This is a genomic window from Amphritea pacifica, assembly GCF_016924145.1.
Classification (GTDB): Bacteria; Pseudomonadota; Gammaproteobacteria; order Pseudomonadales; family Balneatricaceae; genus Amphritea; species Amphritea pacifica.
On the sequence record NZ_JAFFZO010000033.1, the window covers coordinates 1 to 57,671 of the forward strand.

Here is a 57,671-nt window from a genome sequence, read left to right on the forward strand (position 1 = left end):
AGGATCAAAGGTTTCAACTTACTGACCCTGGTAGTCAATAATGTTGAGTTCAAGGATGGAGAACAGGTAAGGGATCAATCAGATAGGAATGCCGCCTGATCCCATACACCAGATTTGACAATAACTCGTTTTTTGCTGTTGAACAGGCATTAAGCAATGCAGCTAAAAAAGACGCAGGCTGTACAGTGTACAAACCATTTGATTGCTATAGTGATGGAGATACGGTAAAAAATTGATAACCTGTATTTGAATCGTTGAATTAAGCAGTGGCGAGTAATCAGTACTATGAAGAAGTCGACAGATTCCGTGTTACCTACCGACCCCCTTCATTCGGTGAAGGTCGCCCGTAATCGGCTTGTTCAGGAAGGCGAAGTGCCCAGTGGCGTCTTACGCAGCGAAATTGAAGATTCCTGGCAGCGCAGTGTCAATGCCGGATTAAATTGTGAAGCACCGCTGGATCTGGAAAATCTGTCCAGAGACCGGATCGACGATCTGCAAGAGAAAAACCGGGGGCTGATCGAAGCCGCTCATCCGGAAATTAAGCAACTGGTTGACTATTTCAGACCCGATGGTGGGCTGGTGATGCTCACCGATGAGTCCGCAACGATTCTCAAGATAAAGGGGGAAACCCGGCACCTGGATTCTGCCACCCGCTATGCACTTGCACCAGGGGCCAACTGGGGCGAAGAGTTTCGCGGTACTAATGGGCCGGGCACCGCCATTGTTAACCGTTCTCCCCTGATGATTCGGGGTAATGAGCACTTTCTCGATTCCATCGGTTATCTCTCATGCTGCTCTGCACCGATTACCGACCCTAAAGGTGAGTTGCTGGGGGGGCTGGATCTGACCTCACCCACCGATAATCGTGATCTTCCTCCCAATCTCAGTCTGGTGCAGCAGGCGGTGCGTTCTATCGAAAACCGCATGTTCAGCGGCCAGTTTCAGCAGCATATTGTTCTCAGTGTTCACAGCCGTCCGGAGTACCTGCGCTCTTCCTGGCAAGGGTTGCTGGCACTGGAGCTGGATGGCCATATTCAGGCGGCCAATGAGCAGATCTGTCAGTTGTTGAATCGTAAACGGGAACAACTGGTGGGGCGTAATCTGGAAGAGCTGTTTGGGGTCCGTCCTGAAGTGCTGCTGACCGATCTGCACCGCAAAGGGCGGGGGCAGCTCCGAACCCGCGGCGGTGATTTCTACTGCGAACTGTTGCACTTCCCCAATCGCTTTCCTGTTGCTTACAAAGCGCCGGTTAAATCAAATCGCACTAAGCCCGCTCCGGCCCCTTTGAATGCGCCTCCTCTGCAAGAACTTGCGGGACAGGATCCCCGCTTACAGAAAGGTGTGCGGATGGGTAGCCGGGCACTGTCCCACGAATTGCCTGTGCTGATTCAGGGGGAGACCGGTACCGGTAAAGAGGCGATGGCTAAATCACTGCATCTCGATAGTCGTCGCAACAGCGGGCCGTTTGTTGCGGTGAATTGTGCATCGATACCGGAAGGACTGATCGAATCGGAACTGTTTGGCTATCGGGAAGGAGCCTTCACCGGCTCCCGCAAAGGCGGGATGATCGGGCGGCTGGAACAGGCACAGGGAGGGACATTGTTTCTCGATGAGATCGGCGATATGCCGCTGGCATTGCAGGCCCGGTTGCTGCGGGTATTGCAGGAACGCACCATTGCGCCTTTGGGGGGCGGGGATGAGATCGCGCTGGATATCGCGGTGATCTGTGCCTCTCATCGGGATCTGAAAGCGCTGGTGGCTGAAGGTCTGTTCCGCGAAGATCTGTACTATCGTCTCAACGGTGTCTGTCTGCGTATTCCTGCATTCCGTGATCGTACCGATAAAGCGGATTTTATTCGCTACTTCCTGCAGCTACTGACGCCGGATGGTCGCCAGATTGAGATTGCGTCTGAGCTGATGGAGCAGCTGTTAGCTTATCACTGGCCCGGTAATATACGTCAACTGGAAACCACACTGCGGGTGGCTATCGCCTTTATGGAGCCGGATGAAGTGGAGATTAACCGCTGTCATATCAGTGATGATTTTCTCGAAGAGCTGAACAGTCAGGGACAATCTGCTGAGGGCAGTATGCCGTTTAACCTGGTTGTTGGGGCATTGAAAACCAGTGAGCTTTTAACCATTCAGCAGGTGCTGGAGCAGAATGAGGGGAATATCTCAGCAACTGCGTCTGAGTTAGGCATCAGCCGCGCCACCCTGTACCGCAAACTGAAACAGCTGGAAGGCGCGTGAGGTGTAAACCTTAGTCAAACCGCCATTCATCGGAAAGTCCCGGAATCACTTGTGGCGCTGTGTAACTGAGGTTTTTATCAAAGCGGGCGATAAATATCTGCCAGATCTCCGTAACCGGGATGCTGTTTTCCATTCTATCAAGTAACTCAAGTGAGTCGCCGGGGCTCAGCTTGCCGGTTTCCAAGACCCGGTAATACCAGCCGGAGATCGCTTCGGACATGATCAGCGAGGCGATATGGGCATTGCCATATTTCTGATTCACTTTCCAACAGGGACGACGGGGTTGTGATACCTGCACAATAGCCGTTCCCAAACGGAAGGTATCGCCAATATGGACTTCGTTATCGGTTAACCCGCAGGTGGAGATGTTTTCACCAATAGAACCCGGGACAAAACTGTCGCTCAGATGGGGCAACGCCTGTTGAAACAGCGCGTAATGTTCAGCCGGGTAGTGGTAGATCGCTTTTTCCGGCCCGCCATGTACGCGCTTATCCACCTGAATATCACCACTGAGTCCCAGCCCTGTGATCTCATGACTGCCCTCCGACAGCGTTTTAAAAATACCGGTTGGCGTATTGTCAGGGCCGATAGTGTTTAGCTGGCCGATATAGATACCATCAACTGATACTGAGCGTGACTGCATGTTTCTGTCCTCTGTTGAGTCAGTGGATCAGTGTAGAGTGGCGTGACTGAAATCACCAGTTGGAGAGGCGGGTTAACGTTAAATTTGTCTGAATAATTAAGGTGCCATTTGCTGAAAATAGGGTAACCTTATGAATGTGTTAATTATTTTTTGTAAGAGGGCATAACATGGATATGGATCTGAGTCTTTTGCAAACCCGGGTGATTGGTTGTCTGATTGAGAAAGAGAAAACCACGCCGGATCAGTATCCTCTCACGCTGAACTCCCTCACCTCCGCCTGTAATCAGAAAAGTAACCGTGATCCGGTAATGGAGTTGTCGGATACGGATGTACAGGAGGTGCTTGATGAGCTGAACAGGAAACATCTGATTCGCGAGGAGAGCAGTTTTGGCAGCCGCGTCCCCAAGTATAAACACCGCTTTTGTAACACCGAGTTTTCTGAGCTGAAGCTGAGCGATCAGGAGCTGGCAATAGTCTGTACGCTGTTCCTGAGAGGTCCCCAGACGCCGGGTGAACTGCGCAGCCGGACCAACCGTTTGTGCAGTTTCAGTGATGTCCGTGAGACCGAGGCGGTACTGCAGAAGATGAGTGAACGGGAGGAATATCCGCTGGTGGTACGTATGCCCCGGGAGCCGGGTAAGCGGGAGTCCCGCTATGCACATCTGTTCAGTGGTGAGGTCGAAGCGGCTGATCCGTCTGACTATGTACCAACGGCAAGCAGCCCGCGTGTCAGTAGTGAGACGATAGAGGCTCTCGAGGCGCGTATAGCCGAACTGGAGCACACCGTAGCGGCGCTGCAGTTGAAACTGGCGGAATAGCCGCGACGGTTTAGAGCAGTAATTTTTTTCCGGTCCGTTGCTGTGGACCCTGTAACCTGGGGATACCGCTAAAGCCGGAAGGCACTACTGTAATTCTGCCGCCCTGCTGTAAAAACTGGCTGGTCTGATGACGAATCGACTCGTGGGTTTCTTTGGCTGCAGGTGGTTTGGGTACGTTTCTCAGACGCAGGGCTTTCATTGCCTGTTCCTCTGTTTTGTGTTTCGGTGACAAAGCAGTATAGGAAAGATTTTTCAGATTGCTCAATTTATGAACAGTTTTTTATGTCTGTTTCCTCATGTCTGAGGTGACACTTATCGGGGTGGGGTGTTGGTCTGCTTCTCACAGAGATCTTTTTCGCAAGAGCTAATCTGTATCAATGGTGATTGACGGAGTTGCAGACATAATTAGCAGACCCGATCCAGGTCTATTCACTAACCAGAGGAGGTTTCGGGGATGAAATATCTGATCCTGCTGCTATCGATCTGCCTGCTGCCCGGTTTCGCTTTTGCCGATCAGCTGAAACCCTTTACCAGTGATGGTTGCAGCGCGTTTCCTGATGGCACACTGGAAGAGAATACACTCTGGTTAGCCTGCTGTGAGGAGCATGACCGGGCGTACTGGCAAGGGGGCACATATCAGCAACGTCTTGATGCCGATAAACAGCTTAAACAGTGTGTTGCTGCACTGGGTAAGCCAAAAACTGCGCTGCTGATGCTGGTGGGGGTCAGGGTTGGAGGCTCTCCTGCTTTACCGACCGGATTTCGCTGGGGTTATGGCTGGTCCTATCCCAGAGGCTATGGCGAACTGACTGAAGAGGAGCTGCAACAGGTTAAGAAAATGACCCCGCCGTAGCTCACCATTCTGATAATGAGGAACCTTTCCCGCTGTTTTCAGCCTGATGCCTACTTATGTGGGGTTGACAGTTAAGAGTCAGAAAGGCATTTTTAATTAAACGTCTATTTAAGTATGCGGGTCTTGTAAATGCCTAAAGTAGGAATGCCTGAAATCAGGAAGCCTCAGTTGATTAACGCCACTATGCAAGCGATTGATTCTGTTGGTTTACAAAAGGCCAGTGTGGTGATGATCAGCAGTTATGCGGGGGTTTCTCCTGCCATTATTAATCACTACTTTGGCGGAAAAAGTGGTCTGCTTGAAGCGACCATGCGGTCGATTCTTAAACAGCTGTCGGATGGCGTCAGGAGTCGCTTGCAGGAGGCGGGACCTGATGATGTTATCGGGCGGATTCAGGCGATCGTTGGTGGTAATTTCTCGCCGGATCAACTGGACAGTAAAGTGGTCAAGACCTGGCTGGCGTTCTGGTCGCAGTCGATGCATGACGACATGCTGTTTCGTCTTCAGCGGGTGAATGAGAAACGGCTGATCTCTCATCTGACGCTGGAGCTGAAGAAGGTCTTGCCACCAGATAAAGCGACGTTTGTTGCCCAGGGAATTGCGGCCCTGATCGATGGTATCTGGTTGCGCGGGGCGCTGTCTCCCCAGGGGATTAATGCGGAACTGGCGCAGCGGATGATTACCGATTATCTGGAACATCAGTTAACCTGATTTCAGGCACTTCTGGCAGAAAAAGACCCCGGTTTTCGGGGTCTTTCTGTTTTATGGAGACAGTTAGAAGGAATGGTGCCGTCTATCTATTCTCTGAATCCTAACTTATTCAAAGCTACGGCTGACGCTCAGAAAGACCCGGGCATCGGCGCTATCGCCCCAGTAATCTTTGTCAATATTGGTGTCAGTGACGGCCAGAGCGAGATCAAATCCGGCAACGCTCTTGGCCACAGATGCACCCCAGTGTGAGTAGGAATCGTCATTCGCATCAGGTCCGAAATAGGCTGCAGCTTTGTCGTCGAAAAGCTTGGTGTGTGAAGCTTCCAGTGTCAGGCTGAAATCTTCCGGCAGGTTGATCGTGTGGTTCACAATTACCACCACTGAGTTGCCTACCTCACCAAAGTAGTCATCCGAGAATAGGATTTTAGCGGTGGTGTTCTCTTTATAGGTGACAGAACCATACACTTCACCATAATCCGATTCTGCACCGGCATCGTCAGCGCCCGGGTAGGTATAGAATGCGTAACCCAGATCAAAACCGAAGTCATCATTGATGCTGCCGGCATATCCGGCATAGTAATCGATCTCGACTTCAGCGCTGCTATAGGTCGCAGCATCCAGACCTGATCCCCAGATTCCGGCATAGAAACCGGCATCGTTAAACCAGTCAACGCTGCCCTGCAGGGTTGGGTCACCATCGGTATTGCTGACACCGTTATACACGTAATCAGATACCAGTGTACCGGTGGCTGAGATATCTGCCTGAGCTTGCAGCGCGAAGGTTGCTGATGTGGCGATCAGGATTGTGAATAAGCTTTTCTTATACATCGTAAATCCCCTACTTAGGATGGTTTTGTTCCCATATTCGCGTTGCATATGAATATGGGGCTTTTTCAGGTTGAGTCTGTTCGCTACCTGACGGGTCAGGCAGTGGTGACAGCTGTGTAAGCGCAGTTGTTGCGGGTGGGTATTGCTAAGGTCTGACGGTTACTCTTATCCGCCAGCCATGCCAGCTTCTGTGGTGGTAAAGTGTTTACCCAGTAGCGCGTGGTAGAAGTCTTTGTCCGACAGGATGCCTATCAGACTGTCCTTCTCATTCAGCAACACCGGATGTCCGGTGCGATAGCGAATCTCGATCGCCTGACGCATCGAGATATCTGGTGTTGCCATCACCAGGGTATCTTCCGGAAGCTGACTGATATTCTGACCTTCCTGCCAGTGATGCAGAGCTAGTGGTTTGCCCTGACGGCTGGCAGAGATGACCTGTCCATCGGTGTTGGTACTGATACAGGTATTATCGTTGCGGTTAAGAACCAGCATATCTTCAAGGCGCTCAAGCTGAGCTGTATTGGTCATCAGGGAACGGCCCTTGAGGACGTTGAGGGGGTTGGTATGCGCAACAAACTGTTCAACGTAATGGTTGACCGGATTCAGTACGATGTCCTCTGGCCTGCCGTGCTGAATGATCTTTGCAGATTCCATAATGGCGATATTGGTGCCGATTTTCAGCGCTTCATCCAGATCATGACTGACAAACAGAATGGTCTTATTCAGCCGCTGCTGTAACTCAATCAGTTCATCCTGCAGCTGACTGCGGATCAGAGGGTCCAGCGCAGAAAAAGGCTCATCCATGAGCAAAATGTCGCTGTCCATAGCGAAGGCTCTGGCTAAACCCACCCGTTGCTGCATACCGCCGGACAGTTCATGAGCATATTTATCACTCCACTCATGTAATCCGACCATCTCCAGCTTTTCCATCGCTTTGGCACGACGTTCCTGTTTGCCCATGCCCTGCATCTCAAGACCAAAGGCAACGTTATCCAACACCGTCAGCCAGGGCATCAGGGCGAAGTTCTGAAACACCATCGAGATGCGACGGGTGCGCATATGACGCAGAGTTGTCTCATCACAGGAGCCGATATCGACCATCTGCTCTCCATCCCTGACCAGCAGCTCACCCCGGCTGATCGGGTTTAATCCATTTACAGCTCGTAGCAGGCTTGATTTACCTGATCCGGAGAGCCCCATCAGGACGCAGATTTCTCCTTCGGCGACATCGATACTGGCGTTGTGCACGCCCACCACATTGCCCCCCAGGTCGATAATCTCCTGACGGGTTTTACCCTGGTCTAGTAGTTTGAGGCTGGCTTCAACCTTGTCGCCGAAAACCACATCCAGATTGCGAATACTGATAGCAGACATGATTAGCTTTCCTCTTTTGAACCAGGGTTTTTAAAGATACGATCAAGGATGATGGCGACCAGGACAATCGCCAGACCCGCTTCAAACCCCTGAGAGATATTAACGGTGTTGAGTGCCCGGATGACCGGCTTACCCAAACCATCGGCGCCCACCAGTGCGGCGATGACCACCATGGAGAGTGATAGCATGATGCATTGGGTGATACCCGCCATAATACTGGGCATCGCAGCCGGCAACTCCACCTTAAACAACAGTTTTGATGGTGTAGCACCAAAGGCTTTACCGGCTTCGATCAGCTCTTCCGGTACTTTGCTGATGCCCAGATAAGTCAGACGGATCGGCGCTGCGATAGCAAAGATAATGGTGGAGATCAGTCCTGGCACTACCCCCAGACCAAACAGCACCAGCGTTGGAATCAGATACACAAAGGTCGGAATGGTCTGCATCATATCCAGTATTGGCCGCATAAAGGTATAGAGTTTGGGCTTGTGTGCCGCCAGTATTCCGATAGGAACACCCATTACCACCGATAGCGTGGTGGCAGTAAGCACCAGCACAAAGGTTTCCAGCATCTCCTGCCAGTAGCCCAGATTGAGGATCAGCAGCAGCGCGAGTACCACAAAAATCACCAGTGAAATGCGGCGGTGCAGGGCCCAGGCGAGGGCGGCTGCCATGATCATCGGCACATAGGGGGGAAACCACTGAAAGATCTCTACGACGGAGAGAATTACCCATTCCAGAGAGACAGAGATAGCATCGAAAAACCCCGCTGCATTAAATGTCAGCCAGTCAACGAAAGCTTCCATCCAGCTACCCAGAGGGATTTTATGTTCTGTAATCCAGTTCATACAACGGCCTTTGTTACAGTTAGATCGCCAGTATTCAATGCAGACAGGCGAATACGGGCGGTGGAAAACAACCGCGCAGGCAGATCGGGGATCAATGGTTAATCTGCCTGTGGTTGAACGATCGTGATAGACGAACCCTCAGCGAGGGAACGTATCAGCGTGTTAAAGTTCGAGATGGGCGCGAACAGCGGTCAGGCCATCTTTGCCGTCTAGTGTGGTCACACCTTGTAGCCAGTCATTCAGCGTCTCCGGGTGCGTTTTTAACCAGGCACGGGCAGCCGCATCGGGCTTCATCCCTTCATCCAGAATAGAGCCCATAATCTGGTTTTCCATCTCCAGTGTGAAGGTGAGGTTCTTCAGCAGGTGTCCGACATTCGGACACTCTTCAGTGTAGTTTTTGCGTACGTTGGTATAGACATTGGCACCGCCATAGTTGGGGCCGAAGAAGTCGTCACCACCGGAGAGGTATTCCATCTCAATGTTTGAGTTCATGGGATGGGGAGCCCATCCCAGGAAGACAACCCACTGCTCACGTTTTGCCGCACGGGATACCTGCGAGATCATCCCGGCTTCACTGGATTCAACCAGCTTAAAACCTTGCAGACCAAAGGCATCATCATCGATCATGCTTTGAATCAGGCGGTTGCCATCGTTACCCGGTTCAATACCGTACACCCTGCCTTTCAGTTCATCCTTAAACTTAGCGATGTCGGCAAAGCTTTTCAGGCCTGCGTCATAGGCGTATTTAGGTACTGCCAGCGTGTATTTGGCACCCTCAAGGTTGGCGCGAACGGTTTCTACAGTACCCGCATCGCGGTATTTAGCGATATCTGCTTCCATGGTGGGCATCCAGTTACCGAGGAATACATCGATATCAGCATTCGCCAGAGAGGTGTAGGTGACCGGTACAGAGAGCAACTGAGTGGATGGCTTATAACCCAGTCCTGTAACGATTTCGCTGGTCACTGCCGTTGTGGCAGTAATATCGGTCCAGCCTACATCTGAGAAACGAACATTTTCGCACTGACCGGCAAAGGCTGCGGATGCAGAGATGCTGGTTGCTATGGCCAGACCCAGCAGGGCTGGCAGTTTTTTAAGCAGAGGCGTCTGTGTGCTGGTGTTCTTCAGTCGTGTATTCATTAGTGTCTACCCTTCATTCAATAATTGTAGTTGTGCCAGGTTCTCTTTTTTCTATTGTTCAGTGATCTTTCTGAGCGCCGCTGAATCTTCATCGCTGTTATCATTGGCGCGCAGGTTGCAGGCTCTCAGCCTGTCTGTTGTGTTTCTGTCGGATTAAACAGTGTTCTTCTGGCTGTACCGATGCGCTGTCGTGTCTGCCACTGATCATCGATCCAGACATCAACAGTAGCCGCCGCCAGGGGGGGCTTGCCGAGAATCATATCTGCCGCTTTTTCCGCCACCATAATGGTGGGGGCGTTAAGGTTGCCATTAGGGATCGTTGGGAAGATGGAGGAGTCAACCACACGCAGCGCCTCAATTCCACGCACCCGGCACTGGTTATCCAGTACCGCCATCGGGTCATTATCGGCGCCCATTTTGCAGCTACATGAGGGGTGGTAAGCGCTTTCAACGTTTTCCCGTACCCATTGATCGATCGCTTCATCTGAGGTGATCTGCACGCCGGGCTGAATCTCATCACCCCGGTAGCTATCCATCGCCGGCTGGTTGAGCAGTTCGCGGGTGAGGCGAATGGTATCGCGCCAGTCCTGCTTATCCTGTTCGGTACTGATATAGTTAAAAATAATGACTGGCTTTGCTTCAGGATCGGCGGACCTGATCCAGATGCGGCCGCGACTTTCCGGTTTGTTGGGGCCGACATGCACCTGAAAACCGTGACCTTCGATCGCTTTGCCACCGTCGTAGCGCATCGCTGCTGGCAGAAAGTGATACTGAATGTTGGGCCATTTCAGCCCGGCTCTGGAACGGATAAAACCGCAGGATTCAAAGTGATTGGTCGCGCCCAGTCCATCTTTAAACAGCATCCAGCGGGTGCCGATCAGACCTTTGCTGATCAGATCGAGCTTGCCGTTCAGCGTAATCGGTTGTTTACAGTGATACTGGAAATAGACTTCCAGATGATCCTGAAGATTCTCGCCGACACCGGGTAGGTTATGTATTACATCAACCCCGGCATCCTGTAATACTTTTTCAGGGCCGATACCGGATAGTTGCAACAGCTGGGGTGACCCTACAGAACCGGCCGCCAGAATCACCTCTTTGTCGGCTGTCACTTCAGTGATCCGGCCATTTTTTTCATACTCTATTCCGATAGCCTGTTTACCCTCCAGAATCACTTTGCGGGTCAGAACACCACTGATCAGAGTCAGGTTGCTACGTTTCATGGCATCACGCAGGTAAGCGTTGGAGGTGGACGCCCGCACGCCGTTCTTCACCGTCATATGCATCGGGCCAAAACCTTCCTGACGATAACCGTTGTAGTCCTCAGTGATTGGATAACCGGCGTCTTGTCCGGCATCGATAAACGCCTGATAGAGCGGATTAAGCTTCATATCATTGCCACCGCAGGTGGTCAGGGGCCCACTATCCCCGCGATACGGATCACCGCCTTTGTCCCAGCTTTCCGCTTTTTTGAAATAGGGCAGGCACTGCTGATAACCCCAGCCCAGCGCGCCATGCTCTTGCCATTCATCAAAATCACAGGCGTGGCCGCGAACATAAACCATACCATTGATAGATGAGCCGCCGCCTAATACTTTGCCCCGGGGGCAGTGCATGGAACGACCATCGAGACAGGGTTCTTTTTCTGTGTGGAACTGCCAGGCGTATTTTGGCGTATTCATGGGATAGGAGAGGGCGGTGGGCATCTGAATAAAAATACTTTTATCGCTGCCACCGGCTTCCAGAATCAGCACACTGTGTTTGCCATCCTCGGTGAGTCTGTTGGCCAGCACGCAACCGGCGGAACCTGCGCCAACAATGATGTAATCGTATTTGTTCTGATCTGTCATACTGCTACCGTTAATAATGGACTGTTACTGGTAAGGACACTCAATATCACCCAGCTCGACAAAGACGCTCTTGATCTGGGTGTAGTGATTAAGAGTTTCGATACCGTTTTCCCGGCCAATACCGGATTGCTTATAGCCACCGACCGGCATCTCGGCAGGGGAGGCGCCCCAGGTGTTGATCCAGCAGATCCCCGCCTGAAGACGGGCGATCACCCGGTGAGCACGAGAGAAATTAGTCGAAAATACACCTGCTGCAAGGCCGTATTCGGTAGTGTTTGCCCGCTGGATTACCTCCTCTTCATCGCTGAACCGCAGGATCGACATCACCGGACCGAAGATCTCCTCCTGGACGTTAGGCATCTCATCGGTGCAGTCGGCAAACACCGTGGGTTTTACAAAGCAGCCCTTATCCAGACCGTTCTCCACTGCCCGTTCGCCACCACACACCAGCCGCGCGCCAGCCTTTTTCGCTGCATCAATAAAGCCCAGCACTTTTTCCATATGTTTGGCTGAGATCAGCGCCCCCACCTGAGTATTCAGGTCGGTCGGATCGCCAATAATCATCCGTTCGGTACGCTCTGCGACTTTGCTGACAAACTCATCGTAGATGCTGTCATGGACAAACACCCGGGTACCGTTGGTGCACACTTCCCCCTGGGTGTAGAAGTTAGCCAGCAGGGCAGCAGAGACTGCATTGTCGATATCGGCATCGTCGAACACGATCAGCGGAGATTTTCCGCCCAGCTCCATGGTGACCTCTTTCAGCGAACCGGCCGCATCAGCCATCACCTTTTTGCCGGTACCGCATTCGCCGGTGAAAGAGACTTTGGCGATCTCCGGGTGCCGGGACAGCGCCTGGCCTACCCGATAATCCCCCTGCACGACATTGAATACTCCATCGGGCAGGCCCGCTTCGGTAAAGATCTCCGCCAGTTTCAGTACACTCAGCGGGGTTTCCTCTGAGGGTTTAAATATCATGCAGTTACCCGCCGCCAGCGCCGGGCCGGATTTCCACATGGCGATCTGAATCGGGTAGTTCCAGGCACCGATACCAGCACAGATACCCAAAGGTTCCCGACGACTGTAAAAGAAGTTGGTGCCGCCCAGATCCTGTTGCTGGCCATGAATTGTCGCAGCCAGGCCCGCGTAATACTCGATGACATCTGCACCGGTGACGATATCTACGCAATTGGCTTCCTGTAACGGTTTGCCGGTGTCCAGTACTTCCAGCAGCGCCAGTTCATCATTACGCTCGCGCAGAATAGCCACCGCCCGCATCAGAATCCGGCCCCGCTCGGCACCACTCATGGCCGACCAGACCTTAAAACCCTGTTGCGCTGCGGCGACGGCCAGATCGACATCATCTTTTGACGCTTGCTGAACTCTGGCCAGCAGCTCTCCTGTGGCTGGATTGAAGGTTGAAAATGTCTCGCCAGAGGTTGCGTTCTGATATCGGCCGTTAATATATAGAGCTGTTTGCATCGCTGTACGTCTCGCTTATTGATGGCGGTTAACCTGGTAGCCATCTGTGTTTGTTTCCGTCTGACAGATACTTACTTTACAGATACTGCTTATGACGCTGTCAGAGTAAGTCGGCAGTCATATTTTTATTAATTGATCGTTTAATTAAAAATAATACTGGCTACTTTATAGGCAAATGTCAAAAAAAGATCGGTGTCGTTTTTAGAACTAAAATGGTTGGCGCTATCGATTACTGAGAGGTTTTTTTCAGATATTTATATTTTTTGACATATAACTGCATGATTTATATATATTAATTTTAAATAAACCCCTCTGATTGAAATTTATTCATTAGTTTTTGGGGGTGTCGTAAAAAGATAGATTTCTGGCGTGAACGGGCAGTGAGCAGAGCTCTGAAGTATCGGTCAGGGTCTTGATCGTCGCTCCTGGCTCATCGATCCTGAGCGTTTGTTAACCGGTTTCCGTGGTTGAATGTAAGCACAAAAGAGCGAGCCGGAAATTTCTGATATAAAAGGATGGTTATAGCCAGCTACGTTTGGCAAGGGGCGATAGAGAATTTAGTAACTGGTTGAAATGCGAACAGAATTTAGCTGTGCTGTTTCTGCCGTGCTGCGCTGGGTGACATACCAAAATAATCCTTATAGCAGTTGCTGAAGTGGCTGGTGCTGACGAAGCCGCTGGCCAGGGCGACATTGGTGATGGTTTCATTGGTTTGCAACAGCAGACGCCGGGCATGGGTGATGCGCAGTTCCAGATAATATCGCGAAGGGCTGGTTTCAAGATGGGTCTGAAACAGACGCTCCATCTGTCGGCGGGAGATGCTGGCATGGGTCGTTAGCTCTTCCAGTGTCAGGGGCTCTTCGATGTTGTTGTTCATCAACTGCATCAGGGTGCGAAGGTTCTCAGGGTGGGTGGGATCGTCCCCGGCCTGTAACTTCATTTTACCGCCGCTTTCCGCCACCTGATCGCAGCTGAGAATCTCCCGTATTGCCCGCACAATATCTTCGCCATAGTGTTTGCGGATCAGGGTTAACATCATATCCAGTGCGCTCACCGGGCCTGCACAGGTGACACACCGCTCGGTAATGACCAGTGGGGTATCCGCCACTTCAACCCTGGGAAATTGCTCACGGATAAACGCATGATTTTCCGGATGAGCTGCGCAGCGCTGATTATTCAGCAGACCGGCATAGGCGATAGCCACGCTACCATTCCAGATGCCGCCCAGGGTCAGGCCAAGCTTATCGGCTGCTTTAAGTGTTTCAGTCAGTTGCGGGTTTTCATTCAGATCACAACGAAAACCGCCACAGACGATCAGAATATCAATATTGCCGCGATGCTCAATGGTGAAATGTTCGAGTGTGGCGTTAGTGGCGATCTCAATACCCAGATCACTGAGAACTTTGCGCGAATCGACACCGAGAATAATATGCTCAAACAGCGGGGCCGTGCGTACCAGGTTGGTGGTGACCAGTGCATCGACCGCTGCGGTGAAGGCCATCATGGAGAAATGCTCCAGCAGCACAAACCCGACTTTTACCGGCTTCTCCGGTACGCCTCCCGCTGACAGATAACGACTGTTACTGCTGCGCATGACTGAACTGAAATCACGTTTTTTGGCGGTGTCTTGCATGTTTTGAATCTCTGGTTATCGGGCTATACAGTTGAGCTGAGCGGGCTGGGATCGTTTCAGTAGCGGATCAATCCGTTGAGCTATCCCTGAAAAGCTAAGTGTACAACGTTGCCGCTGCAAGTATCTGCTGTTATGTTCTCTGCCCGGTAGAATTATTGACAGATGTTACCTCTGATTTTTAGTAGCTCAATGTTTTTATTCTGTTTATAAACTTTAATGACAGGGCTTGGGTGCTGTGTTTGTCGTGCCTGGGTTCTGTTTTTGTCGTAAAGGAAAGATTAATTGAAGGACTATCGTCAACAGTTCTGGCTGGGTGCCAGGGATCTTCTGCCGCTGATATCAGGGGCCGCCCCGTTTGGCATGATCGTTGGGGCCACCGGCGTATCGCTGGGGATGAGTCCGGAGATGGTGATGGGCATGACGGCGCTGTTTTTTGCCGGCTCGGCTCAGCTGGCCGCTTACGCGCTGATTCAGGATAATGCGCCTCTCATCATTATTCTGGCCACCGCGATGGTGATCAATCTGCGATTTGCCATCTATAGTGCAACCTTTGCTCCGTTGCTGGGGCCGCTGCCCAAACGTTATCGTTTTACCCTGGCCTATATGCTGTCGGATCAGACCTACGGGCTCTGTTCAATGCCCGCGCAGATGCAAAAGACCGCAGCTGAACGTGTCTGGTATCTGGCTGGGGTGACGCTGACGTTATATCTCACCTGGATGATCTCGGTGATCTTCGGTATCGCTCTGGGCGCTGGGATACCACCCTCCTGGTCACTGGAATTTACCATTCCTCTGGCCTTTCTGGCGATGCTGGTGACCACTATTACCAGCCGTTTACTGTTGATGGTGGCGGTTATCTCCGGAAGTTGTGCTGTGCTGTTTCAGCTGTTGCCTTTTAATACCGGGTTTATAGCTGCGGTTGCCGCCGGTGTCGGCGGCGGTGTCCTGCTGCCCGGATTGTTGAAGATGCGGAGGGCCTCACATGAGTGATACTCTGCAGCTGTGGTTGCTGTTTTTTGCCGTCGGACTGGGCACCTTTCTGATACGCCTGTCGTTTATTCAGTTGCATGGCAGTGCTGAAGCGCTGATCGCCCGCAGCAAGCATATTCTGGTGTTGCTGCCTCCGGCCATTCTGGCAGCGCTGTGTATTCCGGCTATTATTTTTACCCGGCCACTGACACAGTATCAGGTCGATTACTTTCAACTGGCTGCGGCGCTGGTCGCGATTCTGATCGCTAAGTTCAGTCGCAGTGTGTTCTGGCCGGTCATGGGCGGGATGCTGTGTCTCTGGCTGTTGCGGTTTATCAGTGGTTAGACTCGGCTGTGCCTTGATTCAGCCGTCAGGTGATTCTCTTATTTTTCATTGGTACTAAACCTGGCAGTGAAACAACATCGGCGGTGGTGGACAGTCATTGGCCTCATAGGCATATTCCCGTCCGATTCTGCCGATTACCTCTACTGATCCCTTTTTTACCCCTGTCGTATTTGGACATACTCCCGGCGTGTTCGAGCATAGGGCTGTTTATCAGACCCGCTACTATCAAACTCATGAAAAATGCTTTCGGCGTGATGGCTGTTGCTGTGGTGTCGGAAGCAACTTAGATAACGATAATAGAGATGACTCACCAGACCCGGTTTGGTGCGGAGGTACAGATGTTTAAGAAACAAGACCTGATCCAGGGATATGATGATGTATTGTGGAATGCGATCTGCAAAGAGGAGGTGCGTCAGGAAGAGCATATCGAACTGATCGCTTCTGAAAACTATACCAGTCCCCGGGTGATGCAGGCGCAAGGATCTGTACTGACCAATAAGTACGCTGAAGGGTATCCGGAAAAGCGTTACTACGGCGGTTGTGAATATGTGGATGTGGTTGAGCAGCTGGCGCTGGATCGTGCTAAAGAGCTGTTTGGTGCTGTTTATGCCAACGTGCAGCCGCACTCTGGTTCACAGGCAAACGCGGCGGTCTATATGGCGCTGTGTGAGCCGGGTGATACTGTTCTGGGGATGAGTCTGGCCCATGGTGGTCACCTGACCCACGGTTCTCACGTGAACTTTTCCGGCAAGATCTACAACGCTGTTCAGTACGGTCTGAACGAAGCGACCGGCGAGATCGACTACGATCAGGTTGAAGCGCTGGCGGTTGAGCACAAGCCTAAAATGATCGTTGCAGGTTTCTCTGCTTACTCTCAGATTGTTGACTGGGCCCGTTTCCGCGAAATCGCCGATAAAGTGGGGGCTTACCTGTTTGTTGATATGGCTCACGTTGCCGGTCTGGTAGCAGCCGGTCTCTATCCGAACCCTGTGCCTTTTGCAGATGTGGTAACGACAACTACCCATAAAACCCTGCGCGGTCCTCGTGGTGGTCTGATCCTGTCCCGTGATAACGAGCTGGAGAAGAAACTCAACTCTGCTGTATTCCCGGGTGGCCAGGGCGGCCCTCTGATGCATGTGATCGCGGCTAAGGCAGTGGCGTTTAAAGAAGCACTGGAACCTGAATTTAAAGAGTATCAGGCGCAGGTGGTAAAAAATGCCAATGCGATGGCTGAAGTACTGGTTGAGCGTGGTTTCGAGATCGTTTCCGGCGGTACTAAAAACCACCTGTTCCTTCTGAGTCTGATCAAGCAGGGGCTGACCGGTAAAGATGCTGATGCCGCTCTGGGGCGTGCCAATATCACTGTAAACAAGAATGCGGTACCGGGCGATCCTCAGTCACCGTTTGTTACCTCTGGTCTGCGTATCGGTTCTCCGGTTGTGACTACCCGTGGCTTCAAAGAGGAGCAGTGTCGTACGCTGGCGGGCTGGATTGCTGATCTGCTGGATGTGCTGAATCAGCCAGAAGCGCTGGAAGCGAAGATCGTTGAAGTACAGCAGCAGGTTAAAGCGCTGTGTGCTGACTTCCCGGTTTATAGCTGAGACTTACAGTAAAGACGGTTTCGTCACCGGTCTGTAGATAAGCAGGCCGGTGTAGCAAAAACTTATTTAAACACCCGGCAGCCAGTCATAGATGGTTGCCCCTATTTTTGGAGCTGATGATATGCAGCAATATTCTGGTTTCGGGCTGTTGAAACACAGTCTGAGTCATCACGAGAACTGGCAGCGTGTCTGGCGTAACCCTACGCCGAAGAAGAAGTACGATGTGATTATTATCGGCGGTGGTGGCCACGGTCTGGCAACGGCATATTATCTGGCGAAAGAGCACGGTGTTACTAACGTTGCGGTTATTGAGAAAGGTTATCTGGGTGGCGGTAACACCGCCCGGAACACCACAATCGTACGTTCTAACTACCTGTGGGATGAGGCTGCACATCTGTATGAGCACGCGATGGGGCTGTGGGAAGGTTTGTCACAAGACCTGAACTACAATGTTATGTTCTCTCAGCGCGGTGTTCTCAACCTGGGACATACCCTGCAGGATATGCGGGATATCGAGCGTCGGGTGAATGCTAACCGTCTGAACGGTATCGATGGTGAGGTGCTGGATCCTAAGCAGATCAAAGAGATCGTGCCGCACATGGATTGCTCAGAAAATACCCGTTACCCAATTATGGGTGCTTCCTGGCAGCCCCGTGGCGGTGTTGCCCGTCATGATGCGGTGGCCTGGGGATTTGCCCGGGGGGCTGATGCCTATGGCGTGGATCTGATTCAACAGACTGAAGTGACCGATCTGATTATTGAGGATGGCACGATCACTGGCGTTAAAACTAACCGTTACGGCGATATCATGGCGGACCGGGTCGGCTCTGTGGTTGCGGGTAATTCGGGTGTCGTTGCAAAAATGGCTGGCTTTGATCTGCCGTTGGAATCCCATCCGCTGCAGGCGCTGGTATCTGAGCCGATCAAACCGATTCTCGACACTGTTGTGATGTCTAACCATGTACATGGTTATGTCAGTCAGTCAGATAAGGGTGACCTGGTTATCGGTGCTGGTATCGATGGCTATAACGGCTATGGTCAGCGGGGATCCTACCCGACAATTGAACACACCATTCAGGCAATCGTTGAGTTGTTCCCGATCTTCAGTCGGGTGCGTATGAACCGTCAGTGGGGCGGTATTGTTGATACCTGTCCGGATGCCTGTCCGATCATCAGTAAAACGCCGGTTAAGAATCTGTTCTTCAACTGTGGCTGGGGTACTGGTGGCTTTAAGGCGACTCCGGGGTCCGGCAATGTATTTGCTGCGTCTCTGGCGAAGGGTGAGATGCATCCGCTGGCTGAACCATTTTCTATGTTCCGATTCCACAATGGCGCGCTGATTGATGAGCACGGCGCTGCTGGTGTAGCACATTAACAGGGGCTAACTAACATGTTTCATATCTACTGCCCGCACTGTGCGGAATACCGTGAAGAAGAAGAGTTTCACGCAAAAGGTCAGGCGCATATCGCGCGCCCACTGGATCCGGAAGCCTGCTCCGATAAAGAGTGGGGTGAATATCTGTTTTTCCGGAAAAACCCTCGTGGTCTTCACCATGAACTGTGGGTACACGCGGCCGGTTGTCGTAAGTTTTTCAATATGACCCGCGACACCCAGACCTATGAAATTAAAGAAGTCTACAAGATTGGCGAGCAGCCATCTGTAGTGGCTGAGTAACAGGAGCGGAATAATGACACAACAGAACCGCCTCACCAGCGGAGGTCGAATTGACCGTTCCAAGCCGCTGACGTTTACCTACAACGGTAAGCAGTATAAAGGGTATAAGGGCGATACACTGGCATCTGCGATGCTGGCGAATGGTATCAATGTCGTCGGTCGTAGTTTCAAGTATAGCCGGCCGCGGGGCATTATTGCCTGTGGCGCGGAAGAGCCGAATGCAGTGCTGCAGCTGGGGGCGACAGAAGCCACTCAGGTGCCAAACGTACGTGCTACTCAGCAAGAGTTGTTTGATGGCCTGGTGTCAGCTTCTACCAATGGCTGGCCGAGTGTTGAAACTGATGTGATGAGCATCATGGGGAAAGTGGGTGGCAGCATGATGCCGCCGGGTTTCTACTACAAAACCTTTATGTTTCCTCAGTCATTGTGGGACACCTACGAAACGATTATTCGTAAGGCGGCCGGTTTAGGGCGTTCACCGCTGGAAAATGATCCTGACCGCTATGACTCAATCAATCAGCATTGCGATGTGATGATTGTAGGTGCGGGGCCTGCAGGTCTTGCGGCTGCACTGACGGCTGCCCGTGGGGGAGCCCGTGTCATTATTGCCGACGAGCAAAATGAGTTTGGTGGCAGTCTGCTGAATAGTAAAGAGACGCTGGATGGCAAGCCTGCCGCTGAGTGGGTACGCGCTGTAGTTGAAGAGCTGGCGACCTATGACGATGTGCTGATGTTGCCGCGCTCTACTGTGAACGGCTATCACGATCATAACTTCCTCACGATTCATGAGCGTTGTACTGATCATCTGGCGGATATTGCGCCGGTCAATCAGGTGCGTCAGCGGATGCATCGGGTTCGTGCCAAGTGGGTTGTTTTGGCGACCGGCGCTCATGAGCGTCCACTGGTTTACGCCAACAACGATGTGCCGGGCTGTATGGTGTCTGGTGCAGTTTCTGCCTATATCAACCGTTATGGCGTTGTGCCCGGCAATGAACTGGTCGTAATGACCACCAATGACTATGGCTATCAGGCAGCGTTGGATTGGGCAGATGCTGGACGTAAGGTCGTGGCTATCGTGGATACCCGTGAGACTGCAGTCGGAGATCGTGTCGAAGCAGCGCGCAAGCGTGGTTTGAATATTATTTCCGGTTCGGCAGTGATTGAAGTGCAGGGCAGCAAGCGGGTCAGCGGTGTCTCCGTGGCGGCAATCAGTGCATCTGGCTCTAAAGTGATTGGCTCTGTGACAAAACTGAAAGCTGATACGGTTGCCACTTCCGGTGGCTGGAGCCCGGTTATTCACCTGTCCTGTCATACTGGTAGTCGTCCGATCTGGAGCGATGAGGTGGTTGGCTTCCTGCCGGGTAAAACGGTACAGAAGCAGCTGACTGCCGGGGGGATCAACGGTCAGTATGAGATTGCAGCCGCTCTGAGAGAGGGCTTTGAAGCGGGCCAGAAAGCGTTGGCTGAAGTGGGTCTGGCTGCTGCAGAAGTGGTTCTGCCGAAAGCAGAAACACTGAAATTGTCTGCGCCGATGAGTCTGTTCCATATTCCGCATTTGAAACCAACTTCTCAGGCGCCGAAACAGTTTGTCGATTATCAGACCGATGTTACCGCAGCGGGTATCGAGCTGGCCTGCCGTGAAGGCTTTGAATCGATTGAACACGTCAAGCGTTATACCGCGATGGGTTTCGGTACCGATCAGGGTAAGCTGGGTAATATCAACGGTATGGCGGTTGCAGCCAAAGCGCTGAACAAGTCTATTCCGGAAACCGGTACCACCATTTTCCGTCCAAACTATACTCCGATCTCTTTCGGCGCGATTGCCGGACGGAACTGCGGTGAGCTGTTTGATCCGAAACGTTACACTGCGATGCATAAGTGGCATGTTGAGCACGGTGCTAAGTTTGAGGATGTTGGTCAGTGGAAGCGTCCATGGTACTTCCCGAAAGCGGGTGAATCGATGCAGCAGGCGCTGAATCGTGAGTGTCTGGCGGTCCGTAATGCGGTCGGTATTCTGGATGCATCTACACTGGGTAAGATCGACATTCAGGGTAAAGATGCCCGTGAATTCCTGGGCCGGGTTTACACCAATGCCTGGGCCAAGCTGGCGGTGGGTAAGTGCCGTTATGGCCTGATGTGTGGCGAAGACGGTATGGTATTTGACGATGGTGTCACCGCCTGTCTGGGTGAGAACCACTTTGTCATGACCACCACTACCGGTGGTGCTGCGCGGGTGTATGAGTGGCTGGAAATCTACCATCAGACTGAGTGGCCGGAGCTGGAAGTGTATTTCAATACGGTTACCGATCACTGGTCTACAGCCACCATTACCGGGCCAAACAGCCGTAAGCTGTTGGCTGAGCTGACCGATTATGATGTCAGCAACGAAAACTTTAAATACATGGACTGGAAACAGATCACCGTGGCTGGTGTACCTGCCCGGGTGTTCCGTATCTCCTTTACCGGCGAGCTGTCGTTTGAGATTAACGTTCAGGCGAACTACGGCATGCATGTCTGGGAAAAACTGCATGAAGCGGGTGAAAAATATGGCCTGACGCCTTACGGTACAGAAACCATGCATATTCTGCGGGCTGAAAAAGGCTTCATTATTGCTGGTCAGGATACCGATGGCTCCGTTCATCCTTATGATCTTGGTATGGGCTGGTGTGTGTCTAACCAGAAACCGTTCAGCTATATCGGTAAGCGCGGTATGAACCGGGCTGACTGTACCCGTGAGAACCGTAAACAGCTGGTGGGTTTGAAAACCAAAGATCCTAAGCAGGTGATTCCAGAGGGAGCGCAGGCAGTGCTGGATCCTAAGGCGCCGATTCCGATGCCGATGGAAGGCCATGTTACTTCCAGTTACTGGAGTGAAAACCTGGGCCACTCGATTGCGATGGGCTTTATTAAAGGTGGCCTGGATAAGATGGGTGAAACTGTATACTACCCGCTGGCCAATGGTACTGTGATTGAAGCTGAAATTTGCAGCCCGATCTTCTTTGATCCAAAAGGGGAGCGTCAAAATGTCTGATCTGAATGTAATGACTCCAGAAGAGAGTGCAGCCACTAAAGCGGCAGTGATGAATCAGGTTCCCGGTCCTGAGGTTGAGGGGCAGTCTCCACTGCACCATGCAGACCTGGAATCTCTGGCGCAGCAGGGGCCTAAAAGTGGCGGAGTTCATCTGCGTGAACTAAAGTTGCTGGGCCATCTGACCCTGCGATGCAATGCGGAAAATGCTGAGCAACTGGCTGCAGTTGAGCGTGTCTTGGGTGTTGCATTGCCGCTTCAGCCACTGACTTCTGCTGAGAACGGAGCTTACTCCATTCGCTGGATGTCACCCGATGAGTGGCTGATTCTGGTGCCGGGCCTGGAAACCTTCGATATTGAAACCCGGTTCCGCGACGAGATGCCAGGGCATTACTCGCTGGTCAACAGTAGTGGTGGTTCGACCGTACTGGAACTGTCTGGTGAGAATGCGCTTGAGGTGCTGATGAAGTCTACTCCGGTGGATCTGCATCCTAAGGTGTTCCCGGTTGGGAAAGTGGTTTCGACTGTGTTTGCCAAGAGCGGTGCGATCATTCGCCGCTCCGGTGAGCAGCGCTATGAACTGATTATCCGTCGTTCGTTTGCGGACTATATCTGGCTGTGGTTGCAGGATGCCAGCCGGGAGTATGGTCTGGTGGTTGAAGCCTGATCAGACTGAAACAGATGCCAGCCCCGGTCGGGGCTGGCTTTATCCGTTTGCTTCTGTTGAGTATTGTGGCGGCTAGCCGTAGTTCAAACAGCAGATAAGAGCAGGAGTCCTCAAATGACAGATACAACAAAACCAAAGCACTGGATCTTTACTGCCAGCTGTCCAAGCATGCTGGGTACCGTTGATGTGGTCACCCGTTATATGGCTGAAGCGGGTAACTATGTGGATGAGATCCACTCATTTGATGATCGGGTTTCTAAACGCTTTTTTATCCGTATTGAGTTTCAGCCGATCAAAGACGGGTTCAGCGAAGAAAAGTTTAATGCCGAGTTTGCGCCCAGGGCTGCAGAGTTTGGCATGGAGTGGGATCTGACTAAGCCGGATCACCGCCCCCGCGTGGCGATTCTGGTGTCTAAGTACGATCACTGTCTCAACGATCTGCTGTACCGCTATCGCACCGGTCAGTTAAATATTGAAGTACCGGTAATTATCTCCAACCATCCTGATCTGGAGCATCTGGCTGAGTGGCATGGTATTCCTTACCATCATCTGCCGATCTCACCGGAGACCAAACCCTACCAGGAAGCAGAGATCGTTAAACTGCTGGAACAGTATGACATCGAGTTGGTCGTGCTGGCCCGTTATATGCAGGTTCTGTCCCCGTGGATGTGCGACCAGCTGAATGGTAAAGCGATCAATATTCACCATTCCCTGTTGCCGGGCTTCAAAGGTGCAAGACCTTATCATCAGGCCTGGGAAAAAGGGGTTAAGATGGTGGGGGCAACCGCTCACTACGTCAATAATGATCTGGACGAAGGTCCGATTATTACCCAGGGAATCCAGACCGTCGATCATGCATTTTATCCAGAGGATCTGATCTCCAAAGGGCAGGATGTTGAGCGGGTCACCCTGTTTAATGCGATCCGTTATCACATTGAGAAGCGGGTATTTCTCAATGGCGGACGTACAATCGTGTTTTCCAGCTGATAAAGTTTTCCTTTTATCGCTGATTGACGTAGCACAAATTGTTGTGTTGCGTATCTTTTTCGAGGGCAGTTAGGATTATCTCTTCCAGAGAGGTATGTAGTGTGTGGCTCATCCTGACTGGCCTCTTTTTCTTACTTTTTTCAGTCGATAAGCCTGCAAAAACGATATTAATCGTTTTAAGAAAATTTCAGGTCGTTAACTGACATACAGCTACACTTAGATAAGCTGATAATCGACTTTTACTATCAATTTCTGCGCTCAGAATGCGCGGTGGAGACTCTATGTCTATCTCTGTTTTTGATCTTTTTAAAATAGGCGTCGGTCCGTCCAGTTCCCATACCGTTGGTCCGATGGTTGCGGCAGCAAATTTCGCTGACCATCTGGCACAGCAAAATCTGGCTCAGGCGGTTGTGCAGATCCGGGTTGATCTGTATGGCTCTCTGAGCGCCACAGGCGTGGGACACGGAACTGATAACTCAGTTATTGTCGGCCTGATGGGGGAGAGACCCCATAGCATTGACCCACAGATGATTCTGCCTGCGGTTGCCGCAGTAAAAGAGAGCAACACCCTCAATCTGCTGGGCCAGTTCCCGATCGGCTTTATCTGGCAGCGGGATATGAATCTGCTGGAGGAAAACCTTCCCTATCATCCGAACGCAATGCGTCTGAGTGCTTTCGACGCCGCTGATAATCTGCTGTACGACAATGTTTATTATTCCATCGGTGGTGGGTTTGTCATCGATGAAAGTGAAGCAACTGCAGATGCTCATGTGGTCCCCCAGGTTGAGCTGCCCTATGAGTTTAATAATGCCGTAGAATTGCTGACGCTGTGTCAGGAGAACAAGTTCACTGTCAGTCAACTGATGATGGAAAACGAAAAGGTCTGGCGCAGTGAGAAAGAGGTTCGCGATGGACTGATGGATATCTGGGCGGCGATGAAAGAGTGCATCGCTAACGGTCTTCATAGTGAGGGAATATTGCCAGGGGGCTTGCATGTAAAACGGCGGGCGATGGGGCTGCACAAGTCACTGATCCGTTCGACTAAACCCAATATTATCTCCTCCACACTGGGAGCGATGGATTGGGTGAATCTGTATGCACTGGCTGTGAATGAGGAAAATGCCGCAGGTGGGCGGATGGTAACCGCACCGACTAACGGCGCGGCAGGCATTATTCCCGCTGTATTGATGTATTACACCGAGTTCACCCCGAATGCGACCGAGGAAAATGTTGTAGATTTCCTGCTGGCAGCGGCTGCCATTGGCGCCCTGTGTAAGAAAAATGCATCAATTTCCGGTGCCGAAGTGGGTTGTCAGGGAGAGGTCGGCTCCGCCTGTGCCATGGCGGCGGCTGGTCTTTGTGAAGTATTGGGTGGCACCCCAGAGCAGGTAGAAAATGCTGCTGAGATCGGTCTGGAACACAATCTGGGTCTGACCTGTGACCCGGTGGGCGGACTGGTGCAGGTGCCCTGCATTGAACGCAACGCTATTGGTGCCATGAAAGCGATCAATGCCACTCAGATGGCGCTGCGCGGCGATGGTAAACACTTTATCTCGCTGGACAAAGTGATCAGAACCATGCGCGACACCGGTATGGATATGCAGGATAAATATAAGGAAACCTCCCGCGGCGGTTTGGCGGTAAACGCAATCGAGTGTTAAGGGTATTGAAAGTTAATGCACTATAATCTGTTTACTACACGTCTGTTTTTTTGAAAGACAGGGTTCAGGTATACGCCATTTATCACTAAAATGGCGTTTTTGAGTCTCTGGCTGGCCAATTCAGGTATAGTCGGATTCAAGAGATCAGATTGAAGAAATCAGATTCCAGAGATTAACTAATACACCCTATGCAATTCCGAAAGGAATGCTGCGTGATTACAGGTTTGCTTATGACGAATGAGATTAACGGTGGACGGCCGCGAAGCATTGGATTCCTGCTGTTAAATAATTTCACCATGATCTCTCTGGCAGCGGCGGTTGAAGCCCTGCGGATGGCCAATCAGCTCAGTGGTGAGGAGCTGTACGTCTGGTACACACTCACTATTGATGGTCAGCCCGTGAGTGCCAGCGACGGGATTACCATCACCCCTGATGCCGGTTTTGATAACTGTCCCGGGCTGGATACCGTGATCGTCGCCGGAGGTCTGAATGTCACTAAAGTTTACAACCGCATACATATCAACTGGCTGCAGGAAAGAGAACGCAAAGGGTGTAAAATCGGGGCGATCTGCACCGGCGCATACCTGTTAGCCGCGGCAGGCCTGCTTGACGGGTATGAGTGCAGTACCCATTGGGAATATCTCGCTGCGCTTCAAGAAGCATTTCCACGTGTGAAGTGTTCCAGCCGGCTGTTCAGTTTTGATCGCAACCGAATGACCTGCACCGGTGGTACCGTGCCTCTGGATATGATGCTCAATATGATTAAGCTGGAGCATGGTTATCAGCTCTCAACGGCGATCTCAGAGATGTTTATCTGTGATCGCATTCGTGATGAAAGCGATCAGCAGAAGATTCCGTTGCGCCATGTGCTGGGGACAACCCAGCCAAAATTACTGGAAATAGTGGCGCTGATGGAGGCCAATATTGAAGAGGTGATCGAGATGGATGAGCTGGCGCATTATGTCAACCTGTCCCGTCGCCAGATGGAGCGACTGTTCCAGAAATATCTCGACTGTTCTCCTTCCCGTTATTACCTGCGACTGCGCTTGCTCAGAGCACGGCAGTTGCTCAAGCAGACCTCAATGTCGATTATTGATATCGCCGCGGCCTGTGGATTTGTTTCTAGTCCCCATTTTAGTAAGTGTTATCGTGAACAGATGGGGATTCCGCCCCGGGATGAGCGCACCCTGGCGGTTCAGGGGGACGATGAAGAGCTGTTTGAGGCGGCCGCTATCAAGTCTGCTCAGTTCACCAGATTACCATCTGAGGCAAAAGCGTTTGTTTCCAGAGATACCCTTTCCGAAGCGAAAACGGAGTCAACTTTCGGTTCGGTTCATCTGAAAGGAAAGCGGGATAAATAGGGGCTGACCGCTGGTTTGCCAGGCCTCTACCGGTATTGCCAGAGACCCGATGGGTATTTCAGATGCAACTGGCGACTGCAGGGAATGCTCTGATATCAACCCTGTCTTTGGCGCTCCAGGCAATAGCGAAAATCAGATTATTCTCCCTCATGCCCGGCTACAGAATTTCCCCATTAATGCTCTGTCTGTGTTATAAGACACTGAGCGTCTGATAAGTGTGGTTTAATCCCCAGCTGCGATAAAACAAAGCCTGAGATGCAGGCAAAGGGAAGGAATTTCCACGCTCGTTCGACAGGCCTGAAATGCCCAGGGTTGTAACCTATTGATTTCGATCTTTAACCCTGTATTGTTAGGCGTTTAAGGTCTTATTATAACGGCTTCGGCGGGTAATATTTTCGATTCATCGTGGATGGTAATAGAGATGTTTCGCTATTTTGGTTTTGGATCCAACATGAACATGACTTCGTTGCGGGCGAAGGGTGTTGAGCCTTTGGCATCCAGACGAGCGGTTTTACGGGGTTGGCGGCTGCGTTTTAATGTACAACATTTCTTTCGCCATGAGGGGGGCGTTGGCAATATCGAACGTTCCGGCAACCCGGATGACAGGGTGTTGGGTGTACTGTATGACTGCCCGGACGAGGCGCTTACCTCGCTGGATGCCATGGAAGCTTACGGCCATGGTTATGACCGTATCACTGTTGAGGTAGAGGATGATGGCGGTGCTCAGGCAACTGCTTTCACCTATGTCGGGATGCCAGAGTTTATCAATGATGCCTGCCTGCCAACCCAACGCTATCTTAACCTGTTGATCGAAGGGGCGCGATCCGCTGGTTTAGCATCAGAGTTTGTATCTTACCTGACAGAGCACCCGGTTCATCAGCCAGAAGAGTATCCTCTGTTCAAACCGCCGGCAGGCGAATACCCCTGTTTCAACGCGACAACACTGGCGAATCAACCGTTGTATACCGCACTGTACGGGGCCGTTTTTGATATGTCCGGAGCCCGGCCTTTACATGATTACCTGAAGGTTTTTTTTGCTGGAAGGGATATGACTCTGTACCACATTAAGCGACTGGATAGCAGTGACGGTAATGAATCGCTGGAAGATATCTGTCAGGGGCGGATCAGTGATGCTCAATGGCACTACCTTAACAGCTATCTCAATGAGTATGCCCGAGAGTACCGTTATGTCGGTCGTTTCGACTACGGCTCAAATGCAATGACCGCTCAAACGACAACACCAACGACAATACTGAGTAAGGAATAGAGTAATGAATCAGTTTCCAGAGGTACTTGCACATGGCGCCATTGAAGAGGTATTTCCAGATATCTTTTTCGTCCGCGGCGCGATGGAAACCGTCCTTCAGGGGATGGATTGGCAGTTCAGTCGCAATATGACGGTGGTGCGTGATGGCGACCGCCTGATCATCATTAACAGTGTTCGTCTGAGTGATGAGGGCCTTGCTGAACTTGATCAACTGGGGCGTGTCACCGATGTGGTCAGGCTGGGCTGTTTGCATGGCCGGGATGATCAGTTCTATGTTGACCGCTATCATGCTGATTACTGGACACTGCCCGGGGTTGAGCAGGCAGATGGCTTGCAAGCGACACATACACTGTCAGAGGCCGGTAGGTTACCGATTTCGGATGCCTCTCTGTTCCTGTTCCGGACCACTCAGATACCGGAAGCGATACTGCGTATTGACCGCGCCGGGGGGGTTCTGATTGCCTGCGATGCATTACAAAACTGGCTGGCGCCGGATGAGTATTTTTCTGATGCTTCACGGGAGCTGATGCAGACGATGGAGTTCTTTACTCCTGCTAATCTGGGCCCGGTTTGGCTTCAGGCTGCTGCACCTGAGGGAGATGATTTTTCACGCCTGAAAACGCTGTCATTCAGGCATGCTCTGTGTGGTCATGGCGATCCACTGCGTGAGACCGCTTATGAGGATTATCACGCCACCTTCAAGCGTATCTTCGGTGTCTGACCTGCGGTTAGGAGAATCTGAGTGAAAGAGCCGTTGCCACAACTGCCTGGCTATCAGCCTGAGGCGATAATATCCCGTGCGGATGGACGTGTTGTTTATCGCGCACGTAGTGCGGTGGATGGCGCGGTGGTGGCCGTTGAGACTCTGGATGCTGAGTTTCCGGATCGTCAGCAGGTAGCTGAAATTCGTCGTGAAGGTGAGATCGCGCAACGGTTAGCTGATGTTGCCGGTGTGCGTAAAGTGTATGCCGTGATCTCCCATGGCAGTGGCAATCTGGCGCTTGTGTGCGAACCGTTTGACCAGTCCCTCAGGTCTCACCTTGCCCTCAGGGGGGGCGGAGGTTTGCCGCTGGCGGAATGTCTCGAAATTGCTCTGAGTCTTGCCCACACTCTCGGTGGGATTCATAGCCGGGATATTGTGCATAAAGCGTTGACGCCTGGAAACGTATTGTTTAATCCGCTTAACGGAGCGACAGGGCTGGCTGGCTTCGGTATCGCTTCTGAGCTGGATCAGGAGCGACAGGCTTTGCAGATGTCGCGTCAGTTAGAAGGACCGTTACCCTATATCTCTCCGGAACAGACCGGGCGCATGAATCGCGATCTGGATTACCGTTCCGATTATTACTCTCTGGGGGTGCTGCTGTTTGAGCTGCTCACCGGACAGCAACCCTTTCAGGCTGACAACGTGCTGGAGTGGGTGCACAGTCATATCAGCCAAATTCCCCCAGCACCACACGAAATAGATCCTGAGGTGCCTGAGGCTGTCTCAGCCATCATCCTGAAACTGTTATCCAAAAGTCCCGAGGCGCGTTATCAGAGTGCCGGGGGACTGATTCATGATCTGAGTTATTGCGCTGATCGACTGGCTGCGGGGCAGTTGGTCGACCCCTTTGAGCTGGGGCGAAAAGAGGTTGTACAGAAGTTTCTGGTGCCGCAAAAACTCTATGGCCGTGAAGCAGAATTAGGGCAACTATTTGATCTGTTTGAAACGGTTGTCGCTGGAGGGAATGTCTTCTGCCTGGTTAAGGGGTATTCCGGTGTTGGTAAATCGTCATTGGTGAATGAGATTGACCAGCCACTTGTGCGTGAACGGGGTTTCTTTGTTCAGGGTAAGTTTGAACAGTTTCAACATGGCGAAGCCTATACGGCGCTTGCCGCCACATTCCGTGGTCTGGTGCAGCAGATCCTGACGGAACCCGAGGTAAAACTTGCCCGGTGGCGGGAAGATTTACTGGCTGCACTGGCTTCAAATGCAGCGCTAGTGATTGATCTGGTTCCTGAGCTGGAACTGATTGTCGGGCCACAACCGGCAGTGGCCGAACTTCCTCCCGCCGAGGCGCGCAACCGTTTGCAAAGGGCGTTGATCGCCTTTCTCCGGGTGTTCGCCAGCGATGGGCACCCGGTGGTGTTATTTCTCGATGACCTGCAATGGAGTGACGTCCCTACATTAGAACTCATGCGCCGTCTGGTGACCTCCAGAGAGCTGAGTCACTTATTGCTGATTGGAGCTTATCGGGATCACGAAGTTGGTGTGAGTCATCCTTTGCGACTATTGCTTGAGGATCTGGGTGGCCGGGAGAATATCCATCAGCTTCATCTCGGCCAGTTGGATCGCAACTCTGTAAGAGATATGGTCTCTGATGCGTTGTGCAGCAATGTGGAACAAACCCGGCCACTGAGTGACATGCTCTATGATAAGGCTCAGGGAAATCCCTTTTTTACCACTGAACTGTTGCGTCAGTTACATAAAGAGGGTGCCATCGTCGCCGATCAGATCAGCGGACGGTGGAGCTGGGATTTAGATGCGGCTCGCTGGTCGGGCGTGAGTAACGATGTGGTCGAGTTTATGGTGGACAATCTGCGACGTTTTACGCCGCAGACGCAGCAGGTCCTCCAGTTAGCGGCCTGTATTGGCGGGACGTTTGACCTGCTTACCCTTGCTGCCATTTATGAAGCTTCAGTTGATGCAACGGCTATGGCGCTGTTGCCAGCACTCAAGCAACATACGGTGCAGCCGCTCAACAGTGATTATCGTCTGGTAGGAGAGGTTTCGGCAACTGACTCTGGCAACACGGTGATTGTTAATCCCGTTTATCGGTTCCAGCATGACCGTGTACAGCAGGCTGCATATGCGTTAATCGACCCGTCGTTGCGGCCGTCGGTCCATCTTTCGGTGGGGCGTTTGATGTTGCAACATGCCGATAACCAGGTGCCCGATGACAGACTGATTGATATTGTTGCACATCTCAATGAAGGCCGGCGGCTGATCACCTCTGCTGATGAACAGCGGTCGCTGGCTGAGCTTAATCTACGCGCAGGCATTCGTGCCAAACAGGCGTCGGCTTATGAGGTGGCGCTCGGATACCTTCAGATCAGTGCCGAATTCTTACCTGCTGATTCTTGGCAGAGTGTGCCATCACTGATGCAGGCATTAGCAGAGGAAACCCAGCAATGTGCTTATCTGACCGGGCGGGTTAAAGAGGCCGATGAATGGATTGAAGTGATGCTGGAAAACGCTCAATCCGATCTGGAGCGCAGTCATATTCTGGCGATCCGCACCCGGCAATATGCGACTCTGGGGCGGATGGAAGACTCCATACTTTCTGCCATTCAGGGGTTGGCTATCCTTGGTGTTGAGTTCATTCAACATCCCGGAGTGGAGGATGTCGCCCGGGAACGGCAACGGGTTACTGAAAATTTAGGTGGCCGGGCTATTGCGGAGCTGGTTAACGCTCAGCAGGTTGATAACCCTGCTACGCTCACCGCTATGAGACTGCTGATGGAGACCTTTGCTGCAGCATTCCTATCGGGCAGTGGCAATCTGTTTCCCTATCTGGTGACAAAAGCGGTTAATCTCTCGCTGAGTTATGGCAATTGTCCGGAAACTGCTTTCGCCTATGCCGCCTATGGGATGTTGTTGTGTGGTGAATATGATGAGCCCGAAGAGGGGTTCCAGTATGCCAGTGCGGGTTTGGCGATTAATGAAAAACTGGATGATCTGGCATTGCGGGCCCGGGTGATCTATGTCTATGCGATGTTTGTCTATCACTGGAGTAAGCCCTGGTCTGGCCTGACCTCCTGGTTTCGAAAGGGAATTGAAGCGGGTTATCAGTCCGGTGATCTGCTCTATCTTGCCTACAGCGCTCAGGATTGTGTCATCTGGGATCCCTCTATGGATCTGGAAACCGCTTACCGGTTGCACAGTGATAATATGGAGATTGTGCGTGAATGCGCCTACCAGGATTCGCTGGATTCCGGCACTTTGTTCTTACAGCTACAACGTAACTTACTGGGACTGACGGATGCTCCCTGTTCATTAAGTGATGATCAGTTTGACGAAGCGTTATGTCTTGAGGGGATGCGGCAGCGCCAGTTCATGACCGGAATTGCCAACTACCATATTTACAGCGCCGAGATCTGCTTTCTGTATGGTGAGTATGAGCGCGCCCTTGAACACGTACGGGCACAGGATGAGCTGATCAAGTCGGCTATGTCGCTGCCTCAACTGGTGCGTTTCTACATCACTTCGTTTCTGACACTGTCAACGCTGTATCCCGATATGGAGGTGGAACAACAGGCCGAAACCCGTGCCCGGCTTGAGCGAGATCTGGCGCGTATGAAACGATGGGCCGACAGTTGCGAGACTAACTTTCGTCATCTGCAACTTCTGATGGAGGCTGAACTGCAACGGCTGGATGGTCAGAATGAGGCCGCTCTGGAGGGGTACGATATCGCCATCGATGCGGCGCGTGAGAGTGGTTTTCTACGGGATGAAGCCACCGCTTGTGAGCGGGCTGCGCGTCATCTTCTGGCTATCGATCGGCGGCGCTCAGCGGAAGGCTATCTGCGCGCGGCTCACCGGATATATGATCGCTGGGGTGCCCATCGTAAAGTGACTCTGCTCGAGCAGGAGTTTGCGGTATTGCGTGAGCTATCGCCGCTGGCGGGTACGCCTTATGGTACTGATGTGGTTGGTGATCTGGATCTCGCCTCGGTTATGAAAGCCTCCCGGGCGATGTCGGAAGAGATTATCCTCGACCGGCTATTGAAAAAGACCATGTCGATTCTGCTGGAAAATGCTGGAGGACAATGGGGTTGCTTAGTAGTTAAACGCGATGCAGGTCTGGTTGTCGAGGCGGGCACGTTCCCCGAAACCGGCTTATCAGCAGATGATCTGCCGGGGCGTTCGCTGGTGCAGAGCTCTGAGGGAGCGCCGGTTTTCCTGCCGGTGACGCTGATCAGTGAAGTACTGCACAGCGGTGAGGCTGTGGTGCTCCGGGATGCTGCTTCAGAGGGCGCCTTTGTACAGGACCCTTATGTTCTTGAGGTCCAGCCTGCCTCTGTACTCTGTGTGCCCCTCCTGCGTGAGCGTTTTGCTGGCGTTTTATATATAGAGAATAACCTTGCCAGCGGTGTTTTTACCTCCGGGAGAGTCGAAGTTATTCGCCTTTTGGCGGCTCAGGCGTCGGTTGCTATTGAGAACGCGCGCCTGTACGAGCAGATTCAGGACTACTCCCGGACGTTGGAGGAGAAGGTTATTGAGCGGACCGCCAGCCTGGAGCAACTCAATCTTGAACTACGGGGGCTTGCGGATTGTGATGGCCTGACGGGGGTTGCTAACCGGCGCAGAGGGGATGCCTATCTGCTTGAAGTCTGGCGACGACTGCGGCGGGAAAAGAAACCGCTGTCGGTTATTATGCTGGATGTTGACCACTTCAAGGCATTTAACGATAGCTATGGCCATCAGGCGGGTGATGACTGTCTGATTGCGGTGGCTGCAAAGGTGAAGGAAACACTATTTCGTCCGGCCGATCTGATTGCCCGATACGGGGGAGAAGAGTTTATGATTATTCTGCCGGATACCGATGCTGAAGGTGCGGTTAAAGTCGGCGAAACAGTCCGCCAGGCGGTTCAGGATATGGCGATTGTACATGAGCATTCCTCTGCCGGCACCGTGGTTACCGTGAGTGTTGGAACCGCAACGATTGTGCCGGAAGCGATGGATGGTTCTGAACCGCTGCTGCGTGAAGCGGATATTGCTCTGTATCGCGCCAAACGAATGGGGCGTAATCAGGTACATGCTGCCGCTGAATATCTGACTATGAACTAGCTCCCCAGACTGTCCTGACGAGAGATATTTGTCGTGACGCGCGAATCGCCCTTAGACTCCCCCTTAAAAGGAGTCCTGCATTCCCAGATCCGGTCATATATCTGCCTGTTTGAAGAAAAAGTTTGTGGGTATCAGGGGGGAGAAAACTTGCAGCCACCGGGGTTATCAATTATAACTCTGGATCCAGTTAAAGGGCTTTATATTCAAGGTTTAGGGATATCTCTGCAGCCGTAAGCAGTACTTATCGTGGACCAGGATGCTGTTTACTCTCCCGGCTATCTCTGGCTGCGGTGAGGTATTTACTCATAGTCTTCCTGCCACTGAGGCTTCTGTAATCTGGCGCAGTCGTTGTTGTCCTCCCTGATTGTATGGAGGGACGGTGCTGCTGCCGCAGGATAACAAATGATGTATCAGATGGCAGTTTGCAATAGCCTGAGCCGATAATAGATAAATGTGAGAAACAAACTAACTCTGGATAACAGTTTTGAGTGTTATCCGTTTTTATTTGCAAGGACGAACACGACCAACAGGGAGACGTAACATGTCTGATTCATCGCTCTATCCATCCAGTCCAGGTGACGTACCTGAAGATCTGACCCGCGCAACCGCCAGCTATAAGCGCCAGGCCTGGTTAGCCATGGCTGGCCTCACGGTCTTTATGTTGTTTTATCTGGCGTTAGCCGCATGCTTTGGCTGGATTGCCTATAGCAACATTGTAAAAATTCAGACGGGTGATTCTGATCTGTTTGTTCTGTTGTTTGCAGGCATCGCATCCCTGCTGAGCCTGTTCATGATCAAGTCTTTATTCTCAGTACGAAAGTCTGACCGTATTGATGGTATAGAGGTCACCGCCCAGGAAGAACCGAAACTTTTCGACTTTTTGCATACCCTCGCCGATGAGATAGGGGCTCCGAGACCTCACCGGGTTTTTATCACGCCGGATGTCAATGCCGCTGTGTTCTATGATCTGTCACTGATCAATATGATCTTCCCCTCGAAGAAGAATCTGATTATCGGTTTAGGTCTGGTCAACGTGCTCAATCTGGGTGAGCTTAAGGCGGTGCTGGCGCATGAGTTTGGTCACTTTGCGCAAGGCTCGATGATGGTGGGGCGCTGGGTGTATATCGCGCAGCAAATTATTGCCCATATGGTGTCTACCCGTGACTGGCTTGACTCTGTCGTGCGGTTTATCTCACGCATTGATCTGCGAATCGCATGGGTAGGCTGGATACTTGGATTAGTAATATGGTCGATCCGTTCGCTGATGGATACCTTGTTCCGGCTGGTGATTATTGCTGAGCGGGCATTGAGCCGGGAGATGGAGTTTAACGCCGATCTGGTCGCCGTATCAGTCACCGGCAGTGATGCCCTGGTCAATGCTTTACACAAGCTGCAGTCCGCCGATAATGCCTGGCAGACAACTCTTGGTGTTGCCAGTGTTGAGGCTGGTAAAGGCAAGTTTATCAGCGATCTGTTCACTGCCCAGAAAAAAGCGGTGAGTGTTATTGGTGAGGTGCTCAATGACGCGAGCTATGGCGTAGTGCCGCAGCCCGATGGTGATGATGTCAGTCAACACCGGGTGTTTTCTGAGGATATGGCCCGGCCTCCGCAGATGTGGTCAACACACCCGGCTAACAGAGATCGTGAAGACAACGCTAAACATATCTATATCGCTGCGAATATTGATCGGCGATCTTCCTGGCAGGTCTTTTCCGACCCTGACGGGCTGCGTCAGAGAGTCAGTCTGAATTTTTATAACGCAGACAAAATTGCGGAAATGGAACCCGTCGCCGCTGAAGATGCCGTTACTGACCGCTTTAGCAAGTATTCCTTTGCATCAAAATATCGTGGTACCTACCTGAGTCGTAGCCCGGTGCGTCATTTCTCCAGTATTGATGAGATGATGCAATCAGCTGATTTAAAAGGTTCTGCGGCAGAATCGATTGCCTCACTTTATCCCGAATCGCTGGCACGGCAGCTGGAGCTGGCGAGGAGTCTGGATCTGGAAAGTTATACCCTGAAAGGGTTAGCGTCCGGACAACTTAAACCCTCTGGCGGAGTTATTCGTCATCGGGGTAATGAGCTGAAGAAAAACGATATTCCTGTTGCTCTGCAGCAGGTTCATGCCGAGCGGGCAGCGGTTGCAGAACATTTAAAGGTGCATGATGCCCGCTGTCGTACTGCTCATCTGCAGGGCGCCAGAGAGTGTGGGCAGGGGTGGGAAAACTATTTGCAGTCCCTGATACGATTGCTCCATTGTAGCGAACATCTGCATGCCAGCATTGAAAATGAGATTGCACTCCTGGTTAACACCTGGGAAGTGATCACCGCCGATGGCAAAGTGGGTCATTTTGAAAAGCGGCGCATGCTTAAAGTCTGTAATGCGGTTCAGGATGAGATGCGGCGAATCTCAGATGTTGCGGCAAAAATTGTGTTGCCAGAGCCAATCGTGGAAGCAACGGGCTTTGAAAACTGGTCAGAGCGATTTCCTGAGTTTGATATCGCCGACGTTAACAAAAAGAACTGGGTCGAATGGTGTGAAGCGGCTTCGACACTGATGAACAACCTGCTGTATACCTTCAGTGAAATCAAGTCAGCGACACTTGAAGAGCTGGTTGCAAGTGAAGAGAAAGTTGCTCAGCATCTGTTGCAGAATAAGGCTCTTGAGGTCGCGCCGCATGCTGGCAGTTGTCCGGCTGAATACCCGGTTTTACTGCCGGGTGACGAGCATGAGTTGCAACAGAAACTCGATCTATGGAACCGCTTTCAACTGGCTCATGGGCTGGTTCCTTCCACTCTGCGTTTTGTCATCGCTTTCAGCATCGTTGCGGGCACGCTTTATAGTGGGGTTGTTGGATTGTAAACCGTCAGCAAAGGGGAGCCAGAAGACCATCGGGGAGGTTCTGGCTCCATAACCAATGCTCATCATTGAGTGGCTGTGGATATAGCGATATTGCTGCTGCCAACGCGGGCTGAAGGGGGGGGTGGTTAGCCAGGTCAGAGGGCCCGGTATGCTCCCAGTTTGAGCAAAAGCTGTGACCGCGCTCATGTAAATGGCTGCCCTGTTGTCTATACTAGTGTGACTATCAAAAGCTCATTTGAGCTACGTAATCAGGACGGGTAGCCTTAAATGTCAGCGCTTGATAATAAACAGCTATTAAACTTGATGCGCTATGCACCTGTCGCTGTTGTTTTTGTGTTTGCCCTGGCCGTTAACCTCATCGCTATTCAGGACAATCGTGAGCAAGCCGCTCAGAGTATTGAAACCCTTCGTGAAGAACTCACCTTTCAACGTAAGGAATCGATTCGTTCTCAAGTTCATGAAGTGTATAGCCATCTGCTTGTTGAAAAATACAAAGCTGAAAGTAACTTAAAAGACGCTGCTAAACAGCGTGTTTATGAAGCATATGGTATTGCGAATCATATCTATGCGCAAAATGTTGGCAAGTCCAAAGCTGAGATTAGCAAAATTATTATTGAAGCGTTGAGGTCCGTATGGATTTTTAATGGGCGAGGTTCTTTCTACATTATAGATAGTGAGGGAGAGACCATTATGAATGCTGCTAATACTCACTCAGAAGAGATCAATGATTGGGTGTTGCAGAGTGAAGAAACTGATGTTATTCGAAACGCGCTGTCAATTAACCAGAAAAATGGAGAAGGATTTCTAAGATGGAAAATAAAAAAGCCAGGATCTGCCGACGATAAAGAGTTTGAGAAAATCGGTTATGCCAAAAAATTCGAGCACTATGACTGGTCGATTGTTATAGCGGATTATCTGGCCGACTATGAAGAAGATGTTAAAAATGAACTATTAAAATGGTTTTCTCAATATAAGTATGGGGAAAGTGGATATTTCTTTGTGCTGGATGAAAATGGTGTGTTATTAGCTCATCATATAAATGATTTTTTAGGTCTTGATTTCGTTTTAGGAGAAAAAATCAATATTGATCTTATAAAAGATATTAAGGATAAGATTAAGGATGGAGGTGGCGGTTATATCAGGTACTCGAAGCCACTTACGTTAAGTGGAATGGTAATCCTGGATCAGGTTGGTTATGTTAAAGAGGTTGGTGAGTGGGGGTGGATTATTGGTACAGGATTCAGCTCTCAGGCCTTTGAAAAGAATTTAAGGCTAAAAGAGGAGCAGCTTAATGAATTGAACTACCAAAACCTGATGCGTCTGGTTTATCTGACAATTGCCTCTATGATATTGCTGACGCTGTCTTCTCTATATGTTGGTAATTTAATCGCCAGACGATTTGAAATGTTTCAAAGTAAAATAAATGCGGACTTTGATGAACTTAATAATACAAAAGACAAAATGGAATATATGGCGTTGCATGACGCTTTGACTGGACTGCCTAACCGAATATTGATGTTGAAGGAGATTAAGGAGAATATTAACTTAATAAAGGGAGAAAATGAAAAATTAGCGGTTATGTTTGTTGATTTAGATAACTTCAAGAACATTAATGATCTATATGGTCACTATGTTGGCGATCTGCTACTTATAGCCGTTAGTCAGCGGTTCAAAGTGTTGATGAGGGGGCGTGACAGCGTATCACGCTTTGGGGGGGATGAGTTCGTATTTTGTTTTCCGCAATTAAAGGATAGAAAAGCAGCGCAGGATAAAGCTGAAGAGGTGCGCAATGCCCTTAGCTCACCTATTGTAATCGAGGGGCGAACACTTACCATCGCGTGCAGTATAGGGGTGTCAATCTGTCCCGATGATAGTCTTACAGCCGAAACACTGATAAAAAATGCAGACACTGTATTATATAAATCGAAAGCTGATAAAAAGGGACAGTATCTTTTTTATAATAATCTTATCAGTGTGCAGATTATGCGGAAAATGGAAATTCAGCATGAATTAGCCCGTGCACTTGAAAGAGGGGAGTTGTCGGTTCATTATCAGCCTCAAATGAGCATGCGTGAAGAAAAGCTGGTGGGTGTCGAAGCCCTGGCTCGTTGGTTTCATCCATCTTTAGGTAATGTTTTTCCAGATGAGTTTATTTCTGTAGCGGAAGAGTCAGGAATGATTCATGACCTGGACCTGTTTGTTTTCAGAAGAGCATGTGAAGATCTCTATGCACTTTCTTCTAATGGCGAAGGTGCGCTGAAACTGTCAGTTAATATTTCCCCTGTTCAATTAACTGAGCCAGAGTTTTTTTGTGATTTAGTCGATATTTGTACTAGTGTAGGTATTGCTCCTGAGCGGATTACTCTGGAGATCACTGAAAATGTTTTTATTCATGGTTTTGATATAGTGAAGCCATTATTTGCTAAGTTAAGACAACAGGGATTCGGGTTGTCGTTAGATGATTTTGGTACAGGCTATTCCTCTCTTAGTTATATAAACAGCCTGCCGCTTACGGAGATAAAAATTGACCGTTCTTTTATTAATAAGTTTTTAGATTTTTATCAAAGTGACATGCTGGTACGAATGATAGTCGGCATTGGCCGTTTGTGTGGCCTGGTAGTCGTGGCTGAGGGGGTAGAAACGAAGTCACAGCTCGATAAACTGCTAAACTATGATTGCGATCTGGTACAAGGGTACTACTTTGATCGTCCTTTAACGATAGAGCAGCTGTCTGAAAAAGTTGAACTGTGTAAAGAGTAAGCGATACCCGAATTGTGAATTCCATAGATCCATGCTAGCTGCGGCGAGGGATATTTATGAAGATTTCGACAATGGCACTAATAGTCTTCATGTTTTTGGCGGAGAACCTGATGGGAGCGCCCCGGAATATTCCGCTTTGGCGTCATATGGCCAGTGATGTTGAGATACAGGCATCTTTAGCGGCAATCAAGCGATTCAATGAGAGTCAGGATCAATGGAATATTGTGCCAGATTTTATTCCGGAAGCATCCTATACCTTATCGATACAGGCAGCAGCTCAGGCGGAACAGCTGCCTTGCATTATAGAAATTGATCAACCTCTGGTACCTAATTTCGCCTGGAGTGGCTATATCAAACCTTTGGATGACCTGCTCGATGCTGATCTGTTGGCGTCAATCAACAGGTCAGGCAAGGGGATGTATCAGGGAAGGGTTTATTCTGTTGGTTCGTATGATGTTTCGTTAGCCCTGTTTACGCGAAAGTCACTGATAAAAAAAATCGGGGCGCGTTATCCAACGATCGAACATCCCTGGAATAAAGATGAATTTATGTCATTTCTGAATGCGGTCAAAGCGACCGGTGAATATCAATATCCATTTGATATGAGAGCCCAGGATACGACCGAATGGATACCTTACGCCTGGCTGCCGTTTATGATCTCCTGGGGGGCAGACCTGATTGATCGAAGTGACAACCAGACGGTAGAGGGCGTTTTAAACTCAAAAGAAGCCGTTCAGTTTGGTGAATGGATTCAGTTTCTGGTGAATCAGAACTATATGGACGCTCATCCACAGGACGATAATGGCTTTATTAATGGAGATGTTGGTATTCAGTATGGTGGATCATGGACTTTAAGTGCTTATTACAGTGCTTTTAAAGATGACTTGGCTGTACTTCCCGTGCCTGATTTTGGTCATGGCCCTATTTCTGGCGGCGGAGCCTGGCATTGGGCAATGACAGAAAACTGTCAGTATTCCCAGAGTGTAAAAGAGCTGCTCACTTTTTTAATGTCAGCAGAAGAGCAGTCAGCGATATCTACGGTCATAGGTATCTTTCCCTCCGATGCAGAGGTTGCCGAACGCATAGACGTCTACTCTAAAAAGGGGCAGTGGCGCATGCTGTTTGATTTTTATAACCATTTTTCTATGTTACGGCCTGAGACACCTGCATATTCAGAGATTTCAGCCAGTTATAAAAAAGCCATGAACGATATCCTGAATGGCATGTCTCCAAAGCTTGCACTGGATCTGGCTGTTGAAAATATACAAATTGCGTTTGAACGTCATGAAAATTACCCTGCCCATTAAAAGCTGAGAAGCCGGACTGCAGCTAAGAGAGATGTTGCACATGGTTGATCGAGAAAGGGGACTGTGGCTGAAAGAAAAGATACCTGCGCTCTTGTCGTTATAATGCCGGGCTATCTCCCATCCATATTTTGCCCCTTTTGAACATCTGACCCGCTTTAAAACTTATTTTCGGCTTTCTTATTCCGGTCGTCGCTTTTAGTAGTGTGCAAGTCGTTTCCAGCCCCGTTTCATTTTTCTGAATAACTACACTGGCTTTAATGATGAAAAGGTCTGATGTGGATCTTTTTGCCTGCAGGCCTGTGAGTTCACCGGGTGCTGCTAAACTCTGATTCAGAAGGATACCAACAATGAATGCAGCTGATCTGCACAATGATGCCATCGTTATTGATGGTCTGATCTGCGCCAAATGGGAGCGCGCCCTGTTTGAAGATATGGCGAAAGGCGGCCTGACTGCCGCTAACTGCACCGTGGCTTTCTGGGAAAACTTTGAAGGCACCGTGCGCAATATCGTTGAGATGAACGAACTGATTGAAGAGAGCAGTGACCTGCTGATCAAAGTGCGCACCACGGAAGATATCAAGCGCGCCAAGCGTGAAGGTAAGACTGGCGTCATGATGGGCTTTCAGAATGCCAATCCGTTTGAAGATCAGATTGGCTATGTCAAGGTCTTCAAAGACCTGGGCGTGGGTATTGTACAGATGTGTTACAACACCCAGAACTTGGTCGGTACCGGTTGCTATGAGCGCGATGGCGGTTTATCTGGTTTTGGTCGTGAGATTGTTGCTGAGATGAATAAGCACGGTCTGCTGTGTGATCTGTCTCACGTTGGTCCGAACACCGCGAAAGAGGTGATTGACGAGTCTAAGCAGCGGGTGTGTTACTCCCACTGTCTGCCAGCGGGTCTGAAAGAACATCCCCGTAACCGTAGCGACGAAGAGCTGAAATATATTGCTGATAAGGGCGGCTTTGTTGGTGTCACTATGTTTACACCGTTCCTGCGTGCCGGTGTTAACGCCACCATTGATGATTACGTAGAGGCGATTCAGTACGTTTATAACATCGTCGGTGAAGATGCCATCGGTATCGGTACTGACTTTACTCAGGGGCACGGTCATGACTTCTTTGAGTACCTGACCCACGATAAGGGTTACGCCCGTCGTCTGACCCGCTTTGGCGAGATTGTGAACCCTAAAGGTATCCGTACTGTAGGAGAGTTCCCTAATCTGACTGAAGCACTGCTGCGGCATGGGTTTTCTGAAACCCAGGTGCGCAAGATTATGGGGGACAACTGGGTTACGTTGTTGAAGGATGTCTGGGGTTCCTGACTATTGCGCTTGCTGATGCGGCGTTATAAAGCCGGCTCGGAATGCTCATGACGACAGGAATGGTGATTGTTTGAGCCGATAGTAATTATTTGAAAAATATAAAGAATTTTGAGGTAGAGACGATGGGTGTACATGCGCCAGAAATGCCAATTGAAGTAGATGATGAAACCGGAGTATGGACAACTGACGCGCTGCCGATGCTGTATGTTCCGCGTCATTTCTTTGTCAATAACCATATGGGGATTGAAGAGGAGATTGGAGCAGAGCGTTATGCCGACATCCTCTACAAGGCAGGTTATAAATCTGCTCATTACTGGTGTGAGAAGGAAGCTGCTGAGCATGGGATCTCCGGGAAAGATGTCTGGGATCACTATATGAAGCGTCTGTCTCAGCGTGGCTGGGGTTTCTTCATTACTGAAGAACTGGATATCGAAGCGGGCACTGCTAAGGTACGGCTGGAAAATTCAGCCTTTGTTTACCAATACGGCAAAGTTAACCGCAAAGTTGATTACATGTTTACCGGCTGGTTTGCGGGTGCCCTGGATCAGATAGCTGAGAGTCTTGGCTATTCAGTGCGGACCAAAGCTGTCCAGACTCAGTGTGCAGCAGAGGACGGCTGTGACGTCGGTTACTTTGAAGTAACTCCACTGTAAAAAGTTAAATAATAAATTTAAATACCGGCAGAGATGGTTGCTAAAAGCACAAACTCTTTAAGCAACCGCTCCCATTTAAAATATATCGGGGTGAGATATCATGTCCCAGTTTGATGTTCTGTTTGAGCCACTAAAGATTAACAATCTGACAATTCGTAACCGTGTTGTCAGTACCGCTCACGCCGAGGTGTATGCCACCGATGGCGGTATGACTACTGATCGCTATGTAAAATACTATGAGGAAAAAGCCAAGGGTGGCTGTGGCCTCTGTATTTGTGGCGGTTCCAGTGTAGTATCCATCGACAGTCCACAAAGCTGGTGGAGTTCTGTAAACCTGTCCACCGACCGGATTATTCCACACTTCCAGAATCTGGCCGATGCGGTGCATAAGCATGGCGGCAAGATCATGATTCAGATCACCCATATGGGGCGTCGCTCCCGCTGGGACGGTGAAAACTGGCCGAACCTGATGTCTCCGTCCGGTATTCGTGAGCCGGTGCATCGTGCCACCTGTAAAGTGATTGAAGAGGAAGAGATCTGGCGTGTTATCGGTGATTTCGCTCAGGCTGCACGCCGGGCGAAAGAAGGTGGTCTGGACGGCGTTGAGCTGTCAGCAGTACACCAGCACCTGATCGATCAGTTCTGGTCTCCCCGGGTTAACAAACGCACCGATAAATGGGGCGGAACCTTCGAAAACCGTATGCGTTTCGGTATGGAAGTACTGAAAGCAGTCCGTGCTGAAGTAGGGCGTGACTTTGTTGTCGGTATGCGGATTACCGGTGATGAGTTCCACCCGGACGGTCTTAATCATGATGATATGAAGCAGATCGCCGCTTACTATGATGCCACCGGCGAGCTTGATTTCTTCGGCGTGGTAGGTTCTGGTTGTGATACTCACAACACTCTGGCAAATGTTATCCCGAATATGAGTTACCCACCGGAGCCATTCCTGCATCTGGCGGCGGGTATTAAAGAGGTTGTTTCTGTTCCGGTTATTCATGCTCAGAATATCAAGGACCCGAATCAGGCTAAGCGTATCATCGAAGCCGGTTATGTCGATTTTGTTGGCATGACCCGGGCACATATTGCTGATCCGCATATTATTGCCAAAATTAAAAATGATCAGGTGGACCAGATCCGTCAGTGCGTTGGCGCGAACTACTGTATCGATCGTCAGTATCAGGGGCTGGACGTGCTTTGTATCCAGAATGCCGCGACCTCTCGCGAGTACATGGGACTGCCGCATATTATCGAGAAAACCACCGGTCAGGTGCGTAAAGTCGTAGTCATCGGTGGTGGGCCTGGTGGTTTGGAAGCGGCACGTGTGGCAGCTGAACGGGGCCATAATGTTGTGCTGGTTGAAAAAGCTGAAGAGCTGGGTGGTCAGATTACCCTGGCAGCGAAAGCACCACAGCGTGACCAGATTGCCGGTATTACCCGTTGGCTGGTCATGGAGCTGGAGCGTCTGGGTGTTGAGATCCGTCTGGGCACTGAAGCCAACGAGGAGTTGGTGCGTGAGCTGAAGCCTGATGTCTGTGTTATCGCTACCGGCGGACGTCCGTTTATCGATCAGAACCCTGAATGGGGTGCTGAAGAAGGCCTGGTCGTCTCTAGCTGGGATATCCTCAGTGGCAAGGTTGAGCCGGGTAAGAACGTGTTGATCTACGACACCATCTGTGAATTCTCAGGGCTGTCGGCAGCGGATTATCTGGCCGCGAAAGGTTCGCTGGTTGAGATCGTCACCGACGATATCAAGCCGGGTGTGGGGATCGGCGGCACAACCTTCCCGACCTATTACCGCTCTCTGTATGAGAAAGAGGTGATTATGACCTCTGACTTCCTGCTGGAAAAAGTCTATCGCGAAGGCGACAGTCTGGTAGCCGTGCTGGAAAACGAATACACCGGGCAACGTGAAGAGCGGGTGGTGGATCAGGTGGTTGTTGAAAACGGCACCCGACCTAATGAGGAGCTGTATTACGCACTGAAAGCTGAGTCTCGTAATAATGGCCAGATCGATAACGAGGCGTTGTTTGATATCAAGCCGCAGCCAGTACTGAGTGAGTCCGGTGATGGCATGATTCTGTGGCGTCTGGGGGACTGTGTATCGCAGCGTAATGTGCATGCAGCGATGTACGACGCGTTACGACTCTGCAAGGATCTATAACGCGGCTGTACTTACGGGGTAGTGTAAACGTTGCCGGAGGATATCGCATAGCACTGCTATGCTTCGTCCCCCGGCAGCATTTACAGATGCTAATCGAAACTTGTTGGTTTCGCCTGGCTCTGGCTGCCTCCCTCATGAGTTTGCAACGCGTTTGGTCAGTGCAACACCTGAGAAATATTAAGCACGGTGATACCGGGCTGGTAAGAATAACAGGGCTGACGTAACAGCCCGATAGCTGTTTTTTGTTGGGGTACCCTATGAGTTTTGAGTGGTTACATCCTTTACTGATTGCGACAGCGTTGGTGCTGGCGGTGATCGGTGCTGTGCGCCGGGTGAATCTGTGGCGTGCCGGTAAACCGGACCGGATCAATCTGATTGCGGGTCTCATGGCGATGCCCGGACGTTATCTGCATGACCTGCATGATATCGTCGAGCGCGACAAATATATGTCCAAAACCCACGCTGCAACCGGCGGTGGTTTTGTACTCTCCGCATTATTAATCATCCTGGTTCACCTGTTGGGTATCGACAACCAGATTCTGGCCTGGGCGCTGCTGGCAGCACTGGCTCTGATGTTTGTCGGCGCGCTGTTTGTATTTAAGCGTCGCCTTAATCCGCCCAGCCGGATCTCAAAAGGTCCCTGGATGCGTTTGCCTAAGAGTTTGCTGGCGTTTGCGGGTGCATTCTTTGTGTTGACACTGCCGGCTGCCGGTGTACTGCCCGAGGGTAGTGGTGGTGTGCTGTTGACCGTCATACTGACTGTGCTGATTATCTGGGGTATGGGTGAGCTGTTCTTCGGTATGACCTGGGGTGGTCCGATGAAACACGCCTTTGCTGGCGCGCTGCATCTGGCATTCCATCGCCGTCAGGAGCGTTTTGGTGGTGGTCGTTCGACTGGTCTGAAGCCGGTTGATCTGTCTCTGGCTAAAGAGATTGGTGGTGTACTGGGCGTGGCGAAGCCAACCGACTTTAAATGGAACCAACTGCTGGGGTTTGATGCCTGCGTTCAGTGTGGTAAATGTGAAGCGATGTGCCCGGCATTTGCGGCCGGTCAGCCTCTGAATCCAAAGAAACTTATCCAGGATATGGTGGTGGGGCTCGCTGGTGGAACGGATGCTAACTATGCCGGTAGCCCTTACCCGGGCAAAGAGGTCGGTAATGCCAAGGGCGGTCCTGATCATATTATTACCGATGGCCTGATCGACCCTGAAACTCTCTGGTCCTGTACCACCTGTCGTGCCTGCGTCGAAGAGTGCCCGATGATGATCGAGCATGTGGACGCCATCGTCGATATGCGCCGTTACCTGACCATGGAGCGGGGTAAGACGCCAAACAAGGGAGCAGAGGTACTGGATAATATTATCGCCACCGATAATCCTAACGGTTATGCGCCGGCCAGTCGTACTAACTGGGCAGCGGATCAGAATCTGCCGCTGATGCGCGATGTGAAACAAGCCGAGGTATTGTTCTGGGTTTCTGATGGTGCGTTTGATATGCGCAGTCAGCGCATCCTGCGCGCTTTCGTTAAACTGCTGAAAGCGGCCAGTGTCGATTTTGCTGTGCTGGGTGATGAAGAGCTGGACAGCGGTGATGTTGCCCGTCGTCTGGGTGATGATGCCACTTTCCAGAGTCTGGCGAAGCGTAACCTTGAGGTATTGTCACAGTATAAGTTCAGTAAGATCGTCACTACCGATCCCCATGCTTATCACTGTCTGCGTAATGAGTACAGTGACTTTGGCTCAGATGCTTTGGACGGAGTTGAGGTGCTGCATCATACCACCTTCCTCAATCAGTTGGTTCAGCTGGGCCGTCTGAAACTGAATAACTTCAGTGGTGCAAAAGTAACCTATCACGACCCGTGCTATCTGGGACGTTATAATGGTGAATATGAAGCGCCTCGTGAGCTGCTACGTTCCATGGGGATCGAGATTGCTGAAATGGAACGTTCCGGCTTCCGTTCCCGCTGCTGCGGTGGTGGAGGGGGTGCTCCGATTACCGATATTCCGGGCGAACGCCGTATCGCGGATATGCGGATGGAAGATGCCAGCAGTACCGGTGCTGAGCTGGTTGCTGTTGGGTGCCAGCAGTGTACTGCGATGCTCGAGGGTGTTGTTGAGCCCCGCCCTGAGGTGAAAGATATTGCCGAGATTCTGATGGATCAGCTTGTCGATCCATCGGTTGAAAATCCACGTCAGGATCGACTGGCTGAGGAGGTGCATTGATGAGCGCTCATAATTCACATGATGTGTTGCGCCGGGATCCCCGTGCTGAGTGGATCGCCCGTAACCGTTTACACCCTCTGCATGGCTCTGTTGTCAGTGCTGACATGGGCGAGGTGCGCGGGCCAACAGGGTTGCTGCGTAAAAACCCCCATAAGGTAGGTTTTATTGGCCCCAATGGTATTAAGCGTATTGATCGCTTAAAAGGCAATGCAGCGGGTGCCGGAAAAGGCCGACGCAGCAGTGCTGCACAGGATATTCAGCTGCCGTTGCACCAGGTGGAAAACCCCGACTTCTATGTTGTGGTGGTGCCGGATATGGTGGGTGGTCGTCTGACCGCTCACGACAAAGATGTCATTGGTCAGGCACATAAACTGATTGCCGGAGCTGAAGGTAACGGCGCGGTGCTGGCTGTTTGCTTTGGCCAGAGTAAAGAGGAGCATTTTGATACGGCCGGTGTTGATCGCCTGTTGCTGCTGGAGGACGAGTACTATGAAGGCTACTGTCCCGAGCAGCGGTTGGCGGCGCTGGTGCAGGTTGAATCTGCTTATAAGCCACTATTCTGGTTATTCCCCGACAGTGTCAATGGTGGTTCTGATCTGGGCTCCCGTCTGGCGGCACGTATTGGCGAGCGTCCGGCGGTACAAGCCTGGCTGGTCGATAGTGACACCTCAGTCTGTCGCGGTGCGGGAGGGACTACGGATATCACCCGTAGTACACCGCGTCTGTTGATGCTGGCAGAGGAGTGTGCCGATCCGATTGATGAAACCCGTCACGAAGCACTGCCGGTGGAACTGGACTTGGTGCCTGCTGTGATCGCTCAGTTGCAGGATCGGGGACAGGTAGCGGTTGATCCGAATGCGATCTCGCTGGCTGAGGCGGAGTTCATCCTTTCTGCAGGTAACGGTATCCATAACTGGGATCAGTTCCACTCAGCGGCTGCTGTGCTGGGTGCCACAGAGGGGGCCAGCCGGGTAGCGGTTGATGATGGCTTTATGCCGCGCTTCCGTCAGGTCGGTGCCACGGGTACCTGGGTGACTGCCCGGGTTTATCTGGCGGTGGGGATCTCCGGTGCGATTCAGCATATGCAGGGTATTGGGCAGTGTGACAAGGTGATCGCGATCAATACTGATGCGGGCTGCGATATGGTTAAGCGTGCCGCGCTCAGTGTGATTGGTGATAGTGAAGCAATACTGGGTGAACTGATAAAGCTGGCAGAGGATTTTCGTGCCCAGCAATCTGCCGGAGGTGATCGGGATGCAGCCTAATCAATTCAACGTCGATGTGGCGAATAAACTGAAAGTCGTATCGCTGGTTTCGGTGGGGAAACATCCTCAGTCTGGTCGTATGCGTCGGGCAGATCAGGATAGCCGGGCTGTCGAGCTGGGCCTTAAACTGACCGGTGATAACCACTCAGGTGAAAGTCTGACGGTATTGCATGCGGGTGATCCCAGTGAGCCGAGTCTGAGGAGCTATGCGGGGATGGGACTAAAATCGGTACGGGTGTTACAGCTGGACCCGGCCGCCGATGCAATTCTGCCGTTAGGGCAGCATCTGCAGCAGTGCGGTGCCGATATTGTGCTGACCGGTGTACGGGCCGAGAGTGGTGAGTCCTCCGGGATGGTGCCCTACCAACTGGCGGAAAAACTTGGCTGGCCGATAGTGCCACGGGTGGCTGATATCGTTTCTGTGAAAGGCGGTGTGGCAGAAGTGTTGCAAGCATTGCCACGGGGTCAGAGACGCTCTGTGATGGTGAGACTGCCCTTCATTGCCAGTGTGGATTCTGCTGCGCCTGAAGCCCGGCAGAGTGCTTTCGGCCCCGCCAGTCGCGCGCTGATGGATATCGAAGTGGTCAGTGCTTCCGTTGATGACGTACGTCAGGCCTGGGAAGAGGCGGCGGCCCGTAAACGGCCTAAGCGTCTGAAAGTGGTCAAAGCTAAAACGGCAGCAGAGCGCTTTAAAGCGGCGACGGCAAAATCACAGGGTGATGGTGGTAAAGTGATGAAGAATGAGTCTGCAGCTGAGCAGGCTCAGGCGATCTTTGATCTGCTTAAAGAGGAGGGGGTTCTTCGCTGAGTTTGGCGGAACGGGTCAGAATACCGGTTTTATTTAAAATAGCAATAATTGGCAATAATGCTATCAATTGTCGTTAATTGTAAATAAAGTGCCGTTTACTGTGGGTATCATGTGATTTTTGTTCTGTACTATTGATCCTGCTTCTTGCACTTAGTTTCTATCAGAAACTGCCTGACCCGAAAACTGAATCTCTAATCCGATTCACCAGGCAAATGTTGACCACTCCGAAGGTTCACGGCTTCGGAGTGGTTTTTTTTTGCCCTGGTCAGATCTGGGTGCGTTAGCGGTTTGCCCTCTGTTTTGTTAGACTAATCCCGGTTTTGCTGCAGATAGGATTTAATCTGTCATGGAGTCTGGGGCTTCGGGCTTTTAGTGCTTGTTTCATGTCGGATTTTATATGTCCTAAACCAGTCATTATGGTCTGCCTTTTATATCTGCTTGGTTGTTTTTCTTCTCTTTTCTGCGTTAAAAGCTATCTGTCGAGAACGGTCATTTTGTGATTCTTTGTGTCGTTATAAGTCAGCTGTTGACTGGACTTTGGTCGTAGAATCGAAGCGACCTGTTTAATAATTAACCGGAAGTCGTTGTTGGCTACAGCAGTTAAGAGTTGATGCAGGAACTGTCAGAAAGGTTGCAGATCATATCGTCCATTGGCTCTGGCGATTCTTGGGGATCTGCGTGCAGGCTTGATAGATATATAAAAAGAAACTGGAGTAGTTCTATGAATGAAGAAGTTCACTTCCGCCCTAAGTCTGAGGAATATACCTCGGACTATAAAGCTGGGCAGGATAATATTCAGGTGTTGGGGATGGATATCCATAACCCTGTTTTTACCACGAGTGCGTTGGCCATTCTGGCGTTTATCACACTGACGCTGATTTTCCCGGCAGACGCCAAAACGATGCTTGAAGGTGCGAGAACCTGGTCAATTGAAACTTTTGACTGGCTGTTTATGATTGGCGGCAACGTTTTTGTGTTGTTCTGTCTGCTGATGATTGTACTGCCGGTGGGCAAGGTTCGCCTGGGTGGAGCCGCCGCAAAACCTGAGTTTAGCCGCATGTCGTGGTTCTCAATGCTGTTTGCTGCGGGTATGGGTATTGGTCTGATGTTCTGGAGTGTGGCAGAGCCGGTGGCTTATTACACCGACTGGTGGGGAACACCTCTGAATGCGGAAGCCAAAACCCCTGCCGGTGAAGCCGCAGCGATGGGCGCCACCATGTTTCACTGGGGGTTACATCCCTGGGCCATTTACGGTGTCGTAGCGCTGGCGCTGGGATTCTTTACCTACAATAAAGGGCTGCCACTGACAATTCGTTCTGCTTTTTATCCGCTACTGGGCGAGCGGGTATGGGGCCCGATCGGTCATGTTATTGATATTGTTGCAGTGTTGGCAACCATCTTCGGTCTGGCAACGTCCCTCGGTTTGGGGGCTTCTCAGGCTTCAGCAGGACTGAACTTCCTGTTCGGTGTGGATAATACGATCTCTACCCAGATTGCGGTTATTATCGTCGTGACATCAATCGCGATTTTCTCCGTTGTTCGCGGACTGGATGGTGGTGTAAAGATACTCAGTAATATCAATATGGGGCTTGCTGCACTGCTGCTTCTGTTTGTGATCGTTGCTGGTTCGCTGTCAGGGTTTTTCAGTAACCTGTGGCTGACAGTAAGCAGTTATACAACTGATATTCTGCCGCTAAGTAACTGGATTGGCCGTGAAGATGAGAAATTCTACAGCGGCTGGACAGTGTTCTACTGGGCCTGGTGGGTATCCTGGTCGCCATTTGTCGGTATGTTTATCGCGCGGGTTTCAAAAGGTCGCACAGTGCGTGAGTTTATGATCGCAGTCCTGCTGATTCCTACAGTGGTTTCAGCAGTCTGGATGGCGGCATTTGGCGCTCAGGCGCTGGATCAGGTTCAGAGTGGTACGGGTGCTCTGGCAAATGGTCTGGGAGATGTGTCGCTGGCGATGTTCCAGATGCTGGAAAACTTACCAATGGCTGAGATTACTTCCGCTCTGGCAATTCTTCTGGTACTGGTTTTCTTTGTCACTTCATCCGATTCCGGTTCACTGGTAATTGACTCAATTACCGCTGGTGGTAAGGTTGATGCACCGGTGCCGCAGCGTATCTTCTGGGCGGTATTGGAAGGGTTGATTGCGGGTGTTCTGCTGTATGGTGGTGGATCCGAAGCACTTAAAGCATTGCAGGCTGGCGCGATAACCACCGGCTTGCCATTTACTGTTATCCTGTTGCTGATGTGTATCAGTATCTACAAAGGATTGAAGACAGAGGTATAAGCCAGTCTGGGATTCATCCTTTAGGAAAAGCTGGCCTGGTGCCAGCTTTTTTTGTTTAATTCAGACTGTTTAGCCTTCTCTGTTCAAATGCGGCTTAAGTGTGATTCAGGAAACGAGTGCGAGAACGTCAATATGATGATTACTGACCTGATTGATCAGGATGATTTCTATGAGTATCTGAAAGGCGCAGGTGTGCCGCTTGAGCAAGGGCTGTCGCCCTGGGAGTGTAGTCAGGCGGCATTGCAATGGTTATCTGTTCAGGGTGATCAGGAGCGCGCTCAGTTCGCTGACTCTGTTGCGCTGTTGCAGAAGCAGATCCCGGTGATGTTACCCGAGGTGCAGGAAGCTTTAGCTGTATTAGCCGATGCTTTATAGGTGATTGCTGGCAGGCCTGAAAACGGCTGATCTGAAAACGATAGTGTACAAAGCCGATAAGCTATTTATCGGCTTTTTATGCACTGCTGACCTGATGCCGCAAAAGCTGCTTGTGGTGTCTTTGTTGTTTACGGTAATGGTTTACGTTAAGAGGAGCGATGGCGGTCAGTGGGCTGGATGTGTTTAAGCGGTTTTCAGGGCGCGTATATTGAAAGTGAGTGGCAACTGCCAGAATGATGTTGAAGTGAGTGGCGCAAAGGCTGCTGTGAAAAATAGAGCTGTTCACAAATAAAAAAGGCTGATGTTTGACACATCAGCCTTTTTTGCCTTAAAAGGGAATGTTTATTTTGCCTTCAGGTTCTTCTGAACGGTTTCACTGTACCAGTCCATAAAGTTGATAATACCGAACTCAAAGGTTTCTGAGTAAGGGCCAGGCTGGTAGCCGACTGAGTTGATGCCGCGCTGGTTCTCTTCACCCAGGATACGATCCTGATCGTTGGTGGCATCCCAGACCAGGCGCAGGCGTTCAGGATCGTAATCCACACCTTCCACTGCATCTTTGTGAACGAACCATTTGGTTGTTACGATAGATTCCTGAGCGGAGATTGGCAGCACCCGGAAGACGATAAAATGGTCAGACTGCATGTGGTTCCAGGAGTTAGGCAGGTGCAGAATACGCATTGAGCCTAACTGTGGATTCTTAATCCGTCCCAGCATTTTCTTACAGCCAGCTTCACCATCCAGGGTCATTACCTTGGTGCCTTTTTTCAACGGCATCCGCACGATACGGTTGCGCAGGCCAGGGCCGAAACTGCGATGCTCGTGAGGGATACCTTCGGCATCCCACTGTGCGGCCTGGTCTTTACAGTAATCTTTAAATTCCTGAGATGCGCGTGGATCGTTAGTGTCGTCCCACTCTAGCAGCGTGTTCAACAGTTCTGGATGGTTACCAACGCAGTGGTAGCACTCACGGTTATTTTCGATAACCAGTTTCCAGTTAGCCTGCTCATACATGTTGGATTCCACCGCCAGTTTGGTGTTCTCAACATCGTAGGGTTCCATGTACTCTTCCAGAGTGCTCAGGAACTCGTCGAAATCACCTTCAGGTTCCTCTTTACCCAGACAGACAAAGATAAATCCACCGGCGGTTTTGCAGAACGCTTTTTTCAGGCCGTGCTCTTTCAGTTCAAAGCTTTCACCCATCTCGCTACCCGCGAACAGCAGGTTGCCCTTCAGGTCATAGGTCCACTGATGGTATGGGCAAACCAGATTCGCCACTTTACCGCGATGTTCAGTGCAGACACGTGAACCACGATGACGGCAGGTGTTATGAAAAGCATTGACACTGCCGTCCGCATCGCGCACTACCAGCACTGGGTTTTGTGCGATCTCAACCGTGAAATAATCGCCCTTAGCCGGAATCTCACTGGTCATACCCACAAACAGCCACTCTTTCTGGAATACTTCCTCAACATCGATCCGGAACATCAGTGGATCGTTATACAGGGGTTGAGGCAGGGAGTAATTCGCCGGACGGGCCTCAAGCATTGTCGCCATTTCCTGGCGCGCATCATGGATAGTTGCGCAGGTGGTGTTCAATAGATCATTTTGGTTCATCAGTTCGATCTTCCTTCAATGCACTGCTGTGCTGTTTATTATAGTCGATCAGGAATAACCCTGACCTGAATAGTGATATAGAACGAGCTAATCCTCCTCCAAGGTGTATTTGCAGGATTGACCATTAACGACAGGAATAAGTACATAAATCGACCTGTAATGCCCATAGCTATTGGGATGGTCGCAATAAGCAAATAAATGTCGTTTGTAGTTAATATTTCAAAACCTGCTGGGCAGACAATGCACTCATTGAGTATGATTGATGGGCTGAAGTTTGTATAACCCGATGTTGGGGCAAGCTGTCAGCCTGATGACTGAACCGATTTATAGCTGTGCACAGATGAGAGATACGCTATGACAAATACCATCCCTGCCACCGTTGGCTCCGATAGCTTCATCCCGGTCAATACCCAGACCTGGGTCAATGGTCGTCACAATGTCCGTTGTGTCAAAGTGATCCATGAAACCTGGGATGTGTGTACCTTCTGTTTTATGTCTGAACAGCCGGTGATGTACTTTTTTAAACCAGGACAATTTGTCACCCTTGAGTTAGAGATCGAAGGGCAGATGGTGATGCGCTCCTACACTATCTCCAGCTCGCCATCGGTGCCTTATAGTTTCTCCATTACGGTGAAAAAAGACCCTAATGGACAGGTCTCAAGCTGGTTGCATGATAACCTCAAAGAGGGCGATGAACTGGCGGTGCATGGTCCGGTAGGGCTGTTCAACTGTATCGATTTCCCCGCCAGAAAAGTGTTGCTGTTATCCGGTGGTGTCGGCATCACTCCAATGATGTCGATGGCGCGCTGGTGGTTTGATACCAATGCCGATGTTGATATCGCTTTTGTTCACAGTGCCCGCACGCCTAAAGATATTATCTTTCAGCGAGAGCTGGATCATATGGCATCACGAATCAGTAATTTCGGGCTCCATCTGATCTGTGAAAAGATTGAAAATGGTCAGGCATGGCACGGTTATCGTGGTTACCTGGATCAGGCCAAGCTGGAACTGATCGCGCCAGATTTTCTTGAGCGTGAAGTGTTCTGCTGTGGTCCGACGCCTTATATGAATGCCATTAAAAAGCTGCTTCAGGATAACGGCTTTGATATGAGCCATTATCATGAAGAGTCATTTGGTGCGACTCCGGTCGAGATTGAAGAGGAAGCCTTTGAAAATGCCGAGATCGCTCAGGAAGAAGCTGAGGCGCTGACACAGGAGGATATGATACGGGTTGAGTTTGCCAGTAAAGGGATGAGTATTCATATCGCTCCTGGTGATACCCTGCATACTGCCGCGGCTAAACTCGATCTGCTGATTCCAAAAGCCTGTGGTATGGGGATCTGCGGTACCTGTAAAGTGCTGGTTAAAGAGGGGGAAACCGTCATGGAGCATAACGGCGGTATTACCGACGAAGATGTGGCCAACGGCTATGTGCTTTCCTGCTGCACCACAGCAAAAACAGATGTTGTGATCGATTTTTGACGGCTGTTCATAAAACATTTAAAAATCGCCTGCGGGCGATTTTTTTCGCTTAAAGCAATCGCTTTGAGTACAGTCAGTTGTTAACTCAATATTAGCCGGACGATACGATGCAGGCAGAACAGATAGAGATTGCAGGTTTTCTGAAACAGTACCCGCCCTTCAATGCGTTGCCTGAACCGGTGATCGATGAGATCGCCTGTCAGGTTGAGATCAGCTATTTCAGGGCTGATAGCGACGTGTTTCAGTTTGGCGATGAGATCCACGATCTGTGTGTTATCCGCAGCGGCGCGGTTGAGATCTATCGTCGCAATGGGGATCTGTATAACCGATTGAGTGAGGGAGAACTGTTTGGTCAGTTGAGTCTGCTGATGAGTCAGCGAGTCAGATTGCCCGCCCGGACGATAGAGGACTCGTTGATCTACTTTATCCCCGAAACGCTGTTCAGCTCTCTGTGTGAACGATTTGACTCATTTGCCTATTTTGTCGAGATGGACGATAACCGTTTGCGCCAGGCGGTATCCAGCAAACAGGAAAGCAGTGATCTGATGGTGTCTAAGGTGACGGCTCTGATCAGCCGGACGCCAGTCTGGTTAGATACCAGCACCACGATTCGCCAGGCAGCACAGAAGATGACCGAGGAGGGGGTGTCCTCACTGCTGATTATGCAGCCGCAGAGGGGGGATGATGGATCGGCTGAGTACACATTGGCGGGTATTATCACTGATCGTGATCTGCGCACCCGGGTGGTCGCTACCGGTCTTGATCTGGAATCCCCGGTGACCCAGGTGATGACCCAGGATCCGGTTACTCTGGATGATGATGCTTATGCCTTTGAAGCGATGCTGACCATGCTGCGCTATAACCTTCATCACCTGCCGGTGCTACATGACGATCAGCCAGTTGGGGTGCTGGCAACCTCTGATATTGTCCGTTATGAGTCGCAAAGCAGTCTCTATATGGTCAGCAATATCATGCGTCAACCCAGTGTTGAAGAATTGGCCAGGTTACAGCCACAGATCAGCGCGTGTTTTGTGCGTATGGTCAGTGAAGATGCTAACTCCCATATGATTGGCAGTGCGATGTCGGTGATAGGCAGAACGTTTAAGCAGCGTTTGCTGGAGCTGGCAGAGGAGAAGCTGGGCCCCCCCCCTTTGCCATACTGTTTTCTGGCGCTGGGCTCAATGGCCCGGGACGAGCAACTGGTGGTGACTGATCAGGATAATGCCCTGATTCTGGATAATAGCTATCGGCCGGAACTTCATGGTGAGTATTTCAAACAGCTGGCGACCTTTGTCAGTGATGGTCTGAATAGATGCGGTTATACCTATTGCACCGGAAAGATTATGGCGACCAACCCTGAATGGCGCAAAACCCGGCAGCAGTGGGAAGCGACGTTTGCCGACTGGATGGACAATCCGTTGCCGGAAGCGTTGCTGAACTGTTCAATATTTTTTGATCTCGATGGTGTGTGGGGGAAAACTGAGTGGGCCTCGCAGTTGAACACCTTTATCTCTCTACGGGCTCAACGGTCACCAAAATTTCTTGCCAGTCTGGCGCGTAACGCTCTGAACAGGACCCCGCCGTTGGGGTTCTTTAAGAATTTTGTTATGGAGCAGGATGGTCAGCACCGTAACTCTATTAACCTTAAACGCCGGGGTACCGCCCCGCTTGCCGACCTGGTCCGGGTGCATGCACTGGCAGTCGGTTCCCGGGTACAAAACTCTTTCGAGCGGCTGGATGATGTGGTGGATGCTGATATTCTGCCACCCGGCAAAGCTGCCGACCTGAGAGATGCGCTGGAGTTTATTTCGATGGTCAGAATTCGCCATCAGGCGGCTGATATTGAGGCCGGACGGGAGCCTTCCAATAATGTAAAACCGGAGAAACTGACCGACTTTGATCGTCGTAATCTGAAAGAGGCATTTCAGGTGCTCAGTAATAGTCAGCGATTCCTGAAATTCCGCTATCCATTTTCTGGCAGATAGAGAGTGACTATTGTGACCAATAAAAGTGCTCGTATCACCCCCGGCGTCAGAGCAGGGGGGCACTCCAACACCTCCGCGGAGGAGGAGAACTGGGCCGCCATTTATCGGGACAGAGTGGATACTGTCGATGATGAACGACTTCGCTGGTTTTATCAGCAGGGTGTTGTTGCTGCCCAAACGCCGCTGGATCAGGTCTCTTTCGTGGCGCTGGATTTTGAAACCACGGGGCTTAGTGCTGAGCAGGATGAGATCATCAGCATCGGTCTGGTTCCTTTTGATCTTAACCGCATCCGTCTGCGCGAGAGTCGTTACTGGTTATTAAAGCCCAATCAGGGATTAACAGAAACATCTGTTCCTTTTCATGGTATTACTCATTCGCAGTTAGATGATGCCCCTGACCTTATTCATATTCTGGAACAGGTGCTGGCTGCAGTTGCTGGTAAAATTGTTGTCGTGCATTACCGTTATATTGAACGGGAGTTTTTTTACACAGCGGTGAAAAAACGGCTGGGGGAGGGGATCCTCTTTCCAATGGTCGACACCATGGAACTGGAAGCTCAGCTCTATCGGCGCGGCATCTGCAGCCAGATTAAACGTCTGTTAGGGGCAAAGCAGGAGTCGATCCGCCTGGGGGACAGTCGACTACGCTATAGCTTGCCGCATTATGGGCAGCACCATGCGCTGACCGATGCCATCGCCACTGCAGAGTTATTGCAGGCGCAGATTC

Annotated in this window: 41 protein-coding genes (1 of these 41 running past the window's edge); 31 read left to right on the forward strand and 10 right to left on the reverse strand. The window is 50.9% G+C overall.

What is annotated here, in order from left to right:
- Window positions 1-285 precede the first annotated feature (285 nt).
- A complete protein-coding gene (locus JW499_RS17240) occupies window positions 286-2,250 on the forward strand; it encodes a sigma-54-dependent Fis family transcriptional regulator (RefSeq protein ID WP_205211751.1) in 1,965 nt (654 codons plus the stop codon).
- A gap of 10 nt (window positions 2,251-2,260) precedes the next feature.
- On the opposite strand, the gene JW499_RS17245 is transcribed toward JW499_RS17240, so the two are convergent.
- Window positions 2,261-2,893, reverse strand: a complete 633-nt coding sequence (locus JW499_RS17245; RefSeq protein ID WP_205211752.1) for an MOSC domain-containing protein — start codon at window positions 2,891-2,893, stop codon at window positions 2,261-2,263.
- A 167-nt stretch (window positions 2,894-3,060) separates the two neighbouring features.
- Here JW499_RS17245 and JW499_RS17250 point away from each other — a divergent pair, with 167 nt between their 5' ends.
- Window positions 3,061-3,711 carry a YceH family protein gene (locus tag JW499_RS17250; RefSeq protein WP_205211753.1) on the forward strand — a complete coding sequence of 217 codons (651 nt, stop codon included), beginning with the start codon at window positions 3,061-3,063 and terminating at the stop codon, window positions 3,709-3,711.
- Window positions 3,712-3,721: 10 nt separating this feature from the next.
- Here JW499_RS17250 and JW499_RS17255 read toward each other — a convergent pair whose 3' ends face one another.
- Window positions 3,722-3,910, reverse strand: coding sequence for a hypothetical protein (locus JW499_RS17255; protein WP_091352689.1), 189 nt, complete (start codon window positions 3,908-3,910; stop codon window positions 3,722-3,724).
- 255 nt (window positions 3,911-4,165) lie between these two features.
- Between JW499_RS17255 and JW499_RS17260 the strand changes: the two genes are divergently transcribed.
- Window positions 4,166-4,564, forward strand: a complete 399-nt coding sequence (locus JW499_RS17260; protein ID WP_205211754.1) for a hypothetical protein — start codon at window positions 4,166-4,168, stop codon at window positions 4,562-4,564.
- Window positions 4,565-4,693: 129 nt separating this feature from the next.
- Window positions 4,694-5,275: a transcriptional regulator BetI gene (betI, locus tag JW499_RS17265; protein WP_205211755.1), complete on the forward strand. Its 582-nt coding sequence runs from the start codon at window positions 4,694-4,696 to the stop codon at window positions 5,273-5,275.
- A 105-nt stretch (window positions 5,276-5,380) separates the two neighbouring features.
- Here the strand turns inward: betI and JW499_RS17270 are convergent, their stop codons facing one another.
- The 7 genes from JW499_RS17270 to JW499_RS17300 form a co-directional block, all read right to left on the reverse strand.
- The gene (locus tag JW499_RS17270) at window positions 5,381-6,103 is read right to left on the reverse strand and encodes a TorF family putative porin (RefSeq protein WP_205211756.1); all 723 of its coding nucleotides are present in this window, start codon (window positions 6,101-6,103) and stop codon (window positions 5,381-5,383) included.
- 165 nt (window positions 6,104-6,268) lie between these two features.
- A complete protein-coding gene (gene choV, locus JW499_RS17275) occupies window positions 6,269-7,477 on the reverse strand; it encodes a choline ABC transporter ATP-binding protein (protein ID WP_205211757.1) in 1,209 nt (402 codons plus the stop codon).
- Window positions 7,478-7,479: 2 nt separating this feature from the next.
- Entirely contained in the window at window positions 7,480-8,325 is an 846-nt protein-coding gene (gene choW / locus JW499_RS17280; protein ID WP_205211758.1) for a choline ABC transporter permease subunit, read from the reverse strand.
- A 162-nt stretch (window positions 8,326-8,487) separates the two neighbouring features.
- Window positions 8,488-9,465 (reverse strand): choline ABC transporter substrate-binding protein, encoded by a 978-nt coding sequence (locus JW499_RS17285; protein ID WP_205211759.1) that lies wholly within the window; start codon window positions 9,463-9,465, stop codon window positions 8,488-8,490.
- Between the two features lie 125 nt (window positions 9,466-9,590).
- Window positions 9,591-11,315, reverse strand: coding sequence for a choline dehydrogenase (gene betA, locus JW499_RS17290; RefSeq protein WP_205211760.1), 1,725 nt, complete (start codon window positions 11,313-11,315; stop codon window positions 9,591-9,593).
- A 24-nt stretch (window positions 11,316-11,339) separates the two neighbouring features.
- Window positions 11,340-12,797, reverse strand: coding sequence for a betaine-aldehyde dehydrogenase (gene betB / locus JW499_RS17295; protein WP_205211761.1), 1,458 nt, complete (start codon window positions 12,795-12,797; stop codon window positions 11,340-11,342).
- A gap of 586 nt (window positions 12,798-13,383) precedes the next feature.
- Window positions 13,384-14,430: a GlxA family transcriptional regulator gene (locus JW499_RS17300; RefSeq protein ID WP_205211762.1), complete on the reverse strand. Its 1,047-nt coding sequence runs from the start codon at window positions 14,428-14,430 to the stop codon at window positions 13,384-13,386.
- A 282-nt stretch (window positions 14,431-14,712) separates the two neighbouring features.
- Here JW499_RS17300 and JW499_RS17305 point away from each other — a divergent pair, with 282 nt between their 5' ends.
- From JW499_RS17305 to JW499_RS17420, 24 genes are all read left to right on the forward strand, one after another.
- On the forward strand, window positions 14,713-15,420 hold the full coding sequence (locus JW499_RS17305) for an AzlC family ABC transporter permease (protein WP_205211763.1): 708 nt from the start codon (window positions 14,713-14,715) through the stop codon (window positions 15,418-15,420).
- The gene (locus tag JW499_RS17310; RefSeq protein ID WP_205211764.1) at window positions 15,413-15,745 is read left to right on the forward strand and encodes an AzlD domain-containing protein; all 333 of its coding nucleotides are present in this window, start codon (window positions 15,413-15,415) and stop codon (window positions 15,743-15,745) included. The genes JW499_RS17305 and JW499_RS17310 overlap by 8 nt, the downstream gene beginning before the upstream one ends.
- Before the next feature lie 338 nt (window positions 15,746-16,083).
- Complete coding sequence (glyA, locus tag JW499_RS17315) at window positions 16,084-17,346, forward strand: serine hydroxymethyltransferase (RefSeq protein WP_205211765.1); 1,263 nt, start codon at window positions 16,084-16,086, stop codon at window positions 17,344-17,346.
- Between the two features lie 121 nt (window positions 17,347-17,467).
- The gene (locus JW499_RS17320; RefSeq protein WP_205211766.1) at window positions 17,468-18,721 is read left to right on the forward strand and encodes a sarcosine oxidase subunit beta family protein; all 1,254 of its coding nucleotides are present in this window, start codon (window positions 17,468-17,470) and stop codon (window positions 18,719-18,721) included.
- A 15-nt stretch (window positions 18,722-18,736) separates the two neighbouring features.
- Window positions 18,737-19,021, forward strand: coding sequence for a sarcosine oxidase subunit delta (locus JW499_RS17325; protein WP_205211767.1), 285 nt, complete (start codon window positions 18,737-18,739; stop codon window positions 19,019-19,021).
- Window positions 19,022-19,034: 13 nt separating this feature from the next.
- A complete protein-coding gene (locus JW499_RS17330; RefSeq protein ID WP_205211768.1) occupies window positions 19,035-22,052 on the forward strand; it encodes a sarcosine oxidase subunit alpha in 3,018 nt (1,005 codons plus the stop codon).
- Complete coding sequence (locus JW499_RS17335) at window positions 22,045-22,716, forward strand: sarcosine oxidase subunit gamma (RefSeq protein WP_205211769.1); 672 nt, start codon at window positions 22,045-22,047, stop codon at window positions 22,714-22,716. Before JW499_RS17330 ends, JW499_RS17335 begins: the two co-directional genes overlap by 8 nt.
- Before the next feature lie 114 nt (window positions 22,717-22,830).
- Complete coding sequence (gene purU, locus JW499_RS17340) at window positions 22,831-23,703, forward strand: formyltetrahydrofolate deformylase (RefSeq protein WP_091352748.1); 873 nt, start codon at window positions 22,831-22,833, stop codon at window positions 23,701-23,703.
- Between the two features lie 281 nt (window positions 23,704-23,984).
- The gene (locus JW499_RS17345; protein ID WP_205211770.1) at window positions 23,985-25,364 is read left to right on the forward strand and encodes an L-serine ammonia-lyase; all 1,380 of its coding nucleotides are present in this window, start codon (window positions 23,985-23,987) and stop codon (window positions 25,362-25,364) included.
- A gap of 230 nt (window positions 25,365-25,594) precedes the next feature.
- Entirely contained in the window at window positions 25,595-26,725 is a 1,131-nt protein-coding gene (gene gbdR, locus JW499_RS17350; protein ID WP_205211771.1) for a choline metabolism transcriptional regulator GbdR, read from the forward strand.
- 421 nt (window positions 26,726-27,146) lie between these two features.
- Window positions 27,147-27,992, forward strand: coding sequence for a gamma-glutamylcyclotransferase family protein (locus JW499_RS17355; protein WP_205211772.1), 846 nt, complete (start codon window positions 27,147-27,149; stop codon window positions 27,990-27,992).
- Window positions 27,993-27,996: 4 nt separating this feature from the next.
- Window positions 27,997-28,713: a hypothetical protein gene (locus JW499_RS17360; protein ID WP_205211773.1), complete on the forward strand. Its 717-nt coding sequence runs from the start codon at window positions 27,997-27,999 to the stop codon at window positions 28,711-28,713.
- Window positions 28,714-28,734: 21 nt separating this feature from the next.
- Window positions 28,735-33,822 (forward strand): diguanylate cyclase, encoded by a 5,088-nt coding sequence (locus tag JW499_RS17365; protein WP_332874439.1) that lies wholly within the window; start codon window positions 28,735-28,737, stop codon window positions 33,820-33,822.
- 541 nt (window positions 33,823-34,363) lie between these two features.
- Window positions 34,364-36,685: a M48 family metallopeptidase gene (locus tag JW499_RS17370; RefSeq protein ID WP_205211774.1), complete on the forward strand. Its 2,322-nt coding sequence runs from the start codon at window positions 34,364-34,366 to the stop codon at window positions 36,683-36,685.
- A 267-nt stretch (window positions 36,686-36,952) separates the two neighbouring features.
- A complete protein-coding gene (locus JW499_RS17375) occupies window positions 36,953-39,445 on the forward strand; it encodes a bifunctional diguanylate cyclase/phosphodiesterase (RefSeq protein WP_205211775.1) in 2,493 nt (830 codons plus the stop codon).
- 56 nt (window positions 39,446-39,501) lie between these two features.
- Window positions 39,502-40,752 (forward strand): extracellular solute-binding protein, encoded by a 1,251-nt coding sequence (locus JW499_RS17380; RefSeq protein WP_205211776.1) that lies wholly within the window; start codon window positions 39,502-39,504, stop codon window positions 40,750-40,752.
- Window positions 40,753-41,099: 347 nt separating this feature from the next.
- Window positions 41,100-42,077 (forward strand): dipeptidase, encoded by a 978-nt coding sequence (locus tag JW499_RS17385; protein WP_205211777.1) that lies wholly within the window; start codon window positions 41,100-41,102, stop codon window positions 42,075-42,077.
- Between the two features lie 122 nt (window positions 42,078-42,199).
- The gene (locus JW499_RS17390) at window positions 42,200-42,730 is read left to right on the forward strand and encodes a 4-vinyl reductase (protein ID WP_091352772.1); all 531 of its coding nucleotides are present in this window, start codon (window positions 42,200-42,202) and stop codon (window positions 42,728-42,730) included.
- A gap of 100 nt (window positions 42,731-42,830) precedes the next feature.
- Window positions 42,831-44,894, forward strand: coding sequence for an oxidoreductase (gene dgcA / locus JW499_RS17395; RefSeq protein WP_205211778.1), 2,064 nt, complete (start codon window positions 42,831-42,833; stop codon window positions 44,892-44,894).
- A 257-nt stretch (window positions 44,895-45,151) separates the two neighbouring features.
- Complete coding sequence (locus tag JW499_RS17400) at window positions 45,152-47,116, forward strand: (Fe-S)-binding protein (RefSeq protein WP_205211779.1); 1,965 nt, start codon at window positions 45,152-45,154, stop codon at window positions 47,114-47,116.
- On the forward strand, window positions 47,116-48,381 hold the full coding sequence (etfA, locus tag JW499_RS17405) for an electron transfer flavoprotein subunit alpha (RefSeq protein ID WP_205211780.1): 1,266 nt from the start codon (window positions 47,116-47,118) through the stop codon (window positions 48,379-48,381). The genes JW499_RS17400 and etfA overlap by 1 nt, the downstream gene beginning before the upstream one ends.
- Complete coding sequence (gene etfB / locus JW499_RS17410; RefSeq protein ID WP_205211781.1) at window positions 48,371-49,189, forward strand: electron transfer flavoprotein subunit beta; 819 nt, start codon at window positions 48,371-48,373, stop codon at window positions 49,187-49,189. The genes etfA and etfB overlap by 11 nt, the downstream gene beginning before the upstream one ends.
- A gap of 721 nt (window positions 49,190-49,910) precedes the next feature.
- Window positions 49,911-51,485: a BCCT family transporter gene (locus tag JW499_RS17415; protein WP_205211782.1), complete on the forward strand. Its 1,575-nt coding sequence runs from the start codon at window positions 49,911-49,913 to the stop codon at window positions 51,483-51,485.
- A gap of 132 nt (window positions 51,486-51,617) precedes the next feature.
- Complete coding sequence (locus tag JW499_RS17420) at window positions 51,618-51,860, forward strand: hypothetical protein (RefSeq protein WP_205211783.1); 243 nt, start codon at window positions 51,618-51,620, stop codon at window positions 51,858-51,860.
- A gap of 342 nt (window positions 51,861-52,202) precedes the next feature.
- On the opposite strand, the gene JW499_RS17425 is transcribed toward JW499_RS17420, so the two are convergent.
- Window positions 52,203-53,477, reverse strand: coding sequence for an aromatic ring-hydroxylating oxygenase subunit alpha (locus JW499_RS17425; RefSeq protein ID WP_205211784.1), 1,275 nt, complete (start codon window positions 53,475-53,477; stop codon window positions 52,203-52,205).
- Window positions 53,478-53,831: 354 nt separating this feature from the next.
- On the opposite strand from JW499_RS17425, the gene JW499_RS17430 reads away from it, so the two are divergent.
- The 3 genes from JW499_RS17430 to JW499_RS17440 all read left to right on the forward strand — a co-directional run.
- Complete coding sequence (locus JW499_RS17430; RefSeq protein WP_205211785.1) at window positions 53,832-54,959, forward strand: FAD-binding oxidoreductase; 1,128 nt, start codon at window positions 53,832-53,834, stop codon at window positions 54,957-54,959.
- Between the two features lie 107 nt (window positions 54,960-55,066).
- The gene (locus tag JW499_RS17435; RefSeq protein ID WP_205211786.1) at window positions 55,067-56,944 is read left to right on the forward strand and encodes a putative nucleotidyltransferase substrate binding domain-containing protein; all 1,878 of its coding nucleotides are present in this window, start codon (window positions 55,067-55,069) and stop codon (window positions 56,942-56,944) included.
- A gap of 12 nt (window positions 56,945-56,956) precedes the next feature.
- Window positions 56,957-57,671, forward strand: partial view of a 3'-5' exonuclease gene (locus JW499_RS17440; RefSeq protein ID WP_332874010.1) — the 5' portion only. The gene runs 47 nt beyond the window's last position; only the first 715 of its 762 coding nucleotides appear in the window; it begins with the start codon at window positions 56,957-56,959; its stop codon lies off the right edge, out of view.

Excerpts from the sequence above, each read along its gene's own strand:
- JW499_RS17320 (WP_205211766.1), top strand. The coding sequence starts at position 17,468 with ATGCAGCAATATTCTGGTTTCGGGCTGTTGAAACACAGTCTGAGTCAT.
- JW499_RS17380 (WP_205211776.1), top strand. The coding sequence starts at position 39,502 with ATGAAGATTTCGACAATGGCACTAATAGTCTTCATGTTTTTGGCGGAG.
- betI (WP_205211755.1), top strand. The coding sequence starts at position 4,694 with ATGCCTAAAGTAGGAATGCCTGAAATCAGGAAGCCTCAGTTGATTAAC.
- JW499_RS17330 (WP_205211768.1), top strand. The coding sequence starts at position 19,035 with ATGACACAACAGAACCGCCTCACCAGCGGAGGTCGAATTGACCGTTCC.
- JW499_RS17390 (WP_091352772.1), top strand. The coding sequence starts at position 42,200 with ATGGGTGTACATGCGCCAGAAATGCCAATTGAAGTAGATGATGAAACC.
- JW499_RS17335 (WP_205211769.1), top strand. The coding sequence starts at position 22,045 with ATGTCTGATCTGAATGTAATGACTCCAGAAGAGAGTGCAGCCACTAAA.
- JW499_RS17370 (WP_205211774.1), top strand. The coding sequence starts at position 34,364 with ATGTCTGATTCATCGCTCTATCCATCCAGTCCAGGTGACGTACCTGAA.
- choV (WP_205211757.1), bottom strand. The coding sequence starts at position 7,477 with ATGTCTGCTATCAGTATTCGCAATCTGGATGTGGTTTTCGGCGACAAG.
- JW499_RS17415 (WP_205211782.1), top strand. The coding sequence starts at position 49,911 with ATGAATGAAGAAGTTCACTTCCGCCCTAAGTCTGAGGAATATACCTCG.
- JW499_RS17420 (WP_205211783.1), top strand. The coding sequence starts at position 51,618 with ATGATGATTACTGACCTGATTGATCAGGATGATTTCTATGAGTATCTG.
- etfA (WP_205211780.1), top strand. The coding sequence starts at position 47,116 with ATGAGCGCTCATAATTCACATGATGTGTTGCGCCGGGATCCCCGTGCT.
- JW499_RS17385 (WP_205211777.1), top strand. The coding sequence starts at position 41,100 with ATGAATGCAGCTGATCTGCACAATGATGCCATCGTTATTGATGGTCTG.
- JW499_RS17360 (WP_205211773.1), top strand. The coding sequence starts at position 27,997 with ATGAATCAGTTTCCAGAGGTACTTGCACATGGCGCCATTGAAGAGGTA.
- JW499_RS17285 (WP_205211759.1), bottom strand. The coding sequence starts at position 9,465 with ATGAATACACGACTGAAGAACACCAGCACACAGACGCCTCTGCTTAAA.
- JW499_RS17430 (WP_205211785.1), top strand. The coding sequence starts at position 53,832 with ATGACAAATACCATCCCTGCCACCGTTGGCTCCGATAGCTTCATCCCG.
- choW (WP_205211758.1), bottom strand. The coding sequence starts at position 8,325 with ATGAACTGGATTACAGAACATAAAATCCCTCTGGGTAGCTGGATGGAA.
- JW499_RS17375 (WP_205211775.1), top strand. The coding sequence starts at position 36,953 with ATGTCAGCGCTTGATAATAAACAGCTATTAAACTTGATGCGCTATGCA.
- JW499_RS17240 (WP_205211751.1), top strand. The coding sequence starts at position 286 with ATGAAGAAGTCGACAGATTCCGTGTTACCTACCGACCCCCTTCATTCG.
- JW499_RS17435 (WP_205211786.1), top strand. The coding sequence starts at position 55,067 with ATGCAGGCAGAACAGATAGAGATTGCAGGTTTTCTGAAACAGTACCCG.
- JW499_RS17345 (WP_205211770.1), top strand. The coding sequence starts at position 23,985 with ATGTCTATCTCTGTTTTTGATCTTTTTAAAATAGGCGTCGGTCCGTCC.
- JW499_RS17270 (WP_205211756.1), bottom strand. The coding sequence starts at position 6,103 with ATGTATAAGAAAAGCTTATTCACAATCCTGATCGCCACATCAGCAACC.
- JW499_RS17400 (WP_205211779.1), top strand. The coding sequence starts at position 45,152 with ATGAGTTTTGAGTGGTTACATCCTTTACTGATTGCGACAGCGTTGGTG.
- JW499_RS17255 (WP_091352689.1), bottom strand. The coding sequence starts at position 3,910 with ATGAAAGCCCTGCGTCTGAGAAACGTACCCAAACCACCTGCAGCCAAA.
- JW499_RS17245 (WP_205211752.1), bottom strand. The coding sequence starts at position 2,893 with ATGCAGTCACGCTCAGTATCAGTTGATGGTATCTATATCGGCCAGCTA.
- JW499_RS17300 (WP_205211762.1), bottom strand. The coding sequence starts at position 14,430 with ATGCAAGACACCGCCAAAAAACGTGATTTCAGTTCAGTCATGCGCAGC.
- JW499_RS17250 (WP_205211753.1), top strand. The coding sequence starts at position 3,061 with ATGGATATGGATCTGAGTCTTTTGCAAACCCGGGTGATTGGTTGTCTG.
- JW499_RS17325 (WP_205211767.1), top strand. The coding sequence starts at position 18,737 with ATGTTTCATATCTACTGCCCGCACTGTGCGGAATACCGTGAAGAAGAA.
- JW499_RS17425 (WP_205211784.1), bottom strand. The coding sequence starts at position 53,477 with ATGAACCAAAATGATCTATTGAACACCACCTGCGCAACTATCCATGAT.
- gbdR (WP_205211771.1), top strand. The coding sequence starts at position 25,595 with ATGACGAATGAGATTAACGGTGGACGGCCGCGAAGCATTGGATTCCTG.
- purU (WP_091352748.1), top strand. The coding sequence starts at position 22,831 with ATGACAGATACAACAAAACCAAAGCACTGGATCTTTACTGCCAGCTGT.
- JW499_RS17355 (WP_205211772.1), top strand. The coding sequence starts at position 27,147 with ATGTTTCGCTATTTTGGTTTTGGATCCAACATGAACATGACTTCGTTG.
- etfB (WP_205211781.1), top strand. The coding sequence starts at position 48,371 with ATGCAGCCTAATCAATTCAACGTCGATGTGGCGAATAAACTGAAAGTC.
- JW499_RS17310 (WP_205211764.1), top strand. The coding sequence starts at position 15,413 with ATGAGTGATACTCTGCAGCTGTGGTTGCTGTTTTTTGCCGTCGGACTG.
- glyA (WP_205211765.1), top strand. The coding sequence starts at position 16,084 with ATGTTTAAGAAACAAGACCTGATCCAGGGATATGATGATGTATTGTGG.
- betA (WP_205211760.1), bottom strand. The coding sequence starts at position 11,315 with ATGACAGATCAGAACAAATACGATTACATCATTGTTGGCGCAGGTTCC.
- dgcA (WP_205211778.1), top strand. The coding sequence starts at position 42,831 with ATGTCCCAGTTTGATGTTCTGTTTGAGCCACTAAAGATTAACAATCTG.
- betB (WP_205211761.1), bottom strand. The coding sequence starts at position 12,797 with ATGCAAACAGCTCTATATATTAACGGCCGATATCAGAACGCAACCTCT.
- JW499_RS17260 (WP_205211754.1), top strand. The coding sequence starts at position 4,166 with ATGAAATATCTGATCCTGCTGCTATCGATCTGCCTGCTGCCCGGTTTC.